44 protein-coding genes and 2 pseudogenes are annotated in these 43,749 nt (G+C 60.7%); 14 read left to right on the top strand and 32 right to left on the bottom strand.

Translation table 11 applies throughout. From position 1 onward, the window contains the following. Nucleotides 1–188 precede the first annotated feature (188 nt). The 4 genes from Q1B16_RS20510 to Q1B16_RS20525 all read right to left on the bottom strand — a co-directional run bounded on the left by Q1B16_RS20510 (nucleotide 189) and on the right by Q1B16_RS20525 (nucleotide 6,739). A complete protein-coding gene (locus Q1B16_RS20510; protein ID WP_299793719.1) occupies nucleotides 189–3,785 on the bottom strand; it encodes a hydantoinase B/oxoprolinase family protein in 3,597 nt (1,198 codons plus the stop codon). A 70-nt stretch (nucleotides 3,786–3,855) separates the two neighbouring features. Beyond that, the gene (locus tag Q1B16_RS20515) at nucleotides 3,856–5,151 is read right to left on the bottom strand and encodes a TRAP transporter large permease subunit (RefSeq protein WP_299793722.1); all 1,296 of its coding nucleotides are present in this window, start codon (nucleotides 5,149–5,151) and stop codon (nucleotides 3,856–3,858) included. 12 nt (nucleotides 5,152–5,163) lie between these two features. Beyond that, entirely contained in the window at nucleotides 5,164–5,712 is a 549-nt protein-coding gene (locus tag Q1B16_RS20520; RefSeq protein WP_299793725.1) for a TRAP transporter small permease, read from the bottom strand. A gap of 55 nt (nucleotides 5,713–5,767) precedes the next feature. Beyond that, nucleotides 5,768–6,739, bottom strand: a complete 972-nt coding sequence (locus tag Q1B16_RS20525; RefSeq protein WP_299793728.1) for a TRAP transporter substrate-binding protein — start codon at nucleotides 6,737–6,739, stop codon at nucleotides 5,768–5,770. Between the two features lie 190 nt (nucleotides 6,740–6,929). On the opposite strand from Q1B16_RS20525, the gene Q1B16_RS20530 reads away from it, so the two are divergent. Then, entirely contained in the window at nucleotides 6,930–7,439 is a 510-nt protein-coding gene (locus Q1B16_RS20530) for a winged helix DNA-binding protein (RefSeq protein ID WP_299793731.1), read from the top strand. 82 nt (nucleotides 7,440–7,521) lie between these two features. Here Q1B16_RS20530 and Q1B16_RS20535 read toward each other — a convergent pair whose 3' ends face one another. From Q1B16_RS20535 to Q1B16_RS20575, 9 genes are all read right to left on the bottom strand, one after another. Next, nucleotides 7,522–8,046, bottom strand: coding sequence for a GrpB family protein (locus tag Q1B16_RS20535; protein ID WP_299793734.1), 525 nt, complete (start codon nucleotides 8,044–8,046; stop codon nucleotides 7,522–7,524). Further along, nucleotides 8,043–9,533: an IS66 family transposase gene (locus Q1B16_RS20540; protein WP_299793737.1), complete on the bottom strand. Its 1,491-nt coding sequence runs from the start codon at nucleotides 9,531–9,533 to the stop codon at nucleotides 8,043–8,045. The genes Q1B16_RS20535 and Q1B16_RS20540 overlap by 4 nt, the downstream gene beginning before the upstream one ends. Nucleotides 9,534–9,585: 52 nt before the next feature. Next, the gene (gene tnpB / locus Q1B16_RS20545; protein ID WP_299793740.1) at nucleotides 9,586–9,933 is read right to left on the bottom strand and encodes an IS66 family insertion sequence element accessory protein TnpB; all 348 of its coding nucleotides are present in this window, start codon (nucleotides 9,931–9,933) and stop codon (nucleotides 9,586–9,588) included. After that, nucleotides 9,930–10,280, bottom strand: coding sequence for a transposase (locus Q1B16_RS20550; protein WP_299793743.1), 351 nt, complete (start codon nucleotides 10,278–10,280; stop codon nucleotides 9,930–9,932). Before Q1B16_RS20550 ends, tnpB begins: the two co-directional genes overlap by 4 nt. 219 nt (nucleotides 10,281–10,499) lie before the next feature. Continuing rightward, nucleotides 10,500–11,147 carry an LUD domain-containing protein gene (locus Q1B16_RS20555; RefSeq protein ID WP_299793746.1) on the bottom strand — a complete coding sequence of 216 codons (648 nt, stop codon included), beginning with the start codon at nucleotides 11,145–11,147 and terminating at the stop codon, nucleotides 10,500–10,502. After that, nucleotides 11,144–12,577, bottom strand: a complete 1,434-nt coding sequence (locus Q1B16_RS20560) for a lactate utilization protein B (RefSeq protein WP_299793749.1) — start codon at nucleotides 12,575–12,577, stop codon at nucleotides 11,144–11,146. Before Q1B16_RS20560 ends, Q1B16_RS20555 begins: the two co-directional genes overlap by 4 nt. A gap of 5 nt (nucleotides 12,578–12,582) precedes the next feature. Continuing rightward, nucleotides 12,583–13,350 carry a (Fe-S)-binding protein gene (locus Q1B16_RS20565; protein ID WP_299793752.1) on the bottom strand — a complete coding sequence of 256 codons (768 nt, stop codon included), beginning with the start codon at nucleotides 13,348–13,350 and terminating at the stop codon, nucleotides 12,583–12,585. Between the two features lie 7 nt (nucleotides 13,351–13,357). Further along, on the bottom strand, nucleotides 13,358–15,127 hold the full coding sequence (locus tag Q1B16_RS20570; protein ID WP_299793756.1) for an L-lactate permease: 1,770 nt from the start codon (nucleotides 15,125–15,127) through the stop codon (nucleotides 13,358–13,360). Between the two features lie 281 nt (nucleotides 15,128–15,408). Beyond that, entirely contained in the window at nucleotides 15,409–15,831 is a 423-nt protein-coding gene (locus Q1B16_RS20575) for a transposase (RefSeq protein ID WP_299793759.1), read from the bottom strand. Between Q1B16_RS20575 and Q1B16_RS20580 the strand changes: the two genes are divergently transcribed. Further along, nucleotides 15,830–16,858 carry an IS110 family transposase gene (locus tag Q1B16_RS20580; protein ID WP_299793762.1) on the top strand — a complete coding sequence of 343 codons (1,029 nt, stop codon included), beginning with the start codon at nucleotides 15,830–15,832 and terminating at the stop codon, nucleotides 16,856–16,858. The two genes, Q1B16_RS20575 and Q1B16_RS20580, sit on opposite strands and share 2 nt — an antisense overlap. 306 nt (nucleotides 16,859–17,164) lie before the next feature. On the opposite strand, the gene Q1B16_RS20585 is transcribed toward Q1B16_RS20580, so the two are convergent. The 6 genes from Q1B16_RS20585 to Q1B16_RS20610 all read right to left on the bottom strand — a co-directional run bounded on the left by Q1B16_RS20585 (nucleotide 17,165) and on the right by Q1B16_RS20610 (nucleotide 21,639). Next, nucleotides 17,165–18,097: an IS5 family transposase gene (locus tag Q1B16_RS20585; RefSeq protein WP_299793765.1), complete on the bottom strand. Its 933-nt coding sequence runs from the start codon at nucleotides 18,095–18,097 to the stop codon at nucleotides 17,165–17,167. Nucleotides 18,098–18,242: 145 nt separating this feature from the next. Beyond that, complete coding sequence (locus tag Q1B16_RS20590; RefSeq protein ID WP_299793768.1) at nucleotides 18,243–19,175, bottom strand: transglutaminase family protein; 933 nt, start codon at nucleotides 19,173–19,175, stop codon at nucleotides 18,243–18,245. A 261-nt stretch (nucleotides 19,176–19,436) separates the two neighbouring features. Further along, nucleotides 19,437–19,970 carry a hypothetical protein gene (locus Q1B16_RS20595; RefSeq protein WP_299793771.1) on the bottom strand — a complete coding sequence of 178 codons (534 nt, stop codon included), beginning with the start codon at nucleotides 19,968–19,970 and terminating at the stop codon, nucleotides 19,437–19,439. A 76-nt stretch (nucleotides 19,971–20,046) separates the two neighbouring features. After that, complete coding sequence (locus Q1B16_RS20600) at nucleotides 20,047–20,184, bottom strand: hypothetical protein (RefSeq protein ID WP_299793774.1); 138 nt, start codon at nucleotides 20,182–20,184, stop codon at nucleotides 20,047–20,049. Nucleotides 20,185–20,316: 132 nt separating this feature from the next. Next, a complete protein-coding gene (locus Q1B16_RS20605; protein ID WP_366140178.1) occupies nucleotides 20,317–21,150 on the bottom strand; it encodes a transglutaminase family protein in 834 nt (277 codons plus the stop codon). Between the two features lie 339 nt (nucleotides 21,151–21,489). After that, nucleotides 21,490–21,639, bottom strand: coding sequence for a hypothetical protein (locus Q1B16_RS20610; RefSeq protein ID WP_299793777.1), 150 nt, complete (start codon nucleotides 21,637–21,639; stop codon nucleotides 21,490–21,492). A gap of 636 nt (nucleotides 21,640–22,275) precedes the next feature. On the opposite strand from Q1B16_RS20610, the gene Q1B16_RS20615 reads away from it, so the two are divergent. The 3 genes from Q1B16_RS20615 to Q1B16_RS20625 all read left to right on the top strand — a co-directional run bounded on the left by Q1B16_RS20615 (nucleotide 22,276) and on the right by Q1B16_RS20625 (nucleotide 25,823). Further along, nucleotides 22,276–22,701 carry a hypothetical protein gene (locus Q1B16_RS20615; protein ID WP_299793780.1) on the top strand — a complete coding sequence of 142 codons (426 nt, stop codon included), beginning with the start codon at nucleotides 22,276–22,278 and terminating at the stop codon, nucleotides 22,699–22,701. A 524-nt stretch (nucleotides 22,702–23,225) separates the two neighbouring features. Then, nucleotides 23,226–24,158 carry a PHB depolymerase family esterase gene (locus Q1B16_RS20620; protein ID WP_299793783.1) on the top strand — a complete coding sequence of 311 codons (933 nt, stop codon included), beginning with the start codon at nucleotides 23,226–23,228 and terminating at the stop codon, nucleotides 24,156–24,158. Between the two features lie 333 nt (nucleotides 24,159–24,491). Further along, a complete protein-coding gene (locus Q1B16_RS20625) occupies nucleotides 24,492–25,823 on the top strand; it encodes a DUF2254 domain-containing protein (RefSeq protein ID WP_299793786.1) in 1,332 nt (443 codons plus the stop codon). 41 nt (nucleotides 25,824–25,864) lie between these two features. Here the strand turns inward: Q1B16_RS20625 and Q1B16_RS20630 are convergent, their stop codons facing one another. Beyond that, nucleotides 25,865–26,923: an HWE histidine kinase domain-containing protein gene (locus Q1B16_RS20630; RefSeq protein ID WP_299793789.1), complete on the bottom strand. Its 1,059-nt coding sequence runs from the start codon at nucleotides 26,921–26,923 to the stop codon at nucleotides 25,865–25,867. Nucleotides 26,924–26,938: 15 nt separating this feature from the next. Then, nucleotides 26,939–27,115 (bottom strand): hypothetical protein, encoded by a 177-nt coding sequence (locus tag Q1B16_RS20635; RefSeq protein ID WP_299793793.1) that lies wholly within the window; start codon nucleotides 27,113–27,115, stop codon nucleotides 26,939–26,941. Between the two features lie 444 nt (nucleotides 27,116–27,559). On the opposite strand from Q1B16_RS20635, the gene Q1B16_RS20640 reads away from it, so the two are divergent. Next, entirely contained in the window at nucleotides 27,560–27,754 is a 195-nt protein-coding gene (locus Q1B16_RS20640; RefSeq protein ID WP_299793796.1) for a hypothetical protein, read from the top strand. Between the two features lie 59 nt (nucleotides 27,755–27,813). Here Q1B16_RS20640 and Q1B16_RS20645 read toward each other — a convergent pair whose 3' ends face one another. Further along, nucleotides 27,814–28,545: a Crp/Fnr family transcriptional regulator gene (locus Q1B16_RS20645; RefSeq protein ID WP_299793799.1), complete on the bottom strand. Its 732-nt coding sequence runs from the start codon at nucleotides 28,543–28,545 to the stop codon at nucleotides 27,814–27,816. Between the two features lie 178 nt (nucleotides 28,546–28,723). On the opposite strand from Q1B16_RS20645, the gene Q1B16_RS20650 reads away from it, so the two are divergent. From Q1B16_RS20650 to Q1B16_RS20665, 4 genes are all read left to right on the top strand, one after another. Then, the gene (locus Q1B16_RS20650; protein WP_299793802.1) at nucleotides 28,724–28,978 is read left to right on the top strand and encodes a hypothetical protein; all 255 of its coding nucleotides are present in this window, start codon (nucleotides 28,724–28,726) and stop codon (nucleotides 28,976–28,978) included. 115 nt (nucleotides 28,979–29,093) lie between these two features. Then, on the top strand, nucleotides 29,094–29,333 hold the full coding sequence (locus Q1B16_RS20655; RefSeq protein WP_299793805.1) for a hypothetical protein: 240 nt from the start codon (nucleotides 29,094–29,096) through the stop codon (nucleotides 29,331–29,333). Between the two features lie 74 nt (nucleotides 29,334–29,407). Next, a complete protein-coding gene (locus Q1B16_RS20660; RefSeq protein ID WP_299793808.1) occupies nucleotides 29,408–30,403 on the top strand; it encodes a fatty acid desaturase in 996 nt (331 codons plus the stop codon). A 181-nt stretch (nucleotides 30,404–30,584) separates the two neighbouring features. Continuing rightward, a complete protein-coding gene (locus Q1B16_RS20665) occupies nucleotides 30,585–31,724 on the top strand; it encodes a PHB depolymerase family esterase (RefSeq protein WP_299793811.1) in 1,140 nt (379 codons plus the stop codon). Between the two features lie 86 nt (nucleotides 31,725–31,810). Here Q1B16_RS20665 and Q1B16_RS20670 read toward each other — a convergent pair whose 3' ends face one another. Continuing rightward, nucleotides 31,811–32,140 (bottom strand): hypothetical protein, encoded by a 330-nt coding sequence (locus Q1B16_RS20670; RefSeq protein ID WP_299793814.1) that lies wholly within the window; start codon nucleotides 32,138–32,140, stop codon nucleotides 31,811–31,813. Then, nucleotides 32,118–32,723, bottom strand: a complete 606-nt coding sequence (locus Q1B16_RS20675) for a hypothetical protein (RefSeq protein WP_299793817.1) — start codon at nucleotides 32,721–32,723, stop codon at nucleotides 32,118–32,120. Before Q1B16_RS20675 ends, Q1B16_RS20670 begins: the two co-directional genes overlap by 23 nt. Nucleotides 32,724–32,941: 218 nt before the next feature. Between Q1B16_RS20675 and Q1B16_RS20680 the strand changes: the two are divergent. The 4 genes and pseudogenes from Q1B16_RS20680 to Q1B16_RS20695 form a co-directional block, all read left to right on the top strand. Next, nucleotides 32,942–33,115 (top strand): annotated as a pseudogene (locus Q1B16_RS20680) (IS3 family transposase); the annotation flags it as partial. Between the two features lie 328 nt (nucleotides 33,116–33,443). Further along, nucleotides 33,444–34,037: pseudogene (locus tag Q1B16_RS20685) on the top strand (phage integrase N-terminal SAM-like domain-containing protein); the annotation flags it as partial. After that, on the top strand, nucleotides 34,031–35,134 hold the full coding sequence (locus tag Q1B16_RS20690) for an IS91 family transposase (protein WP_299793820.1): 1,104 nt from the start codon (nucleotides 34,031–34,033) through the stop codon (nucleotides 35,132–35,134). The pseudogene Q1B16_RS20685 and the gene Q1B16_RS20690, both read left to right, overlap by 7 nt. A 470-nt stretch (nucleotides 35,135–35,604) precedes the next feature. Next, nucleotides 35,605–36,084 carry an SRPBCC family protein gene (locus tag Q1B16_RS20695; RefSeq protein WP_299793823.1) on the top strand — a complete coding sequence of 160 codons (480 nt, stop codon included), beginning with the start codon at nucleotides 35,605–35,607 and terminating at the stop codon, nucleotides 36,082–36,084. Nucleotides 36,085–36,281: 197 nt separating this feature from the next. Here the strand turns inward: Q1B16_RS20695 and Q1B16_RS20700 are convergent, their stop codons facing one another. From Q1B16_RS20700 to Q1B16_RS22390, 8 genes are all read right to left on the bottom strand, one after another. After that, nucleotides 36,282–37,166 carry an SDR family NAD(P)-dependent oxidoreductase gene (locus Q1B16_RS20700; protein WP_299793826.1) on the bottom strand — a complete coding sequence of 295 codons (885 nt, stop codon included), beginning with the start codon at nucleotides 37,164–37,166 and terminating at the stop codon, nucleotides 36,282–36,284. Then, the gene (locus Q1B16_RS20705; protein WP_299793829.1) at nucleotides 37,163–37,633 is read right to left on the bottom strand and encodes a tryptophan-rich sensory protein; all 471 of its coding nucleotides are present in this window, start codon (nucleotides 37,631–37,633) and stop codon (nucleotides 37,163–37,165) included. The genes Q1B16_RS20700 and Q1B16_RS20705 overlap by 4 nt, the downstream gene beginning before the upstream one ends. A 215-nt stretch (nucleotides 37,634–37,848) precedes the next feature. Continuing rightward, nucleotides 37,849–38,733, bottom strand: a complete 885-nt coding sequence (locus tag Q1B16_RS20710) for a zincin-like metallopeptidase domain-containing protein (protein WP_299793832.1) — start codon at nucleotides 38,731–38,733, stop codon at nucleotides 37,849–37,851. Between the two features lie 439 nt (nucleotides 38,734–39,172). After that, a complete protein-coding gene (locus Q1B16_RS20715; protein ID WP_299793835.1) occupies nucleotides 39,173–39,604 on the bottom strand; it encodes a nuclear transport factor 2 family protein in 432 nt (143 codons plus the stop codon). A 119-nt stretch (nucleotides 39,605–39,723) separates the two neighbouring features. Then, a complete protein-coding gene (gene mobQ, locus Q1B16_RS20720) occupies nucleotides 39,724–41,013 on the bottom strand; it encodes a MobQ family relaxase (protein ID WP_299793838.1) in 1,290 nt (429 codons plus the stop codon). Between the two features lie 889 nt (nucleotides 41,014–41,902). Next, a complete protein-coding gene (locus Q1B16_RS20725) occupies nucleotides 41,903–42,427 on the bottom strand; it encodes a hypothetical protein (protein ID WP_299793841.1) in 525 nt (174 codons plus the stop codon). Nucleotides 42,428–42,598: 171 nt separating this feature from the next. After that, nucleotides 42,599–43,582: a hypothetical protein gene (locus Q1B16_RS20730; RefSeq protein ID WP_366140179.1), complete on the bottom strand. Its 984-nt coding sequence runs from the start codon at nucleotides 43,580–43,582 to the stop codon at nucleotides 42,599–42,601. A 20-nt stretch (nucleotides 43,583–43,602) separates the two neighbouring features. Next, nucleotides 43,603–43,749, bottom strand: coding sequence for an AraC family transcriptional regulator (locus Q1B16_RS22390; protein WP_366140180.1), 147 nt, complete (start codon nucleotides 43,747–43,749; stop codon nucleotides 43,603–43,605).

The raw sequence follows: 43,749 nt of genomic DNA on the forward strand, positions 1-43,749 counted from the left end.
ATTTAGAGTCAAAGCGACATCTGCCATAGCTTAGCCGAACACCCCCAAGTTTTGCCCCCTCCCCAGATTCATCGTTAACCCGATCCACCAGATGCCGGGACTAAACACCTGGGGTACAGTGACACTGGCGCGGACGCCTGATCCGCGGCATCTGCCGCAAGGGCCGTGCGCCACCATTTCCTGGCGCTTCAGGCTGCGCCGTAGGCGCCACCGCCCGGAGTCTTGAGCACGAAGACGTCGTTCACGCCCATTTCCCGCGAGTCGTTCCCGTCGAGCCTTTCCTCGGACCCGTTGGCGCGGATGACCCAGTTTTCGCCGGGCGCGCCGTCGCCGCCGCCATTGACGCCGAATGGCCGTTCGACGCGGTGTGAGGTCAGCACCGTCGCCGTCATCGGCTCAAGGAACCGCAGCTTGCGGACAACGCCGTCGCCGCCCTTGTGCTTTCCTTCACCTCCCGAACAATTGCGAATCGAGAACTCGTCCACCCGGACCGGATAGCGGGTCTCCAGCACTTCGGGGTCGGTCATGCGGGTGTTGGTCATATGGGTGTGCACCGCGCTTGCGCCGTCGAACCCGTCGCCTGCGCCCGCGCCGCCACAGATAGTCTCGTAGTTCTGATGAACATCGTTGCCGTAGACGAAATTGTTCATCGTGCCCTGCGAGCCCGCCAGCACGCCCAGCGCGCCATAAAGCGTCTCTGTGATGGCCTGGCTGACCTCGGTGTTGCCCGCGATGACCGCCGCCGGGTAGGACGGGTTGATCATCGTTCCTACGGGCACGATCACGTTGATCGGCTTCATGCAGCCCTCGTTCATCGGAATGCTCGATCCCACAAGCGTGCGGAACACGTAGAGGACCGCCGCCCGGCAGATTGAAAGCGGGGCGTTATAGTTTCCCGCGTTTTGAGGCGCGGTTCCGGTGAAGTCGACGGTCGCAGAGCGGTTCTCCTTGTCGATGCTGACATTGACGCGGATCGACGGACCGAAATCGAGTTTGTACTCAAACTCGGAGTCCTTAAGCACGTCTAGCACCCGGCGCACAGCTTCCTCGGCGTTATCCTGCACGTGGCCCATATAAGCGTGGACCACATCTAGCGTGAAATTCGCCACCATCTTTTGCAGCTCTTTCGCGCCGGTCGCGTTCGCCGCGACTTGGGCCGCGAGATCGGCCATGTTTTGATCGACATTGCGGCAGGGGTATTTGCCAGAGGCCAGCAACGCGCGCGCCTCCGCCTCTTGCAGCGCGCCTTGCGAGACCAGAAGGAAATTGTCGATCAGGACGCCTTCCTCCTCGATATGGCGGCTGTCGGGCGGAGAGGAGCCTGGCGTTTTGCCGCCGATATCGGCATGGTGCCCGCGTGAGGCCACGACGAAGATAATCTTCTCACCGGCTTTATCGAAAACAGGCGTGATGACCGTGACGTCAGGCAAGTGCGTGCCGCCGTCAAATGGATTGTTCATCATGAAGACGTCGCCCGGCCGCATTTTGCCTTCATTGGCGCGCAGTATCGACCGGACGCTGCCGCTCATTGAACCCAAATGAACCGGCACATGTGGCGCGTTGGCGACCAAATTGCCCTCTGGGTCAAAGATCGCGCAGGAGAAGTCGAGCCGCTCCTTGATGTTCACCGAGTAGGCGGTGTTGGCGAGGGTCGCACCCATCTGCTCGGCGATCGACATGAAGAGATTGTTGAACACCTCCAACATAATCGGGTCGGCCTTGGTGCCGATCGCCTCGGTCCTCCTCAGCGGAACGACGCGGCGCATCAACAGGTCGCCGCCCTTGACGATCTCGGCGCGCCAGCCGTCCTCGACGGCGTTGGTCCCAGTCGGCTCGACGATGATCGCCGGGCCGTCCACCGTATCCTCGACTGCGAGCGAGAGGCGATCGACGAGTTCGACGTCGCACCATTCGCCGTGAACGCACATTCTGGCGCTCTGCGACGTCGGTTCGCCCGACGGTTTGCCTAGCTCGCTGGCGCTGGTGTCGGCGCCGGTGTCGCCGATCGCTTCGGAAGTGATCAGATCGATGATTAGGCGCGACTCGGACGGAATGAAGCCAAACCGCGTCTCGTGCGCCGACTCGAACGCCGACCGCATGTCCTCGGCTGAGCCGAAGGGAACCGGAAGCGTCTGATGCGAGCCCTTGGTGCGGATATGCGCCACGCGAACGGTTTGGATCGCCGCGTCCGGCACGCCTTGGTTGGCGACTTCACTTGTGGTCTCGGCGTCAAGCTCCGCGAATTTGACGGCCGCCGCCGCCACGTCCTCGATCGGAACCGCCAATTGGAACTCTCGCATCGCCCGGATATCGGCCAAGCCCATGCCGAACGCAGAAAGAACTCCGGCGAACGGGTGAACGAAGACTGACTCCATGCCCAGCGCGTCGGCGACCAGGCAGGCATGCTGTCCACCCGCGCCGCCGAAACAGTTCAAGGTGTATTTGGTGACGTCATAGCCGCGCTGGACGGATATTTCCTTGATCGCGTTGGCCATGTTCTCGACCGCGATGCGCAGAAAGCCTTCCGCCAGTTGCTCCGGCGTGCGCGGCGCCTCTCCGGTCTCGGCCGCGATCTTCTCGCCCATCTCCTCGAACTTCCGGCGCACGATATCTACGTCGAGCGGCAGGTCGCCATTCGGGCCGAAAACGCTCGGGAACTGCGTCGGCTGGATCTTGCCCAGAAGCACGTTGCAGTCCGTCACGGTGAGCGGACCGCCACGGCGGTAACTGGCGGGACCCGGATTGGCGCCAGCGCTTTCCGGGCCGACCTGCAGGCGGCCGTTCTCAAAGGTCAGGACCGAGCCGCCGCCCGCAGCGACCGTATGAATGCTCATCATCGGCGCGCGCATCCTGACGCCTGCGACCTCCGTATCAAAGGAGCGTTCATACTCGCCCGCGTAGTGGCAGACATCGGTCGAGGTGCCGCCCATGTCGAATCCGATCAGCTTGTCGAAACCGACCGCCGCGGCCGTGCGCACCATACCGACCACGCCGCCTGCTGGCCCCGACAGGATCGCGTCCTTGCCTTGGAACAGCGAGGCGTCGGTCAGGCCGCCATTGGACTGCATGAACATCAGCGACTTGCAGCTTCCATGCTCGGTCCCCAACTCGTCGCTGACCTGCTTCACATAGCGCCGCAGGATCGGCGAAAGATATGCGTCGACCACAGCTGTGTCGCCGCGTCCCACCAGCTTGATCAGGGGACTGGCCTCGTGGCTCATGGAGATCTGCTCGAACCCGATTTCGCGCGCGACATCCGCGACGGCTTTTTCGTGATCGGGGAACTTGTAGCTGTGCATGAAGGCGATCGCGACGGAGCGGATGCCGTCGTCATGCGCGCTCTGAAGGGCGGTTCGGGCACTGGAAAGATCGAGAGGCGCGACGACCTCGCCATCCGCGCCGACCCGTTCGGACACTTCCTCGACCCGCTCATAAAGCAGTTCGGGAAGCTGAATGTTGAGCGCGAAGATGTCGGGCCGGTTCTGATAGCCGATGCGCAGCATATCGCGCAGACCTTCTGTGGTCAGTAGCAGAGTGCGGTCGCCCTTGCGCTCCAAGAGTGCGTTGGTGGCGACGGTCGTGCCCATTTTGACCGCCTCAATTGTGCCCGGCGGGATCGCCTCGCCAGTAGCCAGACCCAGCAATTCCCGAATGCCATGCACGGCGGCGTCTTTATAGCGCTCGGGGTTCTCGGATAGCACTTTGTGCGAGCGCAGTTCTCCCTCAGGCGTCCGGCCGACGATATCCGTAAATGTGCCGCCACGATCTACCCAAAATTGCCACACTGGAGTTTCTCCTTGATATGCGCGCCCTGGGGGGAAAGTTTCGGTTGTCCGTTCGCTCGCATCGCGCGGGTCACATCTGGCCCGGCAGATAGGTCACGATGGCGGGGAAAATCACGATGATCACCAGCGCCACGACCATCAGGAAGAAGAAGGGCAAGGCGGCAAAGGCGACGCTCAGAATATCGCGCCCGGTCAGCGATTGCAGCACGAAGAGGTTGAACCCCACCGGCGGGGTGATCTGCGACATCTCGACCACGATCACCAGGAAGATGCCGAACCACAGCGGGTCGATCCCCGCCTGCAAAACCATCGGCATGATCACCGAGGCGGTCAGCACCACCACCGAGATGCCGTCGAGGAAACAGCCCATGATGACGAAGAACGCGGTCAGCGCCGCCAGCAGCGTGAAGGTCGACAGGCCCAGCCCACCGATCCATTCCGCGAGGATGCGCGGAATCCCGGTAAAGCCCATCGCCACGGTCAGGAAAGACGCGCCCGCCAGGATGAAGGCGATCATGCACGACGTGACGGTGGCGCCCATCAGCCCGTCGACAAAGCTGGCCCGTGTCAGAGTGCCGGAGCTCCACGACAGAACCAGCGCTAGCACCACCCCGACCGCGGCGGCATCTGTGGGCGAGGCGATGCCTGCATAGATCGAGCCGATCACGCCGCCGATCAGCAGCACCACCGGCAACAGCCGGCGCGAGCGGCGCAGTTTCTCGCGGAAGCTGGCCGAAATGTCCTCCATCGGCAGCCGGTCGCGGTTGATGAGCGCCCAGACCACCACGTAGCCCACGAACAGCGTCACCAGCAGCACCCCGGGCAGGACGCCCGCAATGAACAACCGCGCGATGCTCTGTTCTGTTGCCACGCCATAGACGATCAGGATGATCGATGGCGGGATCAGCAGGCCCAGCGTGGCCGAGCCTGCCAGTGTGCCGATCACCAGCCGCTCGGGGTAGCCGCGGCGCGACAGCTCCGGGATCGACAGCTTGCCGATGGTGGCGGCGGTCGCGGCTGACGAGCCCGAGACCGCGGCGAAAATCCCGCAGGCAAAGACATTCACGTGCAGAAGCTGGCCGGGCAGGCGGTTCATCCAGGGCGCGAGGCCGGTGAACATGTCCTCGGAAAGCCGTGAGCGGAAAAGGATCTCGCCCATCCAGATGAACAAGGGCAGCGCCGCCAGAGCCCAGGAATTGCTGTGCCCCCACATGGTTGTCGCCATGACCAGGCCCAGCGGCGCGTCGGAAAAGAGCGCCATGGCGGCGACCCCGACGCCCAGCAGCGAGAAGGCAACCCAGAGGCCGGCACCAAGGAAGGCGAACAGCAGGACCAGCAGGATGATGGATAGCGTGGCGACGGACATGGGCTCCGGCTCCTACTCGCTCAAAAGGTTTTCTTCCTTGCCCTCCCACGAAGCCGGGTGGCCGCGTAGGAGACCGACCAACTCGTCGACCAGCGAAAGGGTGAGGATGACGAGGCCCAGAGCCACAGGAAGCTGAGGCAGCCACAGCGGAACCGAAACCATGCCCGACGAGCGGTCGCCAAACTCGATGGATTCGTAAACCAGCAAGATCACGTACCAGGTGGCATAGGCGCTCATTGCCAGCGCGACGGTCACCACCGCGATCTCGAACACCCGCTGCGGACCCTTGGACAGGCGCCCAATCAGCAGGGTGACGCGGATATGCCCACCCGCGCGCAGGGCATAGGCAAGGGCGAGAAAGGTCGAGGCGGCGAGAAAGAAGCCGGTGAAATCGGCATAGGACGGGATGGTCAGCCCGATGCCGGTGCCGGTGAAACCGGCGGCGATCTTATCGGCGAGGTTCAGGCAGACTTGGGCAGAGACCAGAACGACAATGGCGAGGATGAAGAACGCCGCCAGCCCGCCGGATGCGCGGTAGATGAAGTCCAGTGTCGCCCGCATGATGTCCCCCTATCGCGCTGCAGGCCGGGCGCGCCTTGGCGCACGGCCGAATGGTTTATTGCTGGTAGGCCGAGAGCAGGGCGGCACCGGCCTCGCCGGCTTCGCCTTTCCAGTTCTCCAGCATCTGCGCACCGATTTCGCGTAGGCCGGTCATAAGCTCTTCCGACGGCTCGGAGACGGTGACGCCATTCTCAGCCAGCACCTTGGTCTGCGCCTCGGTCTCGGCCTTGCTCATCTCCCAGCCGCGCGCCTCGGCGGCGGCGGCAGCTTCTAGCACTGCAGTTTGCGTTGCCTCGTCCAGGCGGCGGAACGCGCGTTTGTTTACCACGACGATGTTCTTCGGGATCCAGGCCTGGATGTTGGTATAATGGCTCAGGAAGTCCCATGCCTTGGAGTTCACGCCGGTCGAAGGCGAAGTGATCATCGCCTCGACCCGCCCGGTGGAGAACGCCTGGGGGATGTCCGGCACCTCGACCTGCGTTGGCGCCGCGCCCGCGAGGTTGGCGAATTCCTCGAGCGTGGCATTGTAAGTGCGGAATTTCAGCCCGGCGAGGTCGTCAACCGAGGTGATCTCCTTGGTCGTGAAGAGCCCCTGGGGCGGCCACGGCACGGCATACAGCACCATCAGCCCTTGTTCGTCCAGGAGCCCGTCGATCACGTCCTTCTGCGCCGCCCAGAGATGCTGGGCCTCGTCGTAATTAGTGGCGAGGAACGGCATGGAATCGATTCCAAAGGCCGGGTTGTCATTTGCCAAGAGCGACAGGAAGAACTCGCCCACCGGCACCTGCCCGCTGCGCACTGCCTTGCTGATTTCGGGGTGTTTGAAGAGCGACCCGGCTGAATGGACCTTGATCTCTAGGGCGCCATCTGTCGCGGCGGTGATGTCCTTGGCGAATTCATGAATGTTGGCGGTGTGGAATGTTGCGTCCGGGTACGGCGTCGGCATGTCCCACGTGTCGGCTTGAACCTGCAACGCAAACCCGGCAAGCGCGGCAACCGCGCTGCCCAAATAGCGTGATAAGAACATCGTCCCATACTCCCCGTGGATTTCTGCACAATTCAAACGCTGGAAGCAAAATAATATTCTGTCAACGTTTTGTGATCGTATCGGCGTGCCTCGGGTCTGCGAAAGGGCGTGGAAACGTTGAAATGAATGGAGGTTTGCTGACTAATAATTGCAAAACACTGATACTTTGAAGATAGGCTGCGCAACGATCATGACGGATCACGAGTCCCCCTCCCGCCGAATCGTGTCGTCCCGTCACCTGGCCGAAGGCGAAGGCTGGGAAGTGTCGGAACTGGAATTTGGCTTGATAATCGTCTTCAACGCCTTCTCGCGCTGGATAACCCGCTGCATGGCAGCCGCCGGTCAGCCGGATCTGAGCCCGCTTGAGATCCTGACCCTGCACCACGTAAAACACCGGTCCCGCGACAAGCGCCTGTCCGACATTTGCTTTCAGCTCAATATCGAGGACAGCCACACAGTGAACTATGCCCTGCGCAAGCTGCTGAAGGCCGGGCTTATGAATTCGGAGAAACGCGGCAAGGAGGTGTTTTATCGTGCCTCTCCCGAAGGCGTGGCACTTTGCAACGCATACCGCGACGTGCGACGCCAATGCCTTTTGCAAGGAATGTCATCGACCGACGAGTTGCGAGAACTGGCGCGTATGCTGCGGGCGCTGTCGGGCCAGTTCGACCAGGCCAGCCGCGCCGCCGCGACGCTGTGAGGCCCACACTTCTTTGGATATCGCCGAAACCGTACGTCCAACATTGGCCGAGGACTTTCGTAAGCGTCCGGTCTGACCGCCCTTATTTGTTCTGGGCGTCGATGACGGCTCTTACGAACTCGGTTTTCCGCCCTGCATATGATCCTCGACCCTGGTCACCAAGTTCTTCGACAAGCGCCCGTTTCAGCTGGGCGTATTGATCCCGGAGTGTTGGGTCGCCTCGTAATGCGTCACGGAAGGCGATTTGATCGCGGCAATCGGCATCGTCGGGATGGTACAAATGCAGATTGTGGGTTCTGATGTCACCGTCGCGCAACCGGATGAACAGCCGCCCGCTTCGAATGCCTCTGTCGATGTAACCCAACTTCGTAAGAGCGGTCGCGATCTGCTCTTCGTGATTTGAGCGTATGGCAATGTCCAAGATGGGTTTTGCTGCCAGACCGGGTACGGAGGTGCTGCCGATATGGTCGATATCAAATGGCACGTCTGGCAGAACCTGAGCGATCAATGCGGCTTCTTTGGCAAACAATTCAGCCCATCTGGGGTCGTACTCGGTCAAAGACAAAGAAGCCTGACGCAGACCAAGTGCAGGACGTTCAACAGTCATGAGATAACCTTTCCGCTTTCCCAAGGCAGCAAGTCGTTCACGCGGGTGATTTTGTAATCAGGGATGCGGGCGATGGTGTCAGCGAGCCAAGTCTGGGGATCGACACTGTTGAGCTTGGCCGTTTCGATCAGTGTGTACGCCACGGCGGCGGCACGGCCACCGGCGGGCGATCCGACGAAGAGGTAGTTCTTGCGGCCCAAAGCGATGGCCCGCATGGCGCGTTCGGCTGTGTTGTTGTCGAGTTCCAGGATGCCATTGGCGAGGTACGGCTTGAGCCGCCGCATGCGCGTCAGCGCATACCGGATTGCCTGAGCGAGTGGTGATTTACCCGATATGATCGTGAGTTGCCTGTTCAGCCAATCCTGCAGGTCGTCAAAGATGTGCTTGGCTTTGGTTTGCCGAATGGCGGCGCGCTGATCTGGCGGAGAACCGCGTGCCTCTTTCTCAACGGCGTAGAGCTGGCTGATCCGCAGGATCGCTTCTTCTGCAATGCTTGAACCCTGAGATCGATGAACATCCACGAACTTGCGCCGGATATGAGCCATGCAGGCGACCTCTTTGATGCCATGGTCGCGGTAAAGCTCTTCGTACCCGGCATAGCCGTCAGCGTGCATCCAACCCTTGTACTTGCTCAGATGGTCCTTCGGGTGCGCCCCACGCCGATCTTGGGAGAACTGATACCAGGCGGCAGGTGGGGCATCGCCATTCCGTGGCCGTTCATCGCGGGCATAAACCCAAAGACGTCCGGTCTTGGTCTTGCCAGTACCGGGCGCGAGCATGTTGACCGGAGTATCGTCGGTGAAGATGGCTTTGCCCTTCAGGGCATGTTTGCCGATGGCGTCGGCCAGTGGAGCCAAAAGCGTCGTTGTCTTGCCAACCCAGTCCGCCAAAGTGGAACGGTCAAGGTCAAGACCGTCACGTTCGCAGATTTGGCTCTGGCGATAGAGCGGCAGATGGTCTGCGTATTTGCTGACCAAAACATGCGCCAGCAAACCCGGCCCAGGGCGACCACGCTCAATTGGGCGCGATGGCAGCACAGCTTGCGTAAACTGTTCACAACGTTTGCAAGCAAAGCGCGGGCGGGTGATCTTGTTCACGATGAACCGCCCCGGCACGTATTCCAGCTCTTCGGTCACGTCCTCGCCAATCTGACGCAGTGCTCCGCCACATGTGCAATGATCTTTGGGCGGCAACAGCTCAATGTTGTTGCGCGGGATATGATCCGGGATCGGACGGCGTTTTGGTTTATCCTCGGGCTCATCCGGGGGAAACTTCATCTTGGCCGTCATCGCGGCCTCGGCCACTTCGCTCGCTTCAAGCGCCAGCATAAGCTGCTTGGTCTGTTCAGACGTCGATCCGTAGCGCCAAGCGTTTTGCCCGGCGACTTGGTGCCGGAGCTTCTCAATGAGCATGGCCTGGGCTTTGATCTCAGCCAAAAGCTGGGTCGTGAACTCGTTGAGTTCCCCATAATCTTCCAGCAATGTCATCGCTTCAGCCACCATGGCCTGAGCTTACATCATTGGAAAGACTGAGGGAATCCTATCCCGCGCGCAAAGGTCGCCAAGTTAGGCCCGGTGTGCGCCAATCGATGCCCTCCAGAAGCATCGCCAGTTGCGCAGGCGAGAGGGACACTTTGCCTTCCTTGGTGGCAGGCCACACAAACTTGCCGCGTTCCAGGCGCTTCGAGAACAAACACGCGCCCTGACCATCCCACCAGATGATCTTGATCAGATCACCCCGGCGGCCCCGGAACACAAACAGATGCCCGACAAAGGGATCGAGCTTCAGCACCTTCTCGGCCTGCGCGGCCAAGGATGCATACCCCTTGCGCATGTCGGTGACACCCGCTGCAAGCCAGACCTTCGTGTTCGCGGGAACGGGGATCATGTCAGATGCCGCACCAGGCGAGCTATTGCCTCAGGATCATAGCTGCCGCTGATCCGCAGGCGGTGCCCATTCGCAAGTTCCAGTTCGATCAACCAGGTCAGCTCGGGCACAGGTTCTGGTGGGGTCGGCTGCGCAATCACTTCGACCGGTAGAAACTTCGCTTCGTCTTCTTCGGGAGGATCATCCGGCGCAAACTTTGGGTCTCTCAGCCAGTTGAAAATCTGGTTGGCGTTCAAATCGTACCGCCGCGCGACCTGGGCAACCGATACACCCGCAACAACAGTCTGCGCACAGATCATGCGCTTCTCGTCATCACTCCACTTCCTGCGCTTGCGCCGCTTCGCCATCCCGGCCTCTTAAGTGTCCATTTAGCTAAGTGGACACTATCCGACACTAGCGCACCTCCGGCAGGGCAGTCAGACCGGACGCTTACATCAGGCTGGCAAATTCTGCGGTCTGTTCGGCAATTTTGCTTCGGTCCATTCCGGGTCTCCTTGGGGTTAGTTAGGACGACCGGCTCTGCTGGCAACGGCCGGCGGTGGTGGGGACTGGCAACCGGCAGGTTGTCAGTCTGTGCTTGCAACAAGGATCACACGCAGGAAGCCCGGCCCATGCGCCCCGCGCACATAGCTCCCCTCGATATCGGTCGTGCCGCTGGGTCCGGTGATCAGGATCGCGTTGCGCGGATGGGGCCGCTCGGCCAGCTGCGCAGCATAGTCCTCGAGATGGGACAGGATATCGGATTCCTGCAGCACCACGATATGATGCAGGGGCAGGAAAGACAGCAAGATCGGCGTATCGGCGCCCGAATGCACGATCATGGACCCGCTTTCGGCGATACCCCAAAGCGCCTTTCCGAGCGCTGCCGGCTGGTCCGGGGCAAGAGTGGTGCCGGTGTCAAGGCCCGTCCAGTCAAGTGCGGTCAGCGCCGGCGCCGGTTCCACGGCCAGTGACAGTGACAGGCCGTGTCCCGACAGATAGCGCCGCACAGCGTCGGGAACGGCTTCCATGCCGCCAACGCGGTCAATCGTCGTGCCGATCGCCTCAGCCTTCAGGATGAAGGCATCTAACAGCCCCTCAGCGACCAGTCGGGGGCGGCTGGTGTCGGGATCGGCCAGCAGGGCGTTGGCCTCGGCGGAGATGGCGTCGGGCGCCGGGCGTTCCTGTGGCAGGGCGGCGCGGATCGCGGACAGGATGCGGTCGCGGGCGGTCATGGGCGGCTCCCCTTGTGTGCCTGCTGGGCGCGATACTGTTCCATGAAGGTGCGGCCCGCCGGGCGCGGCAGGTCGCGATGGGCCGTCCAGCCGCCCGCCAGCGGCAGGCGCGCGATCCAGCCTCCCTTGCCGAACAACCGGAGGGCCCGCACGCCGACCCGGCTGGCCAGCCCGTAAAGACCGGGACGCCGGGCCAGAACGGCCCAGATACCGATGCCGACGCGAAGGCTTCCCGGTTCCAGCTTTTCTCGCCAACTGCGGATCCGCCAGGCGCGCAGCAGCGTGGGGATGGGAATCTCGACCGGGCAGACTTCGGCGCAGCGGCCGTTCATGGTGCAGGCATTGGGCAGGTCGCGTGAACCGGCAAGCCCGTTCAGCACTGGTGTCAGAACCGAACCCATTGGTCCGGGGTAGGTGCCGCCATAGGCGTGCCCGCCGATCTGGCGATAGACCACGCAATGGTTCATGCAGGCCCCGCAGCGGATGCAGCGCAGCATCTCGCGGAACTCGTTGTCCAGCATTCTGGTGCGGCCGTTGTCCACCAGCACGATGTGCATCTCCTCGGGACCATCGGCATCGCCAGGACGTTTGGGTCCGCAGTGGAATGTCGTGTATTGCGTCAGTTCGCCGCCCGTGGCCGACCGCACCAGCAGGCGCAGCAGGGACAGGGCATGGGCGGTGGTGGGTACGATTTTCTCGATTCCCGCCGTGACGATATGAATGCGCGGCGGCGTGGTGGTCAGTTCGGCATTGCCTTCATTCGTCACCGTGCAGGTGGCACCCGTATCGGCCACCAGGAAGTTCGACCCCGAAATGCCTATGTCGGCCCCCAGAAACTTGGCGCGCAATTCGCGCCGCGCGCTTTGCACCATGGTGGCCGGATCGTCGGCCGAGGGCGGCGGGTGATGAGCTATCTTGAACAGTTCGGCCACCTGTTCGCGGGTGCGGTGCATCGCGGGCCAGACGATGTGTGAGGGGGCCTCTCCGGCAAGCTGGATGATGTGTTCGGCCAGGTCGGTCTCGACCCGCTCGATCCCGGCATCGGCCAAAGCATGGGGCAGGCCGATTTCTTCGCCCAGCATCGATTTCGACCGCGTCACCAACTTGGCCTTGGCATCCAGGCAGATGCGGGTGATGATCGCTCGCGCCTCGGCATCGTCGGATGCCCAGTGGACCGTAGCACCAGATGCGGTGGCGTTGCGCTCGAACTGTTCGAGATAATGGTCCAGATGGGCGATCACGTGATCCTTGATCGCGCGTCCGCGTGCGCGGGCGGCCTGGAATTCGGGAAACGCCGCCACTGCCACCGCGCGCTTGGCCTCGGCCGTGCCGGTGGTGCGGTCGATGGCGATCTTCAGCGTTCTGTCCGCCAGTGCCGTCTTGGCACGGTTCTTGAACGAAACCTGCACAGATGCCTCTGGTGCGCTCATGATGCTCAGCCCTCCTCGCCGATGGCGGGACCGTCGGCCCGGCCCGCCAGAACCTCGATGGTGTGGAAACAGCGCGTCCTTGCGCCCCGGCGGTTCAGCTTGCCTGCCATGTTCATCAGGCATCCCAGATCTCCCGCCAGAAGCAGGTCGGCCTCGGTGCGCTCGATCGCCTCGGCCTTTTCGGTGACGATCGCGTTCGAGATGTCGGAATACTTGACGCAGAACGTGCCGCCAAAGCCGCAGCAGACATCATTGCCTTCCAATCCCCGCATCTCCAGGCCCGCGACCTCCGCTAGAAGCGCACGGGGTTGCGCGGCGATGCCCAGTTCGCGCAACCCTGCGCAACTGTCGTGGTAGGTGGCCGTCGCTGACAGGCGACGGCCCTTTGGCCGAAAACCCATCACATCAACCAGGAAACTGGTGATCTCGTGGGTTCTCGCGGCGAGGATCCGGGCGCGGGGCGCCCAGACCGGATCTTTGGCCAACAAGTCCGGATAGCCGTGCACGATGGTTCCCGCACAGGATCCCGAGGGCAGCACAATATAGTCGAAGCCCTCGAAAGCAGCGATGGTCTGTCGCGCCAGTGCTGCTGCATCTTTTTCGTCTCCGCTGTTCAAGGCCGGTTGCCCGCAACAGGTCTGTGCCTGCGGCACCTCGACCCGGCATCCGGCCTCCTCCAGAAGCTGGATGGCGGAAAACCCGATGCTGGGGCGGATTGCATCCACGAGACAGGTCACGAAAAGGCCGACGCGGGGATTTGGCTGTCCAGACATGACGACCTCAGCGTGTTTGGGTGGCGGAAACAGCCCCGCGATTGCGCGACATCAGGAACAGCACGGCGGCCGGCCAGATCAGCACGGCGATCCACCACAGGTTCGGCCCGCCCGCCAGGATAGCAAGACCAAGAAAGCCGCCCTGGACGATATAATAGAACATCGGGATCAGGGTCATGCGGATGATTTCGCCCTCGCGGTCCACAAGTCCCACCGTGGCCGAGGCTGCCACCACGTTGTGCACGCAGATCATATTGCCTGCCGCACCGCCGATGGCCTGCAGCGCAACAACCAATCCGGCCCCGGCCGCGCCCAGACCGATCTGTTCAGCGGTCGAGAACTGGAACAACGAGAACATCATGTTCGAAATCGTGTTCGACCCGGCGACGAAGGCGCCCATCGACCCGATCAGTGGCGCGAACATCGGCCAGGCACTGCCGACCACGGCCGAGACGCTTTCGGCGAGCACGATCGGCATCGACGCCATCGTGTCCGAGGCAGAGTTGATGAACACCTGCACCATCGGCACCGCCAACAGCAGTGCCGGGGCCGCCGCGATCATTGTCAATCCCGACGTACGCAATGCCTTGCCGTAATCGGCCGGACGCATTCGATGGAACAGGAAGGTGAACAGCGAAGCGAGGATCAGCACCGTTCCAGGCAGATACAGCCATTGCACGCGGGCATTGATGCCCGACCCGAACAGATCATCGAAGGCCATGGTCCGTTCCGGGGCGGTCAGCCAGGCCTTGAAATCGGGAATCGTGCGCGTCGCGACCAGCAGAAGAACCACGAATATGTAGGGCGCCCAGGCCTTGAGCAACGACATCATCTCAAGCCCGGCACGGTGATCCTCCAGATCGTCCAGCTTGCCGACCCATTTTCCGTCCCACTGTTCGCGGGGCGGAAAGTCGAAGAACTCCTTCGGGATCAGGAAGCCGGCCCGTGCGGCGGGAACGACGATCAGTAGCCCGATGATGCCGCCCACCAGGGACGGAAATTCCGGGCCAAGCAGGCTGGCAATGATCCAGTACGGAACGGTGAAGGCAAGCCCGGCGAACAGCGCGAATTTCCAGATTCGGAACCCTTCGGTGAAGGACCGCCGGGAACCGAAGAACCGCGTCATCATGCCGATCATGATCAACGGGATCAGAAAGCCGATCAGGCCATGCAGTGTGGCAACCTTGACAGCAATCTCGACCAGATAGTCAGCGAAGGCCATCGGTGTGATGGTCTCTTCGACAATCGCCTGACCCGAAAGCCCGGTATTGACACCGACAAGAATCGGCGTGCCGACTGCGCCGAATGACACAGGCGTGCACTGGATGATCAGCGATACCAGCACCGCTGCCATGGCCGGAAAGCCGATGGCAACCAGCAGTGGCGCAGCGATGGCCGCGGGCGTGCCAAACCCGGACGCCCCCTCGATCAGCGATCCGAACAACCAGGCGATGATGATCGCCTGTACCCGCCGGTCAGGCGAAATGCTGGTGAACCCTGCCCGGATCGACCGGATGCCGCCGCTTTCCTCTAGCGTGTAGAGCATCAGGATCGCGCCGAATATAATGTAGAGCAAGCTGACTGCGGTCACAGCACCGTTCACGGTGGCGCCAAGAATCTTGTTGAGGTCCGTGCCCCAGACCAAAAGCGCGGTCGCGGCCGTGACCAGATAGGCAACGCCCATCGAAAGCTTGGCCGAGCGTGCGAGCACCACCAAGAGCAGAAACACTGTGGCGATTGGCAGCAGGGCCAAGACGAATGTGAAGACTTGGGACATCTTTCCTCCTCAGAAAAAGCCTAGCTTGTTGGGGTTGTAGATGACCAGCATGTTCTTGGCCAACATTCCCCAAGTGGTGTGTCGTCTGACGTAAAGATCGCCTGGGTCCGACCGCTGGACAAGCGTTTTTCGCCCTGGAACGGCGCCTGCGGTCGCGCAGGCTGCTGGAACAGGGTGGATCAGACCGCGAATGCGCCGTGATCTGGCTCGGCGGTGGTGTTTTTCGGCGAAGCGGGCAGACCTGTCCTGCCGCTTTCGTTCAGTTTGGACGTGGATCGCGGTCATGCACATGACGGAGGTGCTCGCAATCGGCGGATGGCGGCGAGGATGGCGCGGACCATCGGGCCGGTGACGGCCACCTCAGCCAGTTGGAAGGTGATGGCGCGGGCATGGTGGACGACACGCGCCCCGATCTTGATCAGCTTCAGTTGCAGGCTGGTCAACGACCAGTCCGCCATCGCCTCGGGCAGCTCGATGCAGCGCAAGAAGGTCGCCAGGTTGTAGGCCAGAGCGTGCAGTTGCAGTCGCACCTCGTTGTCGCGGAACTTCCGGCATGACAGCCGCGTCCAGCGAAAGGCGCATTTGCCTTCCTTGATATGCTGCTCGGCCGTGCCGCGCTGGTTGGCTCTGATGCTGTAACCGCCCCCCGACGGCATCGACGTGCCAAGGTGGGATCGCAACAATCCATTTTGGGAGGCGGTCATGTCGGAGATTACCACGGTCGGATTGGATCTCGCGAAGAATGTGTTCCAGGTCCACGGTGCTGACGCCAGAGGCGGCGTGGTCTTTCGCAAGAAGCTCAGAAGGTCCGCGGTGCTGGAGTTTTTCAGTAAGCTGCCGCCCTGCCTCGTGGCGATGGAAGCCTGCGGTGGCGCCCATTTCTGGGGGCGGGAGCTGGCACGGCTCGGCGATGACATCAGGCTCATCCCGCCCGCCTACGTGAAGCCCTTCGTCAAGCGGCAAAAGAACGATGCGGCTGACGCGGAGGCGATCTGCGAAGCTGCGCAGAGACCGAACATGCGCTTCGTACCCGTGAAGAGCGAAGAAACGCAGGGGGCGGCCAGCGTCTTCCGCGTCCGAGAATTGCTCATCCGGCAGCGCACCCAGGCCATCGACGCCCTCCGCGGACACCTCACCGAATACGGTCAGGTCGTGCCGCAGGGCGCGACGAATGCCCGGCGCCTGATTGCGTTGGTCGCGGACGACGAGTCGGATCTACCAACGACGGCACGGGCCTCACTGAAGGTCCTGACCGCAACGCTCGCCCAGCTCGACGATCAAATCGAGGCCTTGGATGCTGAGATCACCCGTCGAGCCAAGGAGAACGAAGTGGCGCGGCGTTTGATGACCATTCCGGGCATCGGTCCGCTGATCGTCACGGCCATGACTACGTTGGCGCCGCCGCCGGAAACGTTCCGCAAAGGCCGCGACTTCGCGGCATGGCTCGGTCTCACGCCGCGGCAGCATTCGACAGGCGGCAAGCAAAGGCTCGGGGCCACGACGAAGATGGGCGAGCGCTCGTTGCGCAGATTGCTGATCATCGGGGCCAACAGCGTCATCATCAAGCGCCATTGCCACGCGTCAGCACGCCCGGGCACCTGGCTGGCAAGCATGCTGGAGCGGAAGCCGACGATGCTGGTCCGGGTCGCGCTCGCCAACAAGATGGCGCGGATCGTCTGGGCGCTGATGAAGAGCGGAGAGATCTACCGAGCTCCGGCTGTGGCAGCGTAACACCTGTCAGCAGTCGCGAGGTCGTCGGAGCGGAGGAGGGCTGAGAGCAGCTTGGCGCAACGGTCGCGAGACGGGGTCGGAAAACCAGAGCGCAACAGAGTGCCACCGAGCACGCGGCTTTGATTTGGGTCCGACCCGCGAACACCATGCGGGCCCGCGGCATGACGATGGCCGCACCATGAGGCCGGATACATGTCAGCACCCGACACCACGCCAAATTGCTCTGAAAACCCTCTTGCGCATGGGGCGGTTATACATGTTGCACAAATCGGCTTAAGGCCGAGGTTCCCCTTTCCCCGGACGGACTTATCCCACAGCTTCCGTGACGGGTATTCCGAGCGCGGTGTAGCCGTTCAGGACGGCGATGCGGACCTGGAGTTCGGCGACCTGTCGGTCGAAGTCCCGTGCCATGAGCCGCTGGCCCAGCAACTTGATACAATGCATCTTTGTCTCGACGCGGCTTCGGCGGTGGTATCCACTCCATCGTCGCCAGAGCGCGCGGCCCAGGTATTTCGCCGCGCGCAGGGCCCCATTTCGCGCCACGGCTCCGGCGGTGATCGTCTTCCAGGGCTTCGCGTTCTTGCGGGGCGGGATGACGGCATGGGCACCGCGATCTGCAATCGCATCGTGGCGTTTGCGCGTGTCGTAGGCGCCATCAGCCGTAACGCTACCGATTTCCTGGTCCTGCGGGATTTGGTCGAGAAGGTGGGGTAGGATGGGCGCATCACCGATGTGGCTCCCGGTGACTTCGACGGCCCGGATCTCCAACGTTTCTTCATCGATCCCAAGGTGGAGCTTGCGCCAGACGCGCCGTTTCGGGCCGCCATGCTTGCGTGCGTGCCACTCGCCTTCACCTTCGACCTTGATCCCGGTGCTGTCGATCAGCAGGTGCAACGGCCCCTTGGAGCCGCGGTAGGGGATGTTCACGGCCAAGGTCTTCTGGCGGCGAGATAGCGTGCTGAAGTCGGGCACCGTCCAGTTCAGGCCGACCAGCCGTAGCAGGCTCTCGACGAACCCGGTCGTCTGCCGGAGCGCCATGCCGAACAGCACTTTCATCGAGAGGCACGTCTGGATAGCGGCATCGCTGTAGGTCTGCTGGCGGCCACGCCTGCCTGTCGGCGCGGCATCCCAGCTCATCTCGGGGTCAAACCAGATCGTCAGCGAGCCCCGGCGCTTGAGTGCTTCATTGTAGGCTGGCCAGTTCCTGGTCTTGTAGGTCGGGGGTATGGGTCTGCTCATGCATCCCAGCTACCACCCTGGATTCGCGAGATGAATCTCTCACGCGATTTGTGCAACAGAGCCTAAGTTCACTGCAACTCCGCACATGTCCGCTTCGGCCCGCTTTGCGGGGCTCTAAGTTGAGTTGCACACAAAACGCACACTTCTAGCGTTTACCTAGTTGATGCTGCGTACCAGCGCGTCCAATCCTCCATCGCAAAGTGTTTTGCCTTGTTCTGCTGCGAACGGAGACCTGAACTGAAAAGTCAAAAAGGGCGTTGGAACCTCCCGAAAAACTCCCCGAGACAGGTACGACCTGGTGGATGCCGCGACCGACTGCGACCGGTATCAAGTTCTGCGACCCGACGCTCCGGTTGGTGGGGTCGAAGGCGATCCACCCTGCGCCGGGCAGGTATATTTCGACCCAGGCATGGGTGGACCCGGTACCTGCGGAACCGATAAGGCTGTCTTCTGGATCGGACAGATAGCCCGAAACGATACGGGCTCCCAGGCCAAGACAGCGAGCTGCCTCTGTGAGCAGGACCGCGAAATCGCGGCACGAGCCCCATTTCCGGTCGAGCGTCTCGATCGGCGTCTGGGTGCCTTCCGTCTCACGTACCTGATAATAAATCTGCGAAACCACACCGTTGCTGATGTCCTTCAGCAGAGACAGCGTGTCTGTTCGGTGCCCCATGACGAAGCCCTCGACCCATCGGGCAAATCGGCCGTCGGGGTCGGCGTATTGCGGAGCCGTCAGCGCGCCCAGATCCGTCCATTCGTCGGCTGAATAGAGGAACGGGTACTCGATGGCAGAAGCGGAGATGGCAAAGACCGGCCAAGCTAGCGCGGTCAGTTCCACGGTGGCGCGACTTTCGATCACCAGATGGTCTGTCGGACCGTCAAAGATTGCGGTGGCGATCGCGTTGCCGGCCACATCATGCGCCCAGGATACGGTGGCCGTCGGGGTTATGGAGATCTCGTGGGAGAAAAGACGCAATTCCCGCGTTTCGCGGGGACGCAGCATCAATCTGTGCGGTCCTAGAGAGACCGCATGACGGTATCGGTAGGTTGTGGTGTGAAGGATGTCGAGGCAGGCCAAAATTTGGGGGTCCAGTGTGGTTCGAGGAAGACTGCACGCACGTCGAAGAGGATCAGCGACGGCGTGATGCGCCCGGACTGACAGGCAAGGCGTTTCGCCAGGCGTTCAACCCCTTGCAGCGTCTACAAATCCGCTCTCCGAAACCTTTGCTCCAGAACCCAGTTTCGCAGCTCAGGCATTGGCGTTCCTGCGGAACGTCGCCCGAGACCCTTGCGATCAAGATGTCTGGCGTGGCACCTTCGGCCATGGTCTTGTTCGCCATCAAGTCTGTCCCGCTAAGTGGCGGGTGCGCGAGGGCGACGGTAATTCCGGTCTTGAAGGCATGCCTTCGTTTTCGGCGGCCCGGATCGACGCATCATCCCGCGTCCTTTGGGTGGTCGTCTTCGACGCCGGCACATTCAGAATGGGATCGGGCATCCCGTGCCCCGAGTAGAGATGCCGCAGATGTGCTGCAGAGACCCCGTCGGCCTCCATCACGAGGCGTACCATCGGATCAGATAACATTTCCTCGAGAAAAAGGTCGGACAAAGCCTTGCCCGTCAGCTTGTCCCTGGCGCGTGCTTGGTCGAGGTCGATAAGGGAAACTGTCAGGGCCCGCGCAAGCCCGGGATGCGATATCCGGGGATGAAGCTTCACCAGAACGGAGGCCTTCCAGGCTGCGGGATCCTTTCGATCCGGGGGTGAAACCAACTCCGTTTCGATCTCGTACTCTCCCGCCGGGAGCGTCTCGTTGAAGCCGGGTACAGTGAACGGTCGGGCGAACACCGCGACGGTCTTGCTCATCAGATCTTCCATCGGCGTGATCCTCTCCCTTGATGCTGCGGGTGGTCCGCGCCCCATTTGAGGGTGGGGCACGTGGCCTCTGCAGGTCTCAAGATGTCTTGGATTTCGTTGGGGCTTCCTTGCCGGCGGCCTTGGGTTCGTTCGCTTTGGCAGGAGTCCTCGCGGTCTCCGCAGGCTTCGGCTTCATTGCGGCCGCAGCCCTGGCAGTCAGGTCCTTGAAGGACATGTCATCGATCCTTTGATTGGCCGGCGCAAACTCGTCGTCCTTGGTGGACTGGGAGGCTTGGCATCGGTTCTACATATATGGGGACCAGCCACTCAATTTACGACGGCGCACTTCGAAGAAAACCAAAGTCAGTTAGGCCAATTCATCGGTCCAGACCTTGAATTCCGTCAAAGTGTTTTCCCCGAATGTCTGGGTCAGCGGCACATCGGCGGCATCGCGGCCGCGCGCAATCAGAATTCTCGCAAACCTCGGTTTGTTGTTGCGCGGGTCGAACATGTGCCATTCACCAGCGAGAAAGACCTCCATCCATGCGGCGAAGTCTCCAAGCGGATGCGGGAGAGGTTCACCAATGTCGCTCAGATATCCGGTGCAGTAACGTGCCGGAATATTCATGCAGCGACACAAGGCGATAGCGAGATGGGCAAAATCGCGGCAGACGCCCTGCCGCTCGGCCATGGTCTGCGATGCGGTGCGCGTCGCTTTCGCCTGCATGTAGTCGAAGCGGACATGTTCGTGCACGAAATCGCAGATTGCCTGGACACGGGACCATCCGGGGTCCGTGGACTCGAAAAGTCGCCAGGCTTCCTCCGAGAGGAGATCGGTATCGCAATACCGGCTCCCCTGCAGGAACACGAGTGTCTCGAACGGCAGATCCTGAACCGCGTGCTGCTGCGCATCAGGAAAGACGGGATCGGGCTGGCCGGTATCGCGGAAGATGCCGTCTGTCGACAGGGTAAAGTCGCCCTCCGGGGCCAGCATGCGGGTACACCAGTTGCCGAAGCCATCCCGGTAGCTTTCGAGCTGCACGCTGGGGGAGGTCACGAGATAGTCCGCGCGCTCTAGGTCGCCGAAGCGCGAATAGTGAACGTTCAGCAGCGCGATCAGCGGCGTCGGTTGCGGGAAGCCGTATCGCAGACGGCACCCGATGCTGACCCGCATGCCGGACACACGGCCGCGCCTGGTCATGTCATGATCATCTTGCAAGGATGAGCGTCCTAGGCATCGGGTCAGTGCCATCCTCCGCACGGACGGGGAAGGCGAAGGACGCGATCAGACCCGCTATAACTGCCGTCCTCGCGATCAGCCTCGCCAGCGGATGTCTCATCGCCGCTTTCTCCTTGACGGACCAGAGTCCGCCGGTTGCCCCACGCGTGTTCGATGGCCCAAGCGTGAGCGTTCCGGTCAGCCGTCGAGTTGGCGCGGGCGGTGGCGGGGATCCCTTGGAATTCGGTCTCGTCGGCATGCCTTCGTTCTCGGCCACCTGGATCGCGAAGTCCTGCGGGACTGTCAGTTGAGAGCTACCGGTCATCGGGGCGACAGCCTGTGCAGGGCCGCAGCGGCAAGAGCATGTTCCTTCTGGTGGTAGTCGCAGCGGAGCTTGCCATTGACCTGCACTTCCCAGATGCCGCTTCTTTCGCGCACCTGGACCCCACCGCGCCGCGCTGGTCGGTTCATGGAAGAATCCTTTGCTCCTCTACTTTTCAGCGACACGGGTTGCTTGACGGTCATTTCTGGCTCCTTCGCGTGGGGCGCGCGCGCATCTCCGAGAAGCATCACGGCGCGAGTGAATTCTGCCGCATAATCATTGGTTTCGCGGTGGCCGTGTTAGCGCTGGGTCAATCTCATCGGCTCAACGAACCGTTCTCGCAGGTGGTCGACGAACCACGGCCCGGTACAAGCCATGTCGGCGATCAGGGCCAGCAGGCACCGTTTTCGAAACCTTGCCCGCGGAGAAGTTCCTCCTGAATCAGGACTTCGTAGTCCCTAGCCGGAGGTTCGTCCGGAAAATTGGCCAGGCAGAAAAGGTGCAGGAAAGTCACCCTCAAGCCTACACGATCTTGGCAGATCTTCGTTCGCCACGGTTCATGCCCTATTGGATTCCGAGCTTTCCCAGTCGAACGACTTCTTCTGTTGTAATTCAGGAGCATCCGACTGGCACTGACACAAGTTAGTCCCGAGCACCGAACCAAGTGCGGCCTCCCTGGGGCAGTCGCCCGCACTGACCTGTGTAAGGGCGACGAGACCGACCTGCGCGTATCCTTTGGGAATCAGGGGCGATCTGCGTTCCTGCAACCAATGAATGGAATGACAATGGCTGATCGCAATGTTCTCGACCCGCACCCGCCGGAGTTTGCCCGGTTCCTCTACGCGTCCGTCGGCGAGGATCGAAACGGCTATGCCGTGACTGTCCTTTCCACACTGGCGCGGCTCGGCCTCGATCCATGGAAAGAAACTGCTGGACTGGTCGGGCTGGGACGCGAAGCCGCGCGAGCGCGATTGGGGGTACTGCTTGCCCGATTTCGGGACGTTCCTGCGCTCGCCAGCGACCACGGCAGAGTCGCACGAGACCTGAGCCAGCTGCTTCCCGAAGCCCAGACGTCAGGTGTCTTGCAGAGCGCTGCCTCGACGGTGGCCGACGGTAGGCCGGGAATAAGCGGCGCGATCTGGACAGTGCTTGCGATTTTCTTCGTCCTGTTTCAGATGGTCATGGTTGTCGGGTCGGGGTCAGGCGAATGACCGCCTCAAGCGAGACCGCGAGAAGACCGGCACATGCAGCGCACAAATCCAGCACGCTTTCTCCACATGAACAGGGCGTTCTCTGGGACATGGAGGAACACTTCTGGACCAGTGGCGCCGACGACGCGCAGGCAACGACAGCAAGCAACGCCATAGTGGTTTTCCCCTTATCCTCTCGGCATCCTGCAGGGCGACCATATCTGGACCCATCTTCGAGACAGGACCGGCTGGCGCTGTTTTGTCATGGCCGAACGGCGCGTCACGCGGCCGTCAGGCAAAACACCTTCTTTTATTCGTGCGCGGACTAACCCACGTCAGTGCATGCGGAGTGGTAAACCAGCAAGGTGTAACATGATCACCGGGACACTTGGCGTATGCCTCTGATGGAATTCACCTAACGCGGGCGACAAAGGTCTCTTCGTGTCCGCCTCGAACCGTGGACAATCAAATCGCCTCCGGCCCGAAAAACTTTGGGCTCGGGGGTTTTCTTACGTGGCCAGTATCGGTCATGCACAGGAGTTCTTATGTCAACGTCTTTAATTTCCAGCGATCGTCTCTCCGCCATGCAAAATTTCGGGACCGACCCCGGGTCGCTGAGCGCGGACATTTATATTCCGGAAAACTTCCCGAAGAACGGCCCGCTTGTCGTCGTGCTCCATGGCAGCACCCAGTCGGCGGAAAGCTATAATCTCGGATCGGGGTGGTCTACTCTCGCCGACGAATGTGGGATGGCGCTCCTGTTTCCGGGGCAAAGACTGACCAATAACCTCCTTGGCAGCTTCAACTGGTTTGAGACCGGCGACAGCGAGCGCGGCGGCGGCGAGCCTCTGTCTATTCGTCAGATGATCAAGCAGGTCGTTGATGATCACACGGTAGACCCGTCGCGCGTCTTCATCACGGGGATGTCTTCTGGCGGTGCCATGACATCTGTGATGCTTGCGACCTATCCGGAAGTGTTCGCGGGAGGGGCGATCATTGCAGGGCTGCCCTATCGCAGCGCGGACAACATGATGGAAGCGATCATTCGCATGAATGGATTTGGCAGCCCATCGGACAGCGCACTTGACGCGTCTGTCCGTGAAGCCTCGGACTCCAAAGGCCCCTGGCCGACGATCTCTGTCTGGCATGGCGGCAGCGATACGACCGTCGACAGTTCCAACGCCGGTGATATCGTCGGACAGTGGCAGAAGATCCACAACGTTGAAGGACCGCCGACACGTGTGGAGACCGTCGACAGCATTCCCCGGAAAGTCTGGTGCGACGCGGACGGGCGCGTGGTGATTGAGGAATATATTATCGAGGCCATGGGCCACGGCACGCCGATCAGTGCCGGGGGAGACGAGGGTCTTGGCGAAGAAGGTGAGTATATGCTAGAAGTCGGCATTTCTTCGACGCGTCACATTGCGGATTTCTGGGGTTTGACGGAGACTGGTGCGAAAACGGAAACCGCAGCATAGTTCGAGCGGGAACGTTGAGACAATGCACCGCCCCTCGCTGGATCATTCCCTGCAAACGAGCGGGCGAACTTTTAGCGGCGTCCTGTTGTCAACAGTTGGCTGGTGAGGCTTCCGGAGCGGCGTCCGGAATTCTTAGATTTAGATCGATCTGCATGCCACCGCCCGTCAGCGGCATGCTGGTCTCGCCAATTGCCTGCGCAAGGCTGTCGCCGCGATCTTGGGAAATGAAGAGGCGTTTTGCTGATCCGACTCCGGTTTATCGCTGAGTAGGCATGTCTACAGGATCAGGGCGAACAATTTCCCCTAACTGCACGTGACCAAAAGGAGAGCCATTTGGCGAAGTCATTTTCCATCACACGTGTCTACGCGTTCTGGGGACGCCTGAATTCGAGTTTCTGGTTCGTTCCCGCCATGATGTGCGCGGTTGCGGTCGGACTATCATTCCTGCTGATCGCGGTGGATACCCGGCTTGGTGTCGGCACTGTGAGCGATTTCGGCTTGCTCTATACCTTCGGGCCGGAAGGTGCCCGGGCAATCCTGTCGGTCATCGCGAGTTCGATGATCACTGTCGCCAGCCTGATCTTCTCCATCACCATGCTGTCACTGCAGCTCGCCTCCTCGCAATTCGGGCCGCGGGTTCTGGAAAACTTCATGCGGGACCGCAGCAATCAGGTTGTGCTTGGAACTTTTGTGGCGACATTTCTCTATTGTCTGGTCGTTCTGCGTGCGGTGCGGGGTCCGGGGGACTCCAGTTTCGTTCCGCACCTGACCGTTGCATTCGCGGTCGGTCTCGCTGCTGTCGGTGTCGCGGTTCTTATCTATTTCATCCATCATATCGCCACGTCGATCCGCATCGAAACGCTGCTCGCGCAATTGGCCGCCGACGGGCGCGCCGCCGTCGATAGGCTCTTTCCGGAACGCCTCGTCCATGGCCACTTGCAGTGCGAAGACGAGCCTGGTGGGGATCGACTCGCAGACGACTTCGAGGACGGCTCCGAACGGATCAGTGCCGATGCGAGCGGATACGTGCAGAAAGTCGGTATGGAGGCGCTCATGCGGATTGCTGCAGAGCATGATCTTGTCTTGCGGATCGAGACCCCGCCCGGTCGTTTTGTGACCGCAGGTGAATGCATGATTGCGGCATATCCGCGTGATCGGGTGTCGGAAGAAATTGCCGACAGCCTGCGTGGCGCAATCGTCATCGGGCGGAATCGGACGATCAACCAAGACCTCGAGTTCTCGATCCGGCGTATCGTTGAGCTGGCCCAGCGGTCCTTGTCGCCTGGCATAAACGACCCCACCACCGCGCTTTACTGCATTGACCGCCTTGGACAGGTGTTCGGTCGATTGTCTGGCCGGGATATCCCGTCACCGACCCTCAACGACGAGTCCGGACAGTTGCGTATCCTGACTGAAGTCATCCTCATTGAGGAACTGGCATGCAAAGCCTTTTCAGCGATAGCCCGCTACGGGATTTCCGACGCCGATGTGGTCACGCGTCTGGTAAACACAATGGGCAAGTTGAGCCGCTCGCTCTCACCCTCAGCGCGTGAATCCATCAAGGCGCTGAGTGAACAGGTGCTCATTGCCAGCGAGCACGCTGCTTCTCTGGATTTTGATCGGGAAGCACTTAGCAACCTCAAGAACAGCGATTTGACAGGATAGGTCCCCTCACGGCCGCCGAGATCACTATGACGTCGCAGCGATCAGGGCGTGATCGGCGCTCCTTCTCTCTCATTGACGCGAAGCCGATACGAGCAGCCGTCCTTCCTGAATTCCCGCGTCGCTTTTCCATTGAGCTGGCTGGGCAGGATCTGGGTCAGGATCATCGTGCCGAAACCTGACTTTACCGGCTCGGTGACGCCGATCAGGCCGGTTTCTTTCCACTCGAACTGGAAACCATCTCCAACCTTGCCCCAACTGATTGCCAGTCGCCCGCCCTCCTTGGCCAACGCGCCATACTTTGCGGCGTTGGTTGCGAGTTCATGCAACGCCATCGAGATTGACTGTGCTTCAACTGCTGTGACGTGCAAATTCGGCCCCTCGACAAAGATCGTTTTGTTCAGCTTGTCGGCATAAATATCGAGTTGTTGGTGGATCAACCGATCCATCGTCATGCCGTCCCGATTCCCCCCGGTCAGCAGAGAATGAGTCTTGGCGAGCGACTGGATGCGCGATTCAAATTCAGGCAGGAATTGATCGAATGATGCATGTCCACGAACGGTCTGCCGCGCGACGATTGTGACCATCGCCAGGAGGTTTCCGATGCGGTGCTGCATTTCCCCTGCAATTGCATCCTTCATCTCACGGGCCTTTACTTGCTCCGTGATGTCCCTGACCCGCAAGAGAACATGGCTCACCCCGCCGTCCCTGTCGGTCAGCGGTGTGAAGTGCGCATTACACCATACCTTGCGCATGCCGCCTTCCGCCGCGCTGTCCGGTATCGCGTAGAGAATTTCCTTGAGAGACGCCTGCTTGCCCGTCAGAGCCGTGTCGAATGCGCCCGTCAGCAATATCTGGTGTTCCTCGATTTCGGGAAACACGTCGAGAACTCTCTTGCCCAAAAGGTGTTCGCGGGTCGCCTTCAATGCGGCAACGTAATCATCGTTCATTTCGACAAACCGGAAATCACGATCAAGGATCGCGCAGGCCGCCGATAACGAATGAAAAACCTGTTCGTAATCAAGCCTGTCGTTCGTCGCTGACGGACCAATCGCATCCACGCCGTTCGTTCTATTGGGCTTGCGGTCGACTGATTGCCTCACATTGACGCCCTCCCTTTATGTAAAGAACATCGCAATTTTCGGATCGGCCATGCCGCCGTCCGAAACACCGGCATCCGTCGGAGTCCTCCGGAAGATCGGCCCGGGGGTTCGTAACTGTTTCCTGTCGGGAATACATTCAGTTTTTCTCGCAGGAGCCGTCTCGATTGTCTCACCTTCAATCTTCCGGTTCATGGCTACGCTCCAACAGTTAACAGGGAAATTGGCGGCACCCGAATACAGAACTCGTCAAGAAACAAACGCAGGTGCCGCCGGATGGAATGACTTTTCAAAGAATCGCGACGTGCAGTGACGGTTTTTTATCTGCTGTCAGAGGACGGCGCGCTAACAGGCATTAGTCTTGCAAGACCGGAAGCCATGTGCAGCGATACCTGCGCCAGCGGCTGAAAACCGCAGATCCAGCAAGTTTCCGGAGCCGGAACACCTTCAGCAGGAACCGACGCAAACCTGCGTCAGTATCAGGCTGTCAGAATCCGGGTAGCGTGAATGAAGATCCCCGAATGATCGGCGATCGAACCTCGAACAGAGCGTCAGCTGACGATCCTGCACACCCCCGACAACAGATGTTCGGGACGGCGGGCACCCGTTTGACGGCTCCTACCCGGAAGGAACACTCCAATGGACAACAAGCAATCCGACCAGATGCAACAGAAGCTGAAATCGACCAAGGAGGCCATCGACAAGGCCGAAGATGGACAAAAGAAGCAGTCCGCCCAGAAGCACTATCAGTCTGCGCAACAGGCCCAATCGGCCGACAAGAACGATGAGTGCATGAAGGAATGCGATGCGGCGATGAGCCAGCTGAACGCTTAAGATCGTCTATCGGTTGGCGTCACCCAACGGGGGTGGCGTCAACTTCTGCCCCGGCTGCATTACTTCAACATCGGCCCCTCGTAATCCAGATAAGCCTTGTCGAAACCGGCGAATTCTACCAGCTTGTCCAGGTTGTCGAACGTCACGGTGCCATCGCGAAACGTCAGCAGCCCTTCTTCGCGCAATTGCCGCAGAACACGGTTGATGTGAATGGCGCTCAGGCCCAGTGCATCGGCCAGAAGATACTGGGACAACGGGCATTCGTAGCTGTTCCCCGTCGCCAGCCCGACCAGCTTGAGCCGAGCCCCGAGTTCCAGCAGCAGATGTGCAACACGTTCGGCAGCGTCGCGCCGCCCCAGACTGACAAGGCGCTCGACGACGATTGCCTCATCGGTCGACGCGGACCAGAGTACGGCCGTGGCAAGGCGCGGGCTCGTCTCGAAAGCACCCAGAAGATCCTTGATCTTTACTTCCGATGCTTCGACCTTCCTGATCGGCTCGATGCTGTGGTCGGACGTCCTGAACAGAACGCTGCGCAGGCCGATGAAATCACCCGGTATCTGAAAATCGACAATCTGGCGGCCACCGCTCCGCAACAGTTTGTAGGAGCATACCCATCCTTTCGCCAGAATGTAGGCAGACGGGTCAGATTGTCCCTCGTAAACCATATCTTTCTTGTCAGAAAAGCTCAGACGTTTCGCGTGGAAGGTTTCCAGAATTGCAAGCTCGGGATCGGACAATGCAACATAGGCACCGAGTTTGCGCACGAGGGGGCTGCTCTGAATGCTCATAAAACGATTGTCCTTTCCCACGCCAAGGAATCTGGCGGCGAATGCCCCGGATGCGTCATTCTCGCCGAAAAAGAACCGCAACATACTGCTCGGGGTTAGCTAATCTTACATCGTTTCTGTCATGCTGTCATAGGTAACTGGTGCTGCGCCTACGGTCGCAACGGCACTGAGGTTACTCTTGAAAGGAACCTATCGCGTGTACCAGCCAAACGACGTCTCGGGCACGGCCGCCCTCGCCATCTGCGAGTCGCTGCTGCTGGCGCTGAACGACAGAGGCGTGTTGCCTGAGCATGAGATCGTAGGCGTCCTGCGGGATGCGGTGAATGCCCATCAAGACGTACCGGGGGATGACGAGAAGACAGCGCTTCATGCGGCCGTTGCGAAGTTGATAAACGGGATCATCGATGGCGGGAACTCTGTGCGCCGTCCGTGACCTACGTAGCTACCTGATACCTGCCGGGTTTCCGAATGCCTCGGGCATGTGCCCCTCGGGAGCCTGCCTCTCTGAAGTGCGCGCCCTACGACAAACATATCAGAAAGATTGATTAATGACCAAGCTGACAAGGACGACACTCTTCACAACGCCCGCCCCCCGAGCAGAAACGCCGATGGACCGGACCACACGCGCCGTGACGGAAATCATCGACGCGCAGACGGAAAAGCGCGAGATCAAGACAGCGCGTCTTCGCAAGGCACGTCTGGAAAGGGAGGCCGGTACGCAGGTCAAGGCGGTCGCGCCCAAATCCAAACGGGTATCCGCAAAGTCACCGGCTAAAGCCATCAAATAAGGTCTTCCGGCGGCTCAGGCGTAACACTGCCATTGTCTGCTGCACTTCTGGCATTCCAAAGGAAAGGACTCGAATTGCATACCTCCGAATGGACACGGATTCTGATCAGATATCGCGAACCGATCCTCTCCCGCAGCATTTTTGAGCTGACCGTGACCCTTGTCCCTTTCGTGGCGCTTTGGACGCTGGCCTGGTGGTCGCTGACGATCAGCGCCTGGCTGGCGTTAGCCATTGCCTTGGGAAATGCCGCCTTCCTCGTCCGCCTGTTCATCATCCAGCATGATTGCGGCCATGGAGCGTTCTTTGCGAACCGTCGACTAAGCGACTGGCTTGGTCGGTTCATAGGGGTCTTGACGCTGACGCCCTATGACGTCTGGCGGAAAACCCACTCGATCCACCACGCGACGACCGGCAATCTCGACGACAGGGGTGTCGGCGACATACCCACTTTGACAATCCGGGAATATCGGGAAAGGAAGTGGATAGGCAGGGCCGCATATCGTCTGATCCGCAATCCGGTTTTCCTGTTCGGTGTCGTTCCGTTCTACATCTTCTTTCTGCGCCAGCGGCTTCCGTTTGATCTGATGCGATCAGGCTGGCGCTACTGGATCAGTGCCCTGGCAACCAACGTCGCCATTGGCGTCACACTCGGATCGATCGCTTGGCTGGGTGGCTGGGACGTGCTGCTGTTCGTGTTCCTGCCGACCATGTTCTCGGCCGCAAGTGTCGGTATGTGGCTGTTCTACGTCCAGCATCAGTTTGAAGACACCGTCTGGGATCACGAGGCGAGCTGGGACGTGCGCGATGCGGCTTTCAACGGAAGTTCACACTATGACCTGCCTGTCGTTTTGCGTTGGATCACTGCAAATATCGGCGTCCATCATGTGCATCACCTTGCCAGTCGCATTCCCTTCTACCGCCTGAGCGAGGTGATCCTGGATCACGATATCCTGGCACAGTCCCAGCGTCTTACGCTTTTGGACAGCTTCCGCTGTGCCCGACTTCACCTCTGGGATGAACAGAGTCGCACGCTGCTGTCGTTCTCGGACGCGCGGACAATTGCCGCGTGATACTTTGCGCAGGATAGTTGGAAAAAATGATCTATGAGAGCCTGCGAAACCAGGACTGCATAAACCTTGGCAAGGTGCGACAAGCCTATCCAAGGCCAGAAAAGATAGGCTTCCGTTTTTCTCGCGGCTTGGGTCTCGACGAGGGACTTCCGTCTCTATTCCCCATCAGATTTGAGGTCAAATGTTCGATCCGTTCAGGAGTACCCGCGCAAAGGCGACAAGAAAGCTCCGGCGCGCAACCGTTTCAGCGGTGACCGATGTATGGGGCGCAATGCTTGCCCCTACGAAACCTGCGAAACGCAAGGGCACAAAAAAAGCAAAACCTGCCGCCAAGGCCACGAAACCGTCCGCCGTCACGCGGAAAGCCGCAGGCAAAAGGGGCTCAACCCGCGCCAACGCCAAATCGAGTGCTCCTGCTACATCCCGGTTAAAGAAAACTGTTCCACATGGTGCGGCGTTCCCAAGTGGGACGTATGAGAGCGCATTTGGCACCCGCTCCTACAAGCTCTACATACCTGCCGTCGCCAAATCGGCACCGGAGCCACTTCCACTGATCGTGATGCTGCACGGGTGCGGGCAATCTTCGGTGGATTTTGCTCGCGGCACCGGCATGAACACCCTGGCAGAGGAGTTCGGTTTCTTGGTCCTTTATCCGGCTCAGGCACGCGATGCCCATCACTATCGATGCTGGAATTGGTATAGGCAAGACGATCAGGCACGGGGCGCAGGAGAACCGGCCCTGATCGCAGGTTTGGCGCGCCATATCATTGCCGTCCAGAATGTCGATCCGGCCAAGGTCTATGTTGCGGGCCTGTCGGCGGGTGCGGCTGCGGCGCTGATTGTTGCAACGGCCTATCCCGACGTTTTTGCAGCGGTTGGTATTCATTCCGGTCTGGCCGTAGGCGCGGCGCATGATTCGGCCTCTGCGCCAATGGCGATGCAGAGCGGCAACCCCGGCCGACGTCACGAGGTTCAGATGCCAACCATTATTTTTCACGGTGATTCAGACAAGGTCGTCAACCCACGCAACAGTCGCTTCATCGCCATCCGGGCGCTGGAGCCTTATGCCCATCTTGATCGGGCGGTGAAAACGGGTCGCGTAAGCGGTGGCCGTGAATTTACCCGCACGGTACATCGTGTAGGCAAGGGACGTCCCTGCACCGAGCAGTGGGTCGTTCATGGGGCCGGACACGCCTGGTCAGGTGGTCATGCGGCGGGGAGTTATACCGACCCCAAAGGCCCCGATGCCTCGCGGCAGATGGTCCGGTTCTTTCTGCGGCACCGCACCACCAAGAAGTGCCGTGCTACGCAACCCGTCTGAAACCGGTGCGTACAAAATCAAAGCCCGCAGGTCATCAAACCGAAAATTTTACTCCGCTGGGTTCGAGAGACCAGGATCATTCGCGATCAAATGACCAGCACCCCAGAGGGCCGGACAAACCTCCACGTCGACATGACTGTTGCGCAACCTGCGACAGACACCAACCGGTGAACCCCCTCCATGATAACACGGCTGACTTCGACGGAGAGAAGATCGGGCCAATCGAAAACGGCCCGGTCCTCGCGCATCAGCTGGTTCTTCAGTTCAATCTGATTGTTTCCCGATTGCGCCCGGAACAACAGCACAAACGCGCCCCGCCAGTCCGTGATTTCGACAAGCGTTCCGAAGGCGTCGAAGCACACCGTCTCGATCCCGTCAAAGACGGGCGGCAGATCAGTGACTGAGGCCGGGGTCACGGTCGATCTCCCTGTCGATTTCGCGCTCGTTCTCGACCCCTCGGTCCTTTTCCTGGTCGCGCTCGTCCTCAATCTCCAGCTTTTCACGCGGCTTGTTCAGCACGTCCTTCAGCCGCTCGTTCACGGACGGCTTGCGCTCCTCGCGCCCGGTCTCCTCGCCAAGCTCGGGATCACTGTGACCGTCCAGCTTGTGAACCGCCGCCTGGCCATCGCGGCCCGCATCTTTCTCCATGTTTTCTTTCAGACGCTCGCGCGCATAGTTGCGGCTTTCCGGCTTCGGCGTGTCGTCCCAGTCCTCTGATCGTCCGACAACCCGCGCCAGCCGCTCGCGCACATCCTCCGGCCCGGCCTGCGCGCCGCGCTCGGTGACCGCTACATATTCCCGGCCCTGTCGCTGGGCCATCGCCTTTGCCCGCCGTTCCATGGAGTTTGCCGCCGGTCCCAGCTTCAGCTCGGGGTCGCGATCCAGTTCCTCGGCAGAGAGTTGATCCTCCCGGTCCAGCGCCGCCTCGTGCTGTGCCTCAAGCCACCGGTGATCGACGCGCTCCACCTCCCCTGCCCGCTCCAGCGCCCGGTTCTGCAACTCGGCCCAGACACCACGTATTTACTCGATCTCGACACCACCCGTCTTGGCAGAATCGAGCACGCGGGTCTTGGCGGTGAAGCCCTCGGGTTCAACCGCATGACGTCGATGCCGCCTGAAGCCCATGTCAGAAAAGCACGAAAGCCCTCCTGGATTGCTCCCACTGAAGTCGTCCTCCAACTGGCCTAGCTTTGCCCCGCAGATTGGAGGACCAGGAGATGGCTAGCAAGCGAGAGAAGCCGGAAGACATCGTTATGAAGCTGCGACAGGTTGAAGTGCTGCAGGGTCAGGTCCTGAGCGTCGCGGAGGCAGTGCGCCAGGTATGCATGACGCAGCAGACGTACTATTGGTGGCGTCGGCAGTACGGCGGGATGAGCCGGGATCAGCTGAAGCGGTCGGCCGAACGCAGCGCGATACATTGCGAAATTCTGCGATCATAACATGAACATGTGCTGCACACGCCACTCGTTAATCGACTGAAAATACAGCAGAATCGCTTCCATCCATCACGGGACAAACTCAACTGGCGCTTCGAACGTCTGCTTTGCTCGACGAGGATGAAGCCGCTACCGCGGCAGGGGCGCATGTGGTGAGGTTGGCGCGGTGATCTGAGTATCGTGATTTTGGAAATGGGCGCGTCTGTCTGACGATTGGGACCTCTCAATCAACGGACAGGAGGATCCCATGGTGGATCAAAAGACCACGCCACTGCGCGAACGGATGATAGAAGATATGCGGATCAAAGGCCTGGGGGAGAGCTCCCAGAAAGCGCATATTCGGGCGGTTCGCTACTTGGCAGAGTTCATCAGCCGCTCACCCGACACGGCGACTGCGGAAGACCTGCGCGCCTATCAACTTCACATGGTGAACACGAACGTGACGTCATCAACGTACAACGCGCGGCTCGTTGGGTTGCGCTTCTTTTTCGAGACGACGTGCCAGAAACCCGAGATGAAGCAGTGTCTGCACTTCCGCACGGAACCGCGCAGACTGCCTGTCGTGCTGAGCATCAAGGAAGTGTTCGAGTTGCTGAAGGTGGCACCCGGACCGGGGCAGAAGTATCGCGCGGCGCTCAGCATTTCCTATGGCACAGGGCTGCGTGCGTCGGAGGTGTGCAATCTCAAAGTCACTGACATCGACAGCGACCGGATGCTGATCCATGTCGAACGCGGTCAATTCGGCGCCCAGCATCCGTTCCATGAGCTTGATCTTCAGCTCTTTCATCAGCCCGGCATCGCCGAGCAGATCCTCAGGGCGCTCCACACCCTTCAGCAGTTCGTCCAGGATTTCTTTCGAGATGGTCATTCATGCTTCCTTTCGGTGAAGCATGGACCGGATCAGTCATACACAGAAGATCGGACACTCTCGCGTGCACCAAATGTAACCATCAGCACATCGCGTATAACTCGTGCAAAAACCGACACTGCCCCAAATGTCAGGCACCTGCGGCGCGCGACTGGATGGCAGCGCGTTCAGAAGACCTGCTGCCAGTTGAGTACTTCCAAGTAGTCTTTACGCTGCCCGCGGAAATCGCGCAGATCGCCCTCTGGAACAAGCGGGCAATCTACGGGCTGTTGTTCAAAGCGTCAGCTGAGACGATAGCCACCATCGCAGCCGATCCCAAACGCCTGGGTGCATGCGTTGGTATGACCAGCGTGCTGCACACCTGGGGTTCCGCGCTCACGCATCATCCCCACATCCACATGATCGTTCCTGGCGGTGGCCTGTCGTCGGATGGCACCGAGTGGATCGCCTGCAAGCCGGGCTTCTTTCTGCATGTGCGCGTGCTGTCACGGCTGTTCCGGCGGCTGTTTCTTGAAGGTCTGATGGCTCTGCACCGGACAGGGCAGTTGAAGTTCTTCGCCGACCTTGCTGGATTGGCAGATGCCAGCACCTTCGCCGAATGGATGGCTCCACTGCGCAAAGTCGACTGGGTCGTGTATGCCAAACCGCCATTTGGTGGGCCCGAGGCAGTACTCGCGTATCTGGCCCGCTACACCCACCGCGTGGCGATCTCCAACCACCGGCTGGTCAGCACCGATGCTGGTACCGTGGCGTTCCGATGGAAGGATTACAGGATCAAGCGGGGTGATCGCATGAAGGTGATGCGACTGCCGACCCGGGAGTTCATCCGGCGCTTTCTGATGCATGTTCTCCCTGATCGGTTCCACCGCATTCGGCACTATGGCTTCCTCGCAAGCGCTCGCCGTAAGGATAAAGTCGCGCAGATCAGGACGCTCATTGGCACCGCTAAAACCCCCAAGCCAGACCCGACCGTCGACGATCCTACGCCCACGCTCACATTGCGAGAGCCATGCCCCGAATGCGGTGGGCTCATGCGTATCGTCGAGACCTTCCGGCGAGGCCAAGTCCCCAAATCGCGCGCACCGCCCCGGAGCCAGGCCGCATGATGAAACGCCCATCATCTGACAAAGCACACGACCGATACGCCTTGCCGCGGCGGTTAACAACGGCGCGGCAAGGCGTATCGGTCGTGTGCTTTGCCGCGGCGGTTAACAACGGCGCTCGGCCTTCTCTCGGAGGAGGGTCACATCACAGCCAGATTGATCTGTGTTCCGCAGGTGAAATCAGCGAAACGACTACACATCCCCAGTCAGACGACCCAGCACAGAAGGCAAACAACAGCGCTTCCACCAAGATCAAACGCTGCCTACGACACGCTTTCTCCATAGCGCATCAACCGCATCCCGCGGCTTCCACCTTGTCAGATTTGTCAACGCGGGCCAGATTGCCAAGCACAAACCTAATACACTGGCCCGCATCAAAAAATCTTAGACTTTGCTGTCCTTCGCTGCGGTTGCGCAGATGTCCGGTTTAGGTCAATCAACCAGGGATAGCTTTTTGAACCACAGGAGCGACTGTGAAGACCGTCATCCTCGAACACGAATACGCCTCACCGGCGAAGGAGGTCTGGGCGCTGGCAACGGACCTCGATGCACTCAGGGAAATCATGGATGGGGTTGTCAGCTTCGAAGGGTTGCCGAGCGGTCGCATATACCAAGGCCAGAGAATTACCGTGCAGGTGTCGCTGTTCGGGAAGTTACCGCCTCAACCGTATTTCATGGAAGTCCTGGAGTGCGACGACGAAGCAATGATTTTGCGGTCTTCTGAAAAGGGCGCAGGCGTCAAATCGTGGCGTCACACTCTGACCGTGGAACCGCAGCAGTCAGGGTCCAGGCTGCGCGACGTCATAGAAATCGACGCGGGCTGGATGTCATGGGCCTTCGCGCTCTGGGCACGGTTTCTGTATCGCAAGCGGCATGAACCGCGCGTTCAAATTCTTGCGGACATGCGGGCGAAACGGTCTGAGACTGAGTTGTCCGATTCAGAAACGCCGTGAAGTGAACCAAGATGCACTGCGGCCTTTCGCCCTATGTGCAGTGAACTGCAAAACGGGCTCGTCCCGGACCTTCTCCGCACCGCAGGATGTGCCTGACCTCAACCGTTTCTGGCACCGATAGAATCGAACGGTTTAAGGACTAGGGTTCGGAAGGGGGCTGATGTCAGCTGTGCAGGACCTAATCCTTCTTGTTTCGATCAAGGTCGGTGCGACGGCAAAATTTCGTCGCAGTCCCGACACCAATTCCAAAGGCGCTCTGCGCTGTCAGTATCCTTGCTTTCTTCACTGGATAGGCTTTCACCGAAATCCGCCAGAAACTGCCCGCCTGCTCCTGCCAGCGATGGATCGGTCGCGGCCCAGGCATAGGCCGCTGCCGCCTGATCGAGCGATGTTGCAAAAGGCATGTATGACAGAAGTCGCATGAAGACCTGACGCCGAAGACCAGACCGTTCCGCTACGGCCATGGGCACGAAGCCGGGGCAAAGCGCGTTCACGCGCACGCCGTGACTGCGCAACCGACGCTCTGCTTCGCGCGCAAGCCAGATCATGGCAAGCTTGCTGTTGCAGTAGGCGGTCATCGGTCGAAACCGCCGGGACAGGTCGATATCGGTCCAGTCGAACCGGGGCCCCATCCCGAAGCGTCCGGGCAGGTGCAGGCGCGAACTGACCAGTGTGACCCGAACCTCTCCCAGGGTTTTGGCCGATGCGATCAGATGCGGCGTCATCGCTTGCATCAGCCGGAAGGCCCCGAACACGTTGACAGCAAACGTCCGTTCGAGACCGGTATCCGTCATCTGCGGCTGGCGACCTTCCGGCCAGTGCACGGCACCGACAATGACCGATCTTACCGGATGGGGGAGTCGCTCTGCAAAGCGATGGATTGAAGCCGGGTCCAGCACATCAAGTTGCATACCCGTCATAGGATGACGCGTTTCGTTTGCGATCCCGGTCGCAACCGACGTCGCCGCAGCCTCCGTTGTCGCTGTCAGAATGACATTGTGACCGTCAAGCGACAGCTTTCGCGCGGCGGCACGCCCGATCCCGCGCGATCCGCCGACAATGACGATGGCTCCGGTTGTCACTGCAAAAGCAACTCCTGCACGACGCTGATGCTGGCGAAGGCGGTCCAGACGGCGACTGCAGCCAGGGCGATCCCTGCGCCCGTTGAAACGGGCCATGCCTGCATGGCGAGGAACAGGGCAAACAGGATCACCACGCCGTTGCCGATCAGCCCGAACCACAGCGCGGAAATACCTGTGAATTGTGCGAGGCCGAGCGTGTAGTAGGCATAGCTGGCGCACAGCACCCCCAGCAGGATGATCGCAACCCCCAGTCCCGGGGGCCCGCCCGCCTCCAGCACCGACCAGCGGGCGTAGCCCATGGCCGGAAACAGGATCAGCCAGGCCGCCACAACCAGCCAGCCCGGCGGGGCCAAGGACGCGGGCGACGGTCCATCTCCACCGAATTCCAGCCCCAGTAGACCGGCGGGCACATTGACCAGAAGCAACAGGGCCAGAAAGCCGATCATGTTGACTACAAGAGACATCATGGGGCACCTCAAGGAAAGCCGGACAACTCATGTCCGATCATTGCTTTTACGTCCGACGAGGGGTCCTGGTTTCAACCTCATTCAGCGGCCCGTGTCATCCCGTGGTCTGAACTCGGGTGATTGTCTCACCTGAACCCTGTCACCTCGATCACGCCGCAATGAAAGAGGTCCCCACCTGCCGATAGGGGCCTCGATCCTCTCGGCGGTACGGGCTGTTACTCAGCCGCCATCCGGTCAACCTGCACGGTGCGCTCCATGATGTAATCCACGGCCTTCTGCGCCTCGGACGCGGCACGAAAGATCGCGCGGCTGTCTTCCTTCATCGCGTCAAGCCAACCTTCGACATAGGCCGCGCTCTGGTCGAACTCGGGCTCCACCCCGATCTGCGCGCAAAGCATGCAGTTGCCAATCTCGGCGACCAGCTCTTCGAACGCGTAGGCCTTTCGGTCGCTGAACCGGCCGAGACGGTCCAGCCGCTTCGTCGCTCCTGGCCAGTGGGTCAGCTCATGCGCAAGAGTGCCGTAGTATCCGGCCGCTCGATGAAACGTGCCGATCGGCGGCATGTGGATGCGGTCGGTCCTGATGTTGTAGTAGGCGCGCGGCTCCCCGGTCACGTCGATCTGTGCGCCGGACGCGGCAAAGAACGCCTCCAGCGCGGGGTCGGCCATGGTGCCCAGGTCACGCGGCGGATCGGGCAGGATGTAGAACTCGGCGGGCAGGCCCTCGATCTGCTCGGAATTGAACACGCGGTAGGCCCTCGCGTAGGGGATTTGCCGTTCCTCGCCGGTCTCGTCCTCGCGCTCGACGGTCCCGTACTTCACGACGGTGGCGGATTTCTCGCCCTTGCGGACATGCCCCCCGAGCTGTTTGGCCTGATTGAACGTCATCCAGCGGGCCGAGCTGTAATCTTTGCTCATCGCCGTAGCCCAGAGCATCAGGACGTTGATCCCCCGATAGGCCTCGCCGTTGAACCGCTCCGGCAAGCTGGCCCCTGCCCCTCCGCCGGTCCACGGCTTGCGCCAGGGCGGCGTTCCCGCCTCGATCTGCGCGACGATCTGGTTGGTGACATGGATGTAGACGTCAAACTTCGCTGCGGTCATTTGTGACCCTCCTCGCAAAAGCGGTCCGGGTCTCTTCCCTTTCCGCCGATGGGCGGGCCTTCCTTCTCTGTTGTCTGGAATGCCCATGCATTCCGGACGGCAGAGCAGGTAAGGGCAAAGCCCGTCCTGCGGCCCGGCGGGGCCGTGACATCCGGGTGAAGGCCGTGAATTTGGGAGGGAACCGCGCGGGCCGCGCCCGCGTGGGAGGAACCGGAATTCTCGATCGGAACCGACGCCACAGGCGGCGCTTGCCGGTTTTCTCGGACCTGCCGGGATGGCAGGCGGATCAACTGGATTAGAAATTGTCAGGGTTGGGGTGAGCGGGCGTCAGCCCGTCGATTCCTTGCCCTGACTATCGCTCAAGGCGAGACTGGCAACCGGCCGGGATCACAGACATCCTGCCGAGACCATGCGGCGGCTCTGCGGGAATTTGTGGACGTCAGATGATCCCGTGCTGCTTCAGCAGTTCCTGTTCGTCGCCGGACACCCAGCCAAAGACTTTCGCGGTGCCGTTCAGGACCTGAACGAGATAATGGACATCAAAGTCGATGGCTGTCTCGGGCAGATCGTCTCGGGAATATGTTGCGGTCCAGGAGACGTGGGCCACGCAATGGAGGTCGTCTATTGGAGACAGCCGAATATTGCGCTTTCGCATCTGCCGGGTGCCGATTTCCCTGTATTTCTGATAACCTTGAACCATCGCCTGAACGAGTGTTTCGTCGTTCTTCCCGGCCATGACCCCGGCAGGATTAGCCGCGATAAACTCGGAGGCGTAGAGTTCTGAGACCTCTTCTTTATCGAAGTCGTCAGCCAAAGAGCGCTCGAAAAATTCCTCGTATCGCTCGAACAGCTTATGCACTTCTTGTTCCACAGACTTGGTCCTCAACGGCAGAGCGATTCGGGGAACATCGCACCGATCACGCTATTGAACAACGACTTCAAGGAGCTCACAGCCAACCTTCCGGCAACGCGCGCCCTGCCCTTTTTGGGTCACATTCCATGCGTCGGCCCCCGATCGATGTCGCGTTCCTTCTCGACCTCCTGATCCTTCTCCTGGTCGCGCTCGTCCTCGATCTCCAGCTTTTCGCGCGGCTTGTTGAGCACGTCCTTCAGGCGCTCGTTCACGGACGGCTTGCGCGTCCCGCTCCCTGTATCCTCGCCAAGCTCAGGTTCGCCGTGCCCGTCCAGCCTGTGGACCGCCGCCTGCCCGTCGCGCCCGGCATCCTTCTCCATGATCTCCTTCAGGCGCTTTTTCGCATACGTGAGGCGTTCCGGCTTCGGCGCGTCGTCCCGGTCCTCTGCCCGGCCCACGACCCGCGCCAGCTTCTCCCGCATGTCCTCCGGCCCGGTCCGCGCGCCGCGCTCCTTCGCGGCCGCCGCCCTGAGCGCTGCAAGACCGGCTGAGACACGGCCCTGTCCGGCCTCGCGCTCGGCCCCGTAGGTCTCCCGCGCGATGTCCAGACGTTCGCGCAGTTCGCGGAAGGCGGCACGGGCCTGGCGGGCGGCATGAACCACGGCCCCGCGCTCGGTCACTGGCACGTATTCCCGCCCCTGGCGCTCGGCCATCGCCTTCGCCCGGCGCTCCATGGAGGTGGCCGCCGGTCCCAGCTTCAGCTCGGGGTCACGGTCCAGCTCCTCGGCCGAAAGCTGATCGCCCCGCTCCAGCGCAGCCTCGCGCTGCGCTTCGAGCGACCGGTGATCGACGCGTTCCGCCTCCCCTGCCCGCTCCAGGGCCCGGTTCTGCAACTCGGCCCAGACGCAGCGCATCTGCTCGATCTCGACGCCGCCGGTCTTCGCGGAATCGAGCACGCGGGTCTTGGCGGTGAAGCCTTGCGCCTCCAGCATGCGGGTGGAGGTCAGAACATGGGCGTGGTGGTTGCGCTGATCCCCTTCCCGGTGTGGCGCGTGGATCGCCACATCGACGGCCACCCCGTAGCGGCCGACCAACTCCCGGGCGAAGTCGCGCGTGATCTGCGACCGGTCCTCGGCGCTGATCTCGGACGGCAGGGCCAGCTCCCATTCGCGGGCGGTGACGGAGTTGCGGCGGGTCTCGGCGGCTTCGACCTCGTTCCAGAGTCGCGACCGGTCTTGCGCCCAGTCCGGTGCATCCTTGGGGGTCAGGATGAAGGTCTCCTCGATGCCCTGCTTGCGGGTGTAATCGTGGATGCGACCTTCGCGCTGGCACTCGATGCGCTCCCCGACACGGTAGGCGGCCGCCGCCGTGGCGGAGCGCCCGGCGCTGCGTTTGATCGTCTTCACAGAGAGGTGGTAGCTCGCCATGCGCCCTCCTCTCTCAAAGGCGATAGTTGCCGCCGTGGCAGAGCGCCCAACTCTTGGCTCGTGACAAGAGCTGAGGTGTTGGTGCAGAGTGGGGATGAAGCCCAACCTCTTCCGATTCCCTTCGGAAAGGGCTTCGTCCTCCCTGTAGGGCGTAAGACGGTGGTTTTGGAGATCAGTGATCCAAGACCGCCGCAGCTTTGCGCAACCGTCTTTTCCCCGGAGGCCCGCGCCCCAAATCGCAATGCGCGTTCGCACCGCTGAGGCTGGAGGGGAAAAGACAGCCCGTCCGAAGCGAGCCTCTGGCTCTCCGAGGCGCGGGCTTGCCAGTGATCTGCCCCCAAATCCCCAGCCTTGTGGGGGGCGGGATATGGGGAAAAATCACTGACGGTTTGCCGGGGGCAAACCCGGTATCGCGAAGGGGCATCAGCTCCTGGGCGCGATACCTCCCGCAAGGGAGACACCAGCGGCAGACCGGCCCCCACCGTGGGGCAGCGGGCGAGACGTTGGTGCGAGCTTGCGGGACGCGATCCAACTGCCAAAGTTGGCCTTGGTGAGTTTGAGAGGCTGGGAGGGTCTTTCATTCCGGCGCGTATCGCGCCGGATGGAGTTCGCCATCGGCTGAGGCCCCGCCTCAAGGAGATCGCACGCAAATCTCGGAACCATAGGTGGAGAGTTTGCATAAGTAAGCCCTTAGGGGCGCCACGAATCTAGGAGATCAAGAAAGTGCGGGGTCGGAAAGCGGCCCTTAGCGGCCATCCGGCGGAGGCTTTCTCTGCCGCAATGCGGCCCGCCAGACCGGACGTTTGCTGCGTTAGCGAAGAGATATTTCCAACAAACTTGTTTCAAAAGGCCAGATCGGTGGCGACGGAAAAAGGTCGCGTTGCATTGATCACTTGCTTGTCAGGCCCATCTCGTTCAGCTGCCTCAATTTTGCCTCGGCGGCCCAGGGCCTGAACTCGCGCGTCAAAATCAGAGGCCGTCTGCGATCAGGAAGCCGAAGCAGGATCTCATTCTGCTCATCGTCGTATTTCAGTTCAACGGCCTCAATCTCATCAAACCGGTAGCTGGCAGATCGGGGCTCACGCCACGGAAGATGAAATTGCACGTCGACCATTCGCCGTTCCGGCGAGATGGTGACGATATGATCAGGTTTGAAGAGCGCGCTGTACAGGCTACCGATGACAACGATACCGGTGCCGCCAACACATGATCCAAGGATCGCCATATACGCAAAAAGGTCGCCTGATCGGGACATATCACCTTGGAGGACGGACGCAATCAGGTCACGGGCTTCACTGCTGAATATGCCAAAAAACGATCCGATGACCGTCGCGATGAAAGCGAAGAGGGGAACCGCCAGAAGACCGATGAACCGATGCCCGCGTTTGATCTCGTTTCTGAATTCGACAATCATGATTGCTCTTTCAAGTGATCGCTACAGAAAAAGTACATAGTTTTTAGGCGATTATTGGGCGCCTGGTTTTTGTGCCGCAGGTCTCAGCCGACTCTTCGCCAAGGCCACACACAACCGACATGCTCCGCCTTGGTTCAGCTGGGAAAAAAGGGGGCCACAGCAAGGATCACTTTAGTTATGTGATCGGCCCGTTATATCAAGAATGGATTGCCAAGGCGCCGAGCCGGTCTCTTTCAACAGCGATGGCCCCCACCAGATCACCCATTCAGCGCCACTTGAAATCGCTTGCGACATCATCAGGTCCGTTTCCTTTCCTGTCGGGGCGCGGGCCGCGTTAATCACTTCGGCCGGAAAGCTGGCTTCCAGAAACGTGCTTTCGTAGAGATCAGCATAGCCGAAGCCCTGCAAAACGACCAATCGCTGACGATCCGGGACTGCGTCCTTCAGCCAGGACAGGTAATCCGCAACTGCCCTGTCTTCTGCCACGACTGCTCCGCCGCTTACGGGCGTGGCCAGATTGGACAGGGTGGCCGGCACAGGATAGACATCGAAGCCCACCGCGTCCGCGTGCGCTGAATATTTGACAACCTCCTTTAGGTATTGATCGATGCGGTCGAGCGTTCCGAACGTTGGGCTATCCACAAGAATGGGGGCATGCACCATCAGAACTGGCAGTTCTGGCGCGACGACCTTCACCCGTGCGTAAAAAGCCGCGACATCCTCGATAGGACGACCGTTGAAAATGGCTTCATCGTAAGTCGTTATCGCGGCCACATGTTCCGGCCCGGCGCAGCTCAGAACCTGGCGGAGCAGGTCTTCATCCATGGCCAATTGACGAAGCGCCGCAGCATCTGGATAAAGAAGTTCCCCCGGCAAGATCAGCCTCATACCCGTCTCACGCAACGCCGCGAAGGCAGGATCGCCCGGCGTGCAGGGGGGCATGAAATCAATCTCATATCCCAGGCTCAGAGCGTGGGGCAATTCCTGGAACTGAAACGTCGGAAAGTAGGTGTCGATCCCTCTGGATTTCAATGTCGTGAACAGACGCAGATAGTCCCTATCCTCGATTGTCTCCACCGGGGACCCGGCAACCCCAAAGCTCTGCGCCCGGCCCGGCCCGGGCAGGCAGAGGACGGCGGCAGCCAGCAGGCGCAAGATGCCTGACAAACGCGCCATCAGGTCACGCCTTTCCTTGCATTTACCGCACGCCACTGCGTTGGCGAAACACCGGTGACCCGCAGGAACTCTCGGTTGAAGTTCGATTTCGACGCAAACCCGACGGCCAGTGATATCGCCAGAACAGTCGCATTGGTTTCCTTCAA

This window comes from uncultured Marivita sp., from assembly GCF_947488135.1.
Taxonomy (GTDB): domain Bacteria; phylum Pseudomonadota; class Alphaproteobacteria; order Rhodobacterales; family Rhodobacteraceae; genus Marivita.

Coding starts and splice junctions, on each gene's coding strand:
- Q1B16_RS20655 (WP_299793805.1), top strand. CDS start 29,094: ATGACCAAGCTGACAAGGACGACACTCTTCACAACGCCCGCCCCCCGA.
- Q1B16_RS20610 (WP_299793777.1), bottom strand. CDS start 21,639: ATGAACCGACCAGCGCGGCGCGGTGGGGTCCAGGTGCGCGAAAGAAGC.
- Q1B16_RS20520 (WP_299793725.1), bottom strand. CDS start 5,712: ATGCGGGCGACACTGGACTTCATCTACCGCGCATCCGGCGGGCTGGCG.
- Q1B16_RS20710 (WP_299793832.1), bottom strand. CDS start 38,733: ATGACCGCAGCGAAGTTTGACGTCTACATCCATGTCACCAACCAGATC.
- Q1B16_RS20575 (WP_299793759.1), bottom strand. CDS start 15,831: ATGACCGCCTCCCAAAATGGATTGTTGCGATCCCACCTTGGCACGTCG.
- Q1B16_RS20530 (WP_299793731.1), top strand. CDS start 6,930: ATGACGGATCACGAGTCCCCCTCCCGCCGAATCGTGTCGTCCCGTCAC.
- Q1B16_RS20635 (WP_299793793.1), bottom strand. CDS start 27,115: ATGAACCGGAAGATTGAAGGTGAGACAATCGAGACGGCTCCTGCGAGA.
- Q1B16_RS20540 (WP_299793737.1), bottom strand. CDS start 9,533: ATGACATTGCTGGAAGATTATGGGGAACTCAACGAGTTCACGACCCAG.
- tnpB (WP_299793740.1), bottom strand. CDS start 9,933: ATGATCCCCGTTCCCGCGAACACGAAGGTCTGGCTTGCAGCGGGTGTC.
- Q1B16_RS20570 (WP_299793756.1), bottom strand. CDS start 15,127: ATGTCCCAAGTCTTCACATTCGTCTTGGCCCTGCTGCCAATCGCCACA.
- Q1B16_RS20565 (WP_299793752.1), bottom strand. CDS start 13,350: ATGTCTGGACAGCCAAATCCCCGCGTCGGCCTTTTCGTGACCTGTCTC.
- Q1B16_RS20645 (WP_299793799.1), bottom strand. CDS start 28,545: ATGAGCATTCAGAGCAGCCCCCTCGTGCGCAAACTCGGTGCCTATGTT.
- Q1B16_RS20640 (WP_299793796.1), top strand. CDS start 27,560: ATGGACAACAAGCAATCCGACCAGATGCAACAGAAGCTGAAATCGACC.
- Q1B16_RS20690 (WP_299793820.1), top strand. CDS start 34,031: ATGCTTCCTTTCGGTGAAGCATGGACCGGATCAGTCATACACAGAAGA.
- Q1B16_RS20595 (WP_299793771.1), bottom strand. CDS start 19,970: ATGGAAGATCTGATGAGCAAGACCGTCGCGGTGTTCGCCCGACCGTTC.
- mobQ (WP_299793838.1), bottom strand. CDS start 41,013: ATGGCGAGCTACCACCTCTCTGTGAAGACGATCAAACGCAGCGCCGGG.
- Q1B16_RS20615 (WP_299793780.1), top strand. CDS start 22,276: ATGGCTGATCGCAATGTTCTCGACCCGCACCCGCCGGAGTTTGCCCGG.
- Q1B16_RS20605 (WP_366140178.1), bottom strand. CDS start 21,150: ATGACCAGGCGCGGCCGTGTGTCCGGCATGCGGGTCAGCATCGGGTGC.
- Q1B16_RS20705 (WP_299793829.1), bottom strand. CDS start 37,633: ATGATGTCTCTTGTAGTCAACATGATCGGCTTTCTGGCCCTGTTGCTT.
- Q1B16_RS20665 (WP_299793811.1), top strand. CDS start 30,585: ATGTTCGATCCGTTCAGGAGTACCCGCGCAAAGGCGACAAGAAAGCTC.
- Q1B16_RS20535 (WP_299793734.1), bottom strand. CDS start 8,046: ATGACTGTTGAACGTCCTGCACTTGGTCTGCGTCAGGCTTCTTTGTCT.
- Q1B16_RS20620 (WP_299793783.1), top strand. CDS start 23,226: ATGTCAACGTCTTTAATTTCCAGCGATCGTCTCTCCGCCATGCAAAAT.
- Q1B16_RS20515 (WP_299793722.1), bottom strand. CDS start 5,151: ATGTCCGTCGCCACGCTATCCATCATCCTGCTGGTCCTGCTGTTCGCC.
- Q1B16_RS20600 (WP_299793774.1), bottom strand. CDS start 20,184: ATGTCCTTCAAGGACCTGACTGCCAGGGCTGCGGCCGCAATGAAGCCG.
- Q1B16_RS20580 (WP_299793762.1), top strand. CDS start 15,830: ATGTCGGAGATTACCACGGTCGGATTGGATCTCGCGAAGAATGTGTTC.
- Q1B16_RS20560 (WP_299793749.1), bottom strand. CDS start 12,577: ATGAGCGCACCAGAGGCATCTGTGCAGGTTTCGTTCAAGAACCGTGCC.
- Q1B16_RS20555 (WP_299793746.1), bottom strand. CDS start 11,147: ATGACCGCCCGCGACCGCATCCTGTCCGCGATCCGCGCCGCCCTGCCA.
- Q1B16_RS20525 (WP_299793728.1), bottom strand. CDS start 6,739: ATGTTCTTATCACGCTATTTGGGCAGCGCGGTTGCCGCGCTTGCCGGG.
- Q1B16_RS20585 (WP_299793765.1), bottom strand. CDS start 18,097: ATGAGCAGACCCATACCCCCGACCTACAAGACCAGGAACTGGCCAGCC.
- Q1B16_RS20725 (WP_299793841.1), bottom strand. CDS start 42,427: ATGATTGTCGAATTCAGAAACGAGATCAAACGCGGGCATCGGTTCATC.
- Q1B16_RS20550 (WP_299793743.1), bottom strand. CDS start 10,280: ATGGCGAAGCGGCGCAAGCGCAGGAAGTGGAGTGATGACGAGAAGCGC.